The following is a 41,245-nucleotide window of genomic DNA, read 5'->3' as shown; positions in this document are numbered from 1 at the left end:
GGCCAGAAGAACTCCCACACCGACACGTCGAAGGTGGCCGGGGTCTTCTGCAACACCACGTCGGTGTCGTCCAGGCCGTACTCGTCCTGCATCCACACCAGGCGGTTGACGATCGCGGCGTGCGAGACCGCCACACCCTTCGGGCGGCCGGTCGAACCGGAGGTGAAGATCACGTACGCGGTGTTCGACGGACGCAACGGCGCGCGGCGATCCGCGTCGATCAGCGGCTCGTCGGAGTACCCCGCCAGCGAGACCACATCGATCTCGACAGCCGGGGTCGTGCCCGCGTCGAAACCGTCGCGCGAGGTGGTGAGCACGCACACCGGCTGCGCGGTGTCGAGCACGTAGCGGGTGCGGTCGGCCGGGTGGTCCGGGTCCAGCGGCACGTACGCGCCACCGGCGACGCTCACCGCGTACATGCCGACCACGAGGTCGATCGAGCGGCGCATGCCGAGCGCGACCATCGAATCCGGGCCGACGCCCAGCTCGATCAAGTGGCGGGCAAGGCGGTTCACCCGGCCGGCGAACTCGGCGTAGGACAGAGTCGTCCCCTCGAACGACACCGCGGGCGCGTCCGGGGTCCGCGCCAGCTGCGCGGCGAACATCGACACCAGCGTGGCCGCCGGGTCCACCGGATGCGCCGTGTCGTTCCACCGCTCCAGCACCTCGGTGCGCTCGACGCTGTCGAGCAGCTCGACGTCGCCGATGGTCACCGACGCGTCCGCGGCGATCGCGGTCAGCATCCGCACCAGCCGCGACGCGACACCGGCGATGGTGTCGGCGTCGAACATGTCGGTCGCGTACGCGAATTCGGCGGTCATGCCGTCGGCGGCGCCCCCGGCGTCGAACCGGTCGGCCAGGTTGAGGTGCAGGTCGAACTTCGCGGTCACCACGTCCAGCGGAACACCGGCCACTTCCAGGCCGGGCAGCTCGAAGGTGGCCTCCCCGGTGTTCTGGAACGACAGCATCACCTGGAACAGCGGGTGGCGCGCCTGCGAACGCGCCGGGTTCAGGATCTCCACCAGCCGCTCGAACGGCAGGTCCGCGTGCGCGAACGCCGCGAGGTCGGTGTCCTTGGTGCGCGCCAGCAGTTCGGTGAACGGTTTCGCGGGATCGACCGCGCTGCGCAGCACCAGAGTGTTGACGAACATGCCGATCGCGTCGTCGAGCACCGCTTCACCGCGGCCCGCGACCGCGGTGCCGATGGCGATGTCGTCGCTGCCGGACAACCGGGCCAGCAGGGCGGCGAACGCCGCGTGCACCACCATGAACAGACTGGCGCCGTTCGCGCGGGCCAGCGCGTTCAGCTCGCGCAACAGCCGCGCGTCGAGCGAGAACTCGTACACCCCACCGCGGTTGGACGCCACCGCGGGACGCGAGCGGTCCGACGGCAGGTCCAGCTGATCGGGCAGTCCGGCCAGGGTGTCGGACCAGAACGCGACCTGCTGGGCGATCAGCGACGCGGGATCGGCTTCGGCGCCCAGCGTCTCGCGCTGCCACAGCGCGTAGTCGGCGTACTGCACCGGCAGCGGAGCCCAGGCGGGCGCCTCGCCGCGCGAACGCGCGGAGTAGGCCACCATCACGTCGCGCGCCAGCGGACGCACCGACCAGCCGTCACCGGAGATGTGGTGCACCACGAACACCAGCACGTGGGTGTCGGGCTGCGAGCCGTCCATCGAGCCCGCGATGCGGAACAGCGCGGCACGCACCGGGACCTCGGCGGTGACGTCGAAGCCGGTCAGCACCAGTTCGCTGATCCGGTCGGAGATCTCGGCCTCGGACACCTCGATCGGGGCGAGATCGATGGCGTTGTGCCCGGCGGGCAGCACCACCTGCACGCCCTGGCCGTCGGCGGTCTCCGGGTAGACGGTGCGCAGCACCTCGTGCCGGTCGACCACGTCGGCGACGGCCTGACGCAGCGCCTCGGTGTCCAGCGTTCCGGTGAGCCGGACCGCGAGCGGGATGTTGTTCACCGCGGTCTGGTTGTCGAAGCGGTTCAGGAACCACATGCGCTGCTGCGCCAGCGACAGCGGGATCTTGGACGGGCGCGGGCCCGCGACGAGCTCACGACGGCGGCCGGTGCCCTGGTGGGTCTCCACCCGGGCCGCAAGCGCGGCCACGGTCGGCGCCTCGAACAGGGTGCGGACCGGGATCCGGGTGTCCAGCGCGGCGCCGAGCCTGGCCACCACCTGGGTGGCGATCAGCGAGTTGCCGCCCAGGTCGAAGAAGTCGTCGTCCAGGCCGACCGCGCGTTCGGCGCCGGCCTGCGTCAGGCCCAGCACCTCGGCGAAGACATCGGCGACGATCTCCTCCACCGGAGTCGACGGTGCGCGGAATTCCCGTGCCTCGAAGACGGGTTCGGGCAGCGCGCGCCGATCCAGCTTGCCGTTCGGGTTCAGCGGCATCGCGTCGAGCACGACGATCGCGGCGGGCACCATGTACGACGGCAGGTGCGCGGACAGGTGCGCCCGCAACGCCTCGACATCCACCGTGGCGCCGTTCGCGGGCACCACGTAGCCCACCAGCTGATCGCCGGTGTGCGCGTCGGAGCGCACCAGCGCGACCGACTGCGCGACCGATTCGTGGGCGGTCAGCGCGGTCTCGATCTCGCCGAGCTCGATGCGCAGACCGCGCAGCTTCACCTGGAAGTCGGTGCGGCCCAAGTACTCGATGGCGCCGGTGACGTCCCGGGTGACCAGGTCGCCGGTGCGGTACATCCGCGCGCCGTGCTCCCCATACGGGTTGGCCACGAACCGGTCGGCGGTCAGATCCGCGCGACCGAAGTAGCCGCGCGCCAGCTGATCGCCCGCGAGGTACAGCTCGCCGGCGACGTTCGGCGGCACCGGGTGCAGGCGCGCGTCCAGCACGTACGCCTGCGCGTTCCACACCGGAAGGCCGATCGGCACAGCGCCGTCCACCTCGTCGGCGACGGGTCCGTGGGTGGCGTGCACCGTGAACTCGGTGGGGCCGTACAGGTTGTACAGCGCCGCGTCGCTCACCCGCCGGATGGCGACGACCGCGTCGGCTGTGAACGCCTCACCGGCGACGAACAGCGTCCGCAGCGAGGCGAGCGCGCCGACGTCGGCCGGGTCGATACCGGCCGCGAAGACGCTCAGCATGGACGGCACGAACGAGGTCATGGTGACCCGCTCGGCCGCGATCACCTCGGCGAGGTACTGCGGGTCGCGGTGCCCGTCCGGGCTCGCCACCACGATGCGCCCGCCGGTGCTCAGCGGGCCGAACAGCTCCCACACCGACACGTCGAAGGTGGCGGGGGTCTTGAACAGCACCACGTCGTCCGAGCCGATGCCGTATTCGCCGGTGATCCAGCGGATCTGGTTGACGACCGCCGAATGCGGCACGGCGACGCCCTTCGGACGTCCGGTCGAACCCGAGGTGAAGATCACGTACGCCGGGTGCTGCGGGCGCAGCGGCGCGATGCGCTCGGCGTCGGTGACGGGTGCGTCCGGGTAGCCGGACAGGTCCAGCTCGTCGATGTTCAGCGTCGCGCGGCCCGCGCCGTCGAACGCGTCGCGCGCGGTGGTCAGCACGCAGACCGGGTCGGCCGAATCGAGCACGTAGTGCACGCGGTCGGCGGGCTGGTCCAGGTCCAGCGGCACGTAGCCGCCGCCCGCGGCGTGCACCGCGTAGGCGGCAACGACCAGGTCCACCGAGCGGCGCATGCCCAGGGCGACCAGTGTCTCCGGGCCGACGCCCGCCTCGATGAGGCGGCGCGCGAGCCGCCGCACCCGGGCGGCGAATTCGGCGTAGCTCAGAACCGTTCCGCCGACCGGGTCGACCACGGCGACCGCGTCCGGCGTGGCCGCGGCCTGCGCGGCGAACTCCTCGACCAGCGTGGTCGCCGGGCCGAGGTCGCGGGCGGTGTCGTTCCAGCCGCGCAGCGCCTGCGCGGTCTCCTGCTCGTCCAGCAGCGCGATGTCGCCGATCGGCCGGTCCGGTTCGGCGGCGACGGCCTTCAGCAACCGGCCGAAGCGGCGGCCGAACTCGGCCATGGTGGCCGGGTCGAACAGGTCGGTGGCGTAGATCAGCTCGGCGGCGATGCCCGCGCCGGTGCCGCTCGCGGTTTCGGCATCGCGTTCCGACAGCACCAATTGCAGGTCGAACTTGGCGACGTCGATCGGCAGGTCGACACCGCTCACCGTCAGACCGGGCAGCTCGAGACTGTTCTGGCCGGTGTTCTGGAACGACAGCATCACCTGGAACAGCGGGTGGCGCGCCTGCGAACGCGCCGGGTTCAGGATCTCCACCAGCCGCTCGAACGGCAGGTCGGCGTGCCCGAACGCGGCGATGTCGGTGGCGCGCACCGAACGCAGCAGCTCGGTGAACGTCGCACCGGACTCGATCGGGGTCCGCAGCACCAGGGTGTTGACGAACATGCCGATCAGGTCGTCGAGCGCGCGCTCGCCACGACCCGCGACCGGCGTGCCGATCGCGATGTCGTCCTCGCCCGACAGCCGCGACAGCAGCACGGCCAGCGCGGTGTGCGCGACCATGAACAGCGTCGCGCCCCTGGTACGGGCGAGTTCGGTGAGCTGGGCGTGGGTCTGGGCGTCGATCTCGAAGACGTGCGTGGCGCCGCGGCCGGAGGCGATCGCGGGGCGCGGCCGGTCGGCGGGCAGGTCCAGCTGCTCGGGCAGGCCGCGCAGGGTGTCCGACCAGAACGAGATCTGCTCGGAGATCACCGAACTCGGGTCGTCCTCGGCGCCGAGCACCTGGCGCTGCCACAGCGCGAAGTCGGCGTACTGCACCTCCAGCGGACGCCAGGCGGGCTCGCCGCCGTCGACGCGGGCGCCGTAGGCGGTCATCACGTCCCTGGTCAGCGGGCCCATGGAGAAACCGTCGGCCGAGATGTGGTGCACCACCAGGGCGAGCACGTGCTCGGTGGGGCTGATCTCGAACAGCCGGGCGCGGAACGGCACCTCGGCGGTGACGTCGAAGGCCGTGCCGATCAGCCGCGCGAGCTGCTCGGGCAGTTCGGCTTCGGTGACGTCGACCGGCGTGAGATCGGGGATGACCTTCGCGGTGGCCACGGTCTGCTGACGCGCCGCGCCGTCCACCTCGGGGTAGAACGTGCGCAGCGACTCGTGGCGGGCCAGCACGTCGGCGACGGCGATCTGCAACGCCTGCCGGTCGAGCAGCCCGGACAGCCGTACCGCGGCCGGGATGTTGTCCACCGCCGAGTCGGGGTCGAAGCGGTTGAGGAACCACATGCGCTGCTGGGCCAGCGACAGCGGAACCAGCTCCGGTCGCTGCTGCGGCGCCAGCGGCGCACGGCCGCCGACGCCCGCCTTGGTCTCCGCGCGCGCCGCCAGCGCGACCACGGTGGACGCCTCGAACAGTTCGCGCACGCCGAGGTCGGTGTCCAGCGCGGCCGACAGCCTCGCGGCGACCTGGGTGGCCGACAGCGAGTTGCCGCCGAGGGCGAAGAAGTCGTCGTCCAAGCCGACCCGCTCCAGGCCGAGCACGTCGGCGAAGGTCGCGGCGACGATCTCCTCGACCGGCGTGGTCGGGGCGCGGAACACCGCGGCCTCGAACACCGGCGCGGGCAACGCCTTGCGGTCCAGCTTGCCGGAGGCGTTGAGCGGGAATTCCTCCAGCACGATCACGACCGACGGCACCATGTACGCGGGCAACTGCCGCGCCAGGTCCTCGCGGACCAGGTCGGTGTCCAGCGCGGTGTCCGGAGCGGGGATGACGTACGCGACGAGCTGGTCGCCCGCGTGCGCGTCCGAGCGCACCACGACGACCGCTTGGGCGACTTCTTCCAGGCCGGTCAGCGCCTGCTCGATCTCACCCAACTCGATACGCAGACCACGCAACTTCACCTGGAAATCAGTACGGCCCAGATACTCCAGTTCACCGTGCTCGCTCCACGCCACCAAGTCACCGGTGCGGTACATCCGCGAACCAGGCTCCCCGTACGGATTCGCCACGAACCGGTCGGAGGTCAGGTCGGGACGCGCGACGTAACCCCGTGCGAGCTGGACGCCCGCCAGATACAACTCACCCGCGACACCCACCGGCACCGGACGCAGGCGCGCATCCAACACGAACACTTGGGTGTTGAACACCGGAGCACCGATCGGCACCGTCTCGGCGTCGGCATCGACCACCTCGTGGAAGGTGACGTCGACCGCGGCCTCGGTCGGACCGTAGAGGTTGTGCAACGCGGCGCCGGTCAGCTCACGCAAACGATGCGCGGGCTTCGGCGGCAACGCCTCACCCGAGGCGAACACCAACCGCAGCGAACCACACCGCGCCGCAGCGGCATCCGCCACGAACACCGCGAGCATCGACGGCACGAAGTGGGTGACGCTCACCTTCTCGGCGCTGATGATCTCCGCGAGGTAAGCCGGGTCGCGATGCCCATCGGGCTTCGCCACCACCAGGCGAGCACCGACCTGCAACGGCCAGAAGAACTCCCACACCGACACATCGAACGTCGCAGGCGTCTTCTGCAACACCACATCATCGGCGGTCAACTCGTAGGCCGTCTGCATCCACACCAGACGGTTGACAATCGCCGCGTGCGAGACGGCAACACCCTTCGGACGACCCGTCGAACCCGACGTGAAAATCACATACGCGGTATTCGAAGGACGCAGCGGCGCACGACGATCCGCGTCGGTGACCGGAGCCTCCGACAGCCCCTTCAGGTCGAGCAGATCGATGCGCACCTGCGCGGTGTCGATGTCCAGATCGCTGCCGGAGGTCAGCACGCACACCGGGTCGGCCGTGCCGAGGATGTATTCGGTGCGCTCGGCCGGGTGATCAGGGTCCAGCGGCACGTACGAGCCACCGGCCACGGCGACGGCGTACATGCCGACCACCAGATCGATCGAGCGTCGCATGCCAAGCGCCACATACGATTCCGCGCCGACGCCGCGCGCGATCAGCCAGCGCGCCAGCTGGTTCACCCGCCAGGAGAACTCGGCATAGGAGAGACTTGTCCCCTCGAACGTGATCGCGGTCGCGTCGGGAGTGCGTTCCACCTGGTCGTAGAACATCGAGACCAGGGTCGCGCCGTCGGCGGAGGCCGCGGCCACATCGAACTCGGTGTCGTTCCAGCCGCGCAGCACGAGTTCGCGCTCGGCGGTGTCGAGCAGCTCGATGTCGCCGACCACCGCGTCGGGCGCGGCGGTGATCGCGGTGAGCACCCGGATCAGGCGGTCGGCGATGCGGCGCACCGTCTGCTCGTCGAACAGGTCGCGCAGGTAGCCCGCGCGCACCCGCAGCCGCGAATCCAGCTGCGCGATCAGGGTCAGCGGGTAGTGTGTGGCGTCGGCCGCGTCGAGGCCGACCACGGCCATGCCGTCGATGTCCGCGGCCTGCGCCTGTAGGCCCGCGGCGTCCACCGGGTAGGACTCGAACACCACGAGCGTGTCGAACAGTCCGCCGATGCCCGCGACCGCCTGGATGTCGGCCAGGCCCACATAGTGGTGGTCGAGCAGGTCGGCCTGCTCGCCCTGGGTGCGGACCAGCAGATCGCGCACGGACTCCGACGAGTCGAAGCGCACCCGCACCGGCACGGTGTTGATGAACAGACCGACCATCGCCTCCACGCCGGACAGCTGGGCGGGACGCCCGGAGACGGTGGTGCCGAACAGCACGTCGTCGCGGCTGGTCATCCGGCCGACGAGCATGCCCCACGCCGTCTGCAACACGGTGTTCGGGGTGACGCCGAGCGAGCCGGCCAGCGTGGTCAGCCGCGCGGTGGTCGCCTCGTCCAGCTCGAAGAAGTACTCGCCGGACAGCGAGGTGATCTCGCGACCGGCGTCCGGCCGCGCCAGCAGGGTCGGTTCGCCGACACCGCGCAGCGCGTGCGCCCACGCGGCCAGCGACGCCTCATGGTCCTGCTGCCGGGTCCAGTCCAGGAAGTGCCGGTAGGAGCGCACGGCGGGCAGCGCGGAAGTATCCGCGTGCACGGCGTAGAGCATCAGCAGATCCCGCATGAGCAGCGGCATCGACCAGCCGTCGAGCAGGATGTGGTGGTTGGACACCACGAACTGCCAGCGGTCGGGCGCGACCTGGATCAGCGTGAAGCGGATCAGCGGCGGTGCGGCCAGGTCGAACCGCCGCATGCGGTCGGCCTCGATCAGGTCGTCGGCCGAACCGGATTCGATCCGGTCGTGCTCGGCCCACGCGACGCGCACGCTGTCCAGCACGATCTGCACCGGGTTGCCGTCGTGGTCGCTGACGAACGCGGTGCGCAGGTTCTCGTAGCGGTCCACCAATGCCTGTGCGGCAGCGCGCAACCGGGCGGCGTCCACCCGGCCGGTGAGCGTCAGCACCGCCTGGGCGGTGTACACGTCCACCGAGCTCGCCGCGAGGCGGGCGTGGAACAGCAGACCGGCCTGTAGCGCCGACAGCGGCCAGACGTCGGCCAGCGCAGGGAAGCGCCGCTCCCAGGTGTCGATGTCGCGCTGTGTTATCCCCCGCCCCGAACCGCCCCGTGCACTGCGCACCAGCGCGAAGTCCGACGGGGTGTGCCCGCCCGCGCCCGCCGAATTGGCATGGCGCGCCACCGCTTCCAGCGCGGCGGTCCACAGCTCGCCGAACTCGCGCACGTCGGCGGCCGACAGCAGGGTCGCCGGGTAGCCGATGTTGGCGGTCAGCTTGTCGCCGACCACGATCGCGTTGACGTCCAGCGGCGCCATCGCGGGCATGTCCGCGTCGTAGGCTCCGCCCAGCGCGCCGAGTTCCGGCGCGGGGATCCAGCCGAAGCCGCGCAGCGACTCCGGCACGTCACCCTCGGAGATCCGGCCGAGGTAGTTGAAGCTCACCTGACCGGGCAGTTCGCGCGGCAGCTCGGCGGCGGTCTCGGCGTTCAGGTAGCGCAGCAGGCCGTAGCCGATGCCCTTGTCCGGCACCGAGAGCAACTGCTCCTTGACCGCCTTGACGGCCGCGCCCAGCGCGGGTCCGCCGGTGAACGCGGCGTCGACGTCGATGCCGGCCAGGTCGAACCGGACGGGGTAGATCGCGGTGAACCAGCCGACGGTGCGCGACAGATCGGCACCCGCCACCACGTCTTCCTCGCGGCCGTGGCCCTCCAGGCGGATCAGCAGCGAATTCTCGCCCCGTGCGGCCACTCGCCGCGCCCGCCACTTCGCGGTGGCCAGCGCCAGCGCGGTGAGCAGGCCGTCGTTCACGCCGCCGTGGAACAGCGCCGGAACCGTGGTGAGCAGGGCCTTGGTGACCTCGGCGGACACCTCGACCCGCAGTTTCTCGATGACGCCGGAAGTGTCCAGGGCCGGGTCCATCGGACGTTCGGTCAGCAGCGGATCGGCCGCGGCGACCACCGAACGCCAGTAGTCCAGCTCGGCCACCCGCTCGGGGCTGGCGGCCTCGCGTTCCAGCGCATGCGCCCAGGCGCGCATCGAGGTGGCCGGAGCGACCAGCTCGGGTGTCTGCCCCGCGGTGCGCTGACCCCAGGCCGTCACGAAGTCCGGCACCAGGATGCGCCAGGAGACGCCGTCCACCACCAGGTGGTGGGCGACGACGATCAGGCGTCCGGCGCGTTCGGCGGAATCGGGTTCCAGCCAGACGAACCGGATCACCACGCCCGCGGCGGGATCGAGCCGGTCCAGCGACTCGTCCAGTGCGGCCGAGGCGATCGCGAACAAGTCGGCATCGGTGGCGTTCGCGGCGAACTCGGTGCGGTCGATCAGCGCGTCCACCTCGACGGTGCCCGGCGCGGCGGTCTCGACGACCCAGTCGTGGCCGTCGCGGCGCAGGCTCGCGCGCAGCATGTCGTGCCGATCGATGACCGCGCCGACCGTCGCGGCGATGCCCGCCCGGTCGATGCCGACCGGCAGTTCCAGCGCCAGCGTCTGGTTGAACCGCCCGAACGAGCCGCTCCGCTCCGCCATGAACCGGACCACCGGCGTCAACGGCATCGCGCCGATGCCGCCGCCGGGCGGCTCGGCCAGGGTGGTGGCCGACGCCTCGGCCGCCTCGGTGGTCTCGGCGACGGACGCCAGCCCGGCCACGGTGCGCTGCTCGAAGACGTGCCGCGGGGTGAACACCACGCCGCGCGCCTTGGCCCGCGAGACCAGCTGAATGGAGACGATGCTGTCGCCGCCGAGCGCGAAGAAGGAGTCGTCCACGCCGACCCGCTCCACGCCGAGCACCTCGGCGAACACCTCGGCGATGGTCTGTTCGACCGGGGTGCGGGCCGCGCGGAACACGACCTCGGTGGCGAACACCGGTTCCGGCAGCGCCTTGCGGTCCAGTTTGCCCACCGGGGTGAGCGGCACGTGGTCGATCACCATGATCGACGAGGGCACCATGTAGGCGGGCAGGCGATCCTCGACGTGCGCGGTCAGCGCGGCCACGTCGATCGAGTGTCCCTGCGCGGCGACGACGTACGACACCAGCGACACCGCGCCCGCGGCGCTCCTGTGGCCGACGGTGACCGCGAAGTCGACGGTCTCGTGCGAGGCCAGCGCGGCGTCGATCTCGCCGAGCTCGATGCGGAAACCGCGCACCTTCACCTGGAAGTCGGAGCGGCCTACGTATTCGACAACAAGCGATTCGACTCCTCCTGCGGGCGCGGAGCCTGCGGAGTGCCCGACCCGGGTCCAGCGGACCACGTCACCGGTGCGGTACATCCGTGTGCCGGGCACCGACGGGTTGGCGACGAACCGCTCCGCCGACAGGCCCGGCCGCGCATGATAGCCACGCGCCAGCTGGACGCCCGACAGATACAGCTCACCCGCGACACCCACCGGAACGGGCCGCAGCTGGGCGTCCAGGATCAGCGACTGCATGCCGCGGGTCGGGCCACCGATGGTGACCCGGTCGCCCGGCGCGAGCGCGTCGCTGATGTTGGTCATGATCGTGGTCTCGGTCGGGCCGTAGCCGTTGTGGAAGCGGCGGCCCGAACCGTCGGGCGCGCCACCCCACTTGGCGACCAGATCGGCGGGCACGGCTTCACCACCGGCCACGATCACCCGCATGCCGGCCAGCGCGGCCGAATCCAGCGAGGCGAGCACCGACGGGGTGATGAACGCGTGGGTGACCCGCTCGGCGCGGATCAGCTCGGACAGCTCCTCGCCGCCGTAGACGCCGGGCGGGCAGACCACCAGGGCGCCGCCGCGGCCGATCGCGAGCAGGAATTCCAGGATCGAGGCGTCGAAGCTGGGCGAGGCGAAATGCAGTGCGCGCGTGTCGGAATCGACGTCGTAGCGGGCGTTCTGCTCGTCGCGGAAGTTGGCCAGACCGGCGTGGGTGACCACGACGCCCTTGGGCACACCGGTGGAACCGGAGGTGTAGATGACGTACGCGGGGTGCTCCGGCCGCAGCGGGCGCACCCGGTCGGCGTCGGTGACCGCGGCGTCGTCGAACCCGTCGAGATCCAGTTCGTCGAGCACCAGCCATTCGACCGACTCGGGCAGCTCGGCGCGCACCGAGGCCACGGTGAGACCGATCGGGGAGCCCGAATCGGTGACCATGTGCGCGATGCGGTCGGCCGGGTAGGTGGGGTCGATCGGCACGAACGCGCCGCCGGACTTGGACACCGCCCATTCGGCGAAGTACGACTCGTCCGAGCGCGGCACGGCGACCGCCACCAGGTCCTCGGTGCCGATGCCACGTTCGATCAGCAAGCGGGCCAGGCGGTTGGACCGCGCGTCCAGCTCGCCGTAGGAGACACTTCTCCCCTGGAACACCACGGCGGGCGCCTCGGGATCGATGGCGGCGGCCTCGGCGATCAGGTCCGGCAGCGTCCGCGCGGGCGTGGCAGGCGCGCCGGTGCGCGCGAGCAGGTCGGCCCGCTCGGCGGCGTCGAGCACGTCGATCGCGCCGACGGGGACCGACGCGTCGGCCGCCACCGCCGCGAGCACACGTTCCCAGCGGTCCACGATGGCCGCCGCGGTGGACTCGTCGAACAGCTCGGTGGCGTAGGTGAGCGCCAAGGCCATGGCGCCGGAACCGGTGTCACCGCGCTCGGCGAGGGTGAATTGCAGGTCGAAGCGCGCGACGTTCTCTTCCAGGTCCAGCGCGGACACCGAAAGACCTGGCAACTCCAGGGTGGTGCGCTCCAGGTTCTGGAACGCCAGCATCACCTGGAACAGCGGGTTGCGGGCCTGCGAGCGCTCCGGCGCGAGCAGTTCCACCAGCCGCTCGAACGGCACGTCGGCGTTGCCGTAGGCGTCCAGGTCGGTGCGGCGCACACGGCCGAGCAGGTCGGCGAACGACTCGCCGGGCTCGATGCCGGTGCGCAGCACCAGGGTGTTGACGAACATGCCGACCAGGTCGTCGAGCGCGGCCTCGCCGCGGCCCGCGATCGGGGTGCCGACCGCGACGTCGTCGCTGCCGGACAGGCGCGACAGCAGCACCGCCAGCGCACCGTGCATCACCATGAACAGCGACGCGCCGCGCTGCCGCGCGACCTCCTCCAGCGCCGCGACCAGGTCGCCGGACAGCTCGCGGTGCAGCGTCGCGCCGCGGTGCGAGGCGACGGCCGGACGCGGGCGGTCGGTCGGCAGGGCCAGCTCGTCGGGGACGTCGTCTAGCGCGCGCCGCCAGTACGCGACCTGCTTCGCCAGCAGTGAGTCCGGATCCTCCTCGGAACCCAGGATCTCGCGCTGCCACACCGAGAAGTCGGCGTACTGCACCGCCAGCGGAGCCCAGCCGGGTGCGCTGCCGGTGCTGCGCGCGGTGTAGGCGGCCATCACGTCGCGGGTCAGCGGGCCCATCGAGAAGCCGTCGGCGGCGATGTGGTGCACCACCACGACGAGCACGTGCTCGTCCGGCCCGGCCGCGTACAGCCGGGTGCGCAGCGGAACCTCTTCGGCCACGTCGAATCCGGTGGTGACGAATTCGGTCACCGTCTCGATCAGCCGCTCCTGCCGCACCGGCACGGGGTGCAGATCCAGGACGATGTCCTCGGCGGGCACGATCACCTGGACCGGGGTGCCGCCGTGCTCGGGGTAGCGGGTGCGCAGCGATTCGTGCCTGCGCACCACGTCGGCGACCGCCAGGCGCAGCGCCTCGACGTCCAGCGCGCCGGTGAGCCGGATGGCGATCGGCAGGTTGTAGGCCGCCGAGGCGGTGTCGTACTTGTTCAGGAACCACATGCGCTGCTGCGCGAACGACAGCGGCACCAGTTCGCCCGCCGCGCGCTCCCGCGCGACCAGCCGCTCCCTGGCTGCGCCGTCGGCGTGCGATTCCACCCGCGCGGCAAGCGCTTCCACGGTGGAGGCCTCGAACAGCGTGCGCACGGCGACGGTCGCGCCGAGCGCGGCGCCGATGCGCGCGACCACCCTGGTCGCGATCAGCGAGTTGCCGCCCAGATCGAAGAAGTCGTCGTCCACGCCGACCCGCTCCAGGCCGAGCACGTCGGCGAACACCGCGGCCACGGTTTCCTGCACCGGGGTGACCGGCGCGCGGAAGGCGCGCGAGGTCGCCGTCGGGGCGGGCAGCGCACGGCGGTCCAGCTTGCCGTTGACGGTCAGCGGGATCCACTCCAGCCGCACCACGGCCGAGGGCACCATGTAGGCGGGCAGCTGCTCGGCCGCGCCGTCGCGCACCGCGTCGAGCACCGGCTCCGCGCCGGGCTCGGACACCACGTAGGCGACGATCCGCTGATCGCCAGGCTGGTCCTCGCGCACGATGACCGCGGCCTGCGCGATACCGGGCTGGGCCAGGATCGCCGATTCGATCTCGCCGAGCTCGATGCGGAAGCCGCGCACCTTCACCTGGTCGTCGGCACGGCCCAGGTACTCCAGCTCGCCGAACCGGTTCCAGCGCGCCAGGTCGCCGGAGCGGTACAGTCGCCCGCCCGGCGCGTCGCCCATCGGGTCGGCGACGAAGCGGGTGGCCGACAGGTCCGGACGGCCGAGGTAGCCGCGGGCCAACTGCGGGCCCGCCACGTACATCTCGCCCGAGACGCCGACCGGCACCGGACGCAGCCGGTTGTCGAGCACGTACACCCGGAGACCGGCGATGGCGCGGCCGACCACGCTGCCGGAGGCGGCGGCGATGGTCGCGGCGTCCAGCGCGCGGTAGGACACGTGCACCGTGGTCTCGGTGATGCCGTACATGTTGACCAGCAGCGGCCCGGCAGCGGACGCACCGGTGCCGTCGCCGTGGCGCGCCACCCAGTCCGACAGCCTGCGCAGTTCCAGCGCCTCGCCGCCGAACACCACATACCGCAGCGCCAGCGGCGCGGCGTCGGGCGCGGCGTTCCGGTCGGCCTCGGCCAGCTGGTAGAACGCGGACGGGGTCTGGTTGAGCACCGTGACGCGTTCGGCGCGCAGCAGTTCCAGGAACTGCTCCGGCGAGCGCGAGGTGTAGTAGTCGACCACCACGAGGGTGCCGCCGAACAGCAGCGGACCCCACAGCTCCCACACCGAGAAGTCGAACGCGTAGCTGTGGAACAGCGTCCAGGTGTCCTCGGGCCCGAAACCGAAGTCACGGTCGGTGTTCGCGAACAAACGCACCACATTGCGGTGCGCGACCGCGACGCCCTTGGGGCGGCCGGTCGAGCCGGAGGTGTAGATCACGTACGCGACGTTGTCCGGGGTGAGCGCCGCGTTGCGGTCGGCGTCGGTGATCGGCGCGTCGTCGGCGTCCTCGACGTTGCCGGTCTCCACCGCGAACCCGTCCAGTACGACGGCGGGCAGCCCGGCGGGCACCTCGACCTGCACCGTGGAGTCGAGCACCACGCTGGTGGGCCGGGAATCGGCGAGCACGTAGGCGATGCGCTCGGCCGGGTAGGTCGGGTCGACCGGAACGTAACCCGCGCCGGTCTTCACCACGGCCAGCAGCGCGACCACGAGGTCCAGCGACCGCGGCAGGATCACCGCGACCAAGGTCTCCGGTCCCGCGCCGTCGCTGATCAGCCTGCGCGCCAGCACATTCGCGCGCCGGTCCAGCTCGGCGTAGGTCAGCGTCTCCACACCGAAGCGCGCCGCGATCCGGTTCGGGTGCGCGGCGACGGCCGCGTCGAACAACCCGACCAGCGTGATGTCGGGATCGGCGAACGCGCCCGCGACGCTCTCGGCGCCGGAGGACACCCAGCGCTGCGACACGTCCAGCCGCTCGCCCTCGCCGAGCAGATCGATATCGCCGATGGCGACCCGCGGATCCTCGGCGACACCGCGCAGGATGCGCACGAAACGGTCGGCGAACGCGGCCACCGTCTCCGGGTCGAACAGTTCGGTGGCGTAGTTCCACGACAGCGTCAGCCCGCCCTCGGCGGACTCGCCGACGGTGAGCTGCACGTCGAATTTCGATGTGCCCGGGTCGAACTCGACGGCGGCGACGTCGAGGCCGCCGGGCAGCGCGACGGTGCCGAGATCGGCCGCCGAGGCGGCCTCGAAGGTCAGCGCGACCTGGAACAGCGGATGGTGCGCCTGCGAGCGCACCGGGCTGAGCACATCGACCAGCCGCTCGAACGGCACGTCGGCGTTGGCGAAGGCGGCCAGATCGGTGCGGCGCACCTGGTCGAGCAGCTCGTCGAAGCGAGCGCTCGGATCGACTTCGCTGCGCAGCACGAGCGTGTTGACGAACATGCCGACGACGTCGTCGAGCGCGCGTTCACCGCGGCCCGCGATCGGGGTGCCGATCGCGACATCGGTGCTGCCCGACAGCCGGCCCGCCCACACCGCGAGCGCGGCGTGCACCACCATGAACAGCGTCACGCCACGGGCGCGCGCGAGCTCCGACAGCGCTTCGTGCACTTGCGCGTCGACCGAGAAATCGTGCGTGCCACCGGCATTGGAGGCGCTCTCCGGCCGCGGCCGGTCGGCGGGCAGTTCGATCTGGTCGGGCAGGTCGCGCAGCTGTTCGGTCCAGTAGGCGATCTGCCGGGCCGCGACGGAATCCGCGTCGTCCTCGGCGCCGAGCACCTCACGCTGCCACAGCGCGTAGTCGGCGTACTGCACCTCGAGCGGGGCCCAGGACGGCACCTCGCCGCGGGCGCGCTCGGTGTAGGCGAGCACGACATCGCGCAGCAGCGGCCGCAGCGAGAAGCCGTCCGCGCTGATGTGGTGCATGACCAGCACCGCGACGTGGTCGGTGGCCGACAGCGCGAGCAGGCTCGCCCGGAACCCGATCTCGGCGGTCACGTCGAAACCGGCGCTCGCCAGCTCGACGATCCGCGCGGGCAGCTCGTCCGCCCCGACGGGTTCGGCGACCAGGTCGAAGGCGACCTCGCTCACCGGCAGCACACGCTGGTAGCCGGTGCCCTCCACCTCGGGGTAGATCGTGCGCAGCGCCCCGTGCCGCGCGAGCACGTCGCCGATGGCGGCGCCGAGCGCGGCGATGTCCAGCTCACCGGTCAGCCGCAGCGCGACCGGGATGTTGTTCACCGCGGTGCGGTTGTCGAACCGGTTGAGGAACCACATCCGCTGCTGGGCGAGCGAGAGCGGCACCAGCTCGGGGCGCTCCCGCGCGACCAGCGGCGTCCGGCCGCCCTCTCCCGCGGCCGATTCCACCTTCGTCGCCAGCGCGACCACGGTGGACGCCTCGAACAGCGCGCGCACCGGAACCTGGGTGTTCAGCGCCTCGCCGAGCCGCGCCGCCACCTGCGTGGCGACCAGCGAGTTGCCGCCCAGCTCGAAGAAGTCGTCGTCCAGGCCGACCCGCTCCACGCCGAGCACCTCGGCGAAGGTCTCGGCCACGATCTCCTGCACCGGCGTGGCGGGCGCGCGGAACACCTTTGCCTCGAACACCGGGTCCGGCAGCGCCTTGCGATCCAGCTTGCCGGAGGCGTTCAGCGGGAACTCATCGAGCACCACGTAGGCCGCGGGCACCATGTACCCGGGCAGCCGCGCGCCGAGTTCGGCCTTGACCGACTCGACGTCCACCACCCGGTCCGGGTCGGTCACCAGGTACGCGACCAGCTGGTCACCGGTCCGCTCATCGGTGCGCACCACGACCACCGCCTGCGCCACCGACTCCAGCGCCGTCAGCGCCGACTCGATCTCGCCCAGCTCGATGCGCAGACCGCGCACCTTCACCTGGAAGTCGGTGCGGCCCAAGTACTCCAGCTCACCGTCTTCGGTCCAGGCCACCAGGTCGCCGGTGCGGTACATCCGCGCGGCGTCGCCGAACGGGTTGGCCACGAAACGCTCGGTGGTCAGGTCGGGGCGGCCGACATAGCCGTGCGCCAGCTGCGCGCCCGCGAGGTACAGCTCGCCGGGCACGCCGACCGGGACCGCCCGCAGGCGCGAATCCAGCACGTACACCTGCGTGTTGAACACCGGGGCGCCGATCGGCACCGACACCGTGTCGTCCTCGGTCACCTCGTGGAAGGTGACGTCGACCGCGGCCTCGGTCGGACCGTACAGGTTGTGCAGCCGCGCGCCGGTCAGCTCGCGCAATTTCTGCGCGGTCACCGCGGGCAGCGCCTCACCGGAGGCGAACACGTTACGCAGGCTGACACATTCGGCCGCGCGTTCCTCGGCCACGAACACCGACAGCATCGACGGCACGAAGTGCACCGTGGTGACCTGCTCGTCGACGATCAGCCGCGCCAGGTACGCGGGATCGCGATGGCCGTCCGGCTTCGCCACCACCAATCGGGCGCCGACCTGCAACGGCCAGAAGAACTCCCACACCGACACGTCGAAGGTCGCGGGCGTCTTCTGCAACACCACGTCGTAGGCCGCCAACCCGTATTCGGCGTGCATCCACACCAGGCGGTTGACGATCGCGGCGTGCGAGACCGCCACACCCTTCGGGCGGCCGGTCGAACCGGAGGTGAAGATCACGTACGCGGTGTTGGCCGGACGCAGCGGCTTGTGCCGGTCGGCGTCGGTCAGCGGGCCGTCGGCGAATTCCGACAGGTCGAGCTGATCGATGCGCACCTGCCTGGAGACGGTGGTCTCCAGGTCGGTGCCGGAGGTCAGCACGCACACCGGGCGCGCGGTCTCGAGGATGTAGTCGATGCGCTCGGCCGGATGGTCCGGATCCAGCGGCACGTACGCGCCGCCCGCGGCGTTCACCGCGTACATGCCGACCACCAGGTCGATCGAGCGGCGCATGCCGAGGGCCACATACGATTCCGGCCCGACGCCGTTGACCTTGAGCCAGCGCGCCAACCGGTGCACCCGGCGGGCGAACTCGGCGTAGGAGAGACTGGCCCCCTCGAACGTGACCGCGGGACTGTCCGGGGTGCGCGCGACCTGCGCCTCGAACAGCGAGACCAGGGTCGCGGCGGCGTCGCCGACCGGCGAGGTGAGCGCGGCGTCGACCGGGAACTCGGTGGCGTTCCACCGCTCGATCACCAACGACCGCTCGGCGTCGTCCAGCAGATCGATGTCGCCGACGGTGACCGACGGCTCGTCCGCGACCCCGCGCAGCACCCGCACGAAACGCTCGGCGAAGGTACCGGCGAACACGCCGTCGAACAGATCGGTGGCGTAGACGAGTTCGGCGTCCATCGCCGCCTCGCCGCCGGGGACCTCGCTGAGCGTGAGCTGGAGGTCGAACTTCGCCGTCGGCTGGTCGATGCCCAGCTCGGAGACGGTGAGCCCGGGCAGCTCCAGCGCGGTGCGGCCGAGGTTCTGGAACGACAGCATCACCTGGAACAGCGGGTGGCGCGCCTGCGAGCGGGCCGGGTTGAGTACCTCGACCAGCCGCTCGAACGGCACGTCGGCGTGCGCGAACGCCTGCAGGTCGCGCTCGCGGACCCGGGCGAGCAGGTCGGCGAACGACTCGGCGGTGTCCACCTGAGCGCGCAGCACCAGGGTGTTGACGAACATGCCGACCAGATCGTCGAGCGCCTGCTCACCGCGACCGGCGACCGGGATGCCGACGGCGATGTCGTCGGAGCCGCTCAACCGTGCGAGCAGTGCGGCGAAGGCGCTGTGCACCACCATGAACAGCGTGCCGCCGTGCGTCTGCGCGACCCGGTTCAGGTCCTCGATGAGATCGCCCGGCACGCGGAACCGGTAGGTGCCCGCGCCGTAGGAGGCCACGGCGGGCCGCGGACGACCGGCCAGGCGCAGTTCGTCGGGCAGACCGGCCAGCGCATCGCGCCAGTAGTCGAGCTGCTCGGAGATCAGCGACGTCGGGTCGTCCTCGGAGCCCAGCGTGTCGCGCTGCCACAGCGCGAAGTCCACGTACTGGACCGCCAGCGGCGGCCAGCCCGGCTGGGCCGCGGAGGTACGCGCCACGTAGGCGGTCATCAGATCGCGCACCAGCGGCCGCATGGAGAAGCCGTCGGCCGCGATGTGGTGCACCACGACGACCAGGACGTAGTCGTCCGGACCGAGCCGGTAGGCGCGCAGGCGCACCGGCGCCTGGCTGGTCACGTCGAAGCCGCGCTCGACGAATTCGTAGAGCACGCCGAGCAACTGCCCCTCGGCCACCTCGACCACGTCCAGCTCGGGGATGGCCCTTGCGGCGTTCAGCACCCGCTGGTAGGCCACGCCGTCACGCGACGGGTAGATCGTGCGCAGCGATTCGTGCCGCGCGACCACGTCGGCAATCGCACCGCGCAGCGCGTCCAGATCCAGCGCGCCTTCCAGCCGCACCGCGGCCGGGATGTTGTTCGCGGCGGAGTCGGCATCGAAGCGGTTGAGGAACCACATCCGCTGCTGGGCGAGCGACAGCGGCGGGTGCTCGGGACGCACCTGTGCCGTGAGCGCCTGGCGCGCACCGCTTCCGGCGTGCGACTCGACCCGGGCGGCCAGCGTGGCCACGGTCGGAGCCTCGAACAGCACGCGCACACCGACCTCGGTGTTCAGCGCCGCGCTGAGGCGGGCGACCACCTGGGTGGCCACCAGCGAGTTGCCGCCGAGTTCGAAGAAGTCGTCGTCCACGCCGACGCGCGGCACGCCGAGCAGGTCGGCGAAGATCTCCGCGACGATCTCCTCGATCGGCGTCGACGGCGCGCGGAAGATCCTGGCCTCGAACACCGGGGCGGGCAGCGCCCTGCGGTCCAGCTTGCCGGAGGCGTTGACCGGGAAGGCGTCCAGCACGACCAGCGCGGCCGGGATCATGTAGCCCGGCAATGCCGTGGCGAGCGCGGCCTTCACCTCGTCGATGTCGACGGCCACATACGGTTCGCATACCAGGTAGCCCACCAGCTGATCGCCGGCGTGCGCGTCGGAGCGCAGCACGACCACCGACTGCGCGATCCCGGGCTGCGCCAGCAGCGCGGCCTCGATCTCCCCCAGCTCGATGCGCAGGCCGCGCAGCTTCACCTGGAAGTCGGTGCGGCCCAAGTAGTCCAGCTCGCCACCGGGGGTCCAGGCCACCAGGTCGCCGGTGCGGTACATCCGCTCGCCCGGGGCGCCGTAGGGGTTGGCCACGAACCGGTCGGCGGTCAGGTCGGAGCGCCCCAGGTAGCCGAGCGCCAGCTGCTCACCCGCGAGATACAGCTCACCCGCGACACCCGGCGCGACCGGGTGCAGGCGGCTGTCGAGCACGAAGACGCGGGTGTTCCACACCGGGCGTCCGATCGGCACCGACACCGCGTCGGCTTCGGTCGCCTCGTGGTACGTCACGTCGACGGCGGCCTCGGTCGGGCCGTACAGGTTGTGCAGCCGCGCGCCGGTCAGCTCGCGCAAACGCTGCGCGGTCTGCGCGGGCAGCGCCTCACCGGAGGCGAAGACCTGCCGCAGCCGCGGCACGGGCAGCCCGTCGCCGTTCTCGTTGCCCAGCGTGGAGACGAAGACCGAGAGCATCGACGGCACGAAATGCGCCGTGGTGATCTGCTCATCGGCGATGATCCGGGACAGGTACACCGGGTCGCGATGCCCGTCCGGCTTCGCGACGACCAGCCTGGCCCCGGTCTGCAACGGCCAGAAGAACTCCCACACCGACACGTCGAAGGTGGCGGGCGTCTTCTGCAGCACCGCGTCCTCGCGGCCGATCGGGTACTCGTGCTGCATCCACAGCAGCCGGTTGACGATCGCGGAATGGCTGACCGCCACACCCTTCGGGCGACCGGTGGAACCGGAGGTGAAGATCACGTACGCGGTGTTCTCCGGCCGCAGCGGGCGGGTGCGTTCGGCGTCGGTGATCGGCGCGCCGCTGGTCGCGGCGAAACCGGGCACCCCCTCGATGCCCTCCACCGACAGCGCGGTGACCTCCGGCTGCGGGTCCAGGCCGAAGCCATCCGCCGAGCGGTAGAGGATCATCCGCGGACGCGCGGTCTCGATGATGTAGTTGACCCGGTCGGCGGGCTGATCCGGATCCAACGGCAGATAGGCCGCACCGGTCTGCACCACCGCGTACATCGCGACGACCAGTTCGGTGGAACGCCGCAGCGCCAGCGCCACCAGCGATTCCGGGCCGACGCCCGCGCCGATCAGCTGCCGGGCGATGCGGTTGGCCCGTTCCTGGAACTGGCGGTAGGTCAGCCGCTCGCCTTCGAAGTCCAGCGCGATCGCGTCGGGCGTGGCCGCCGCCTGCGCGTCGAACAGCGAGACCAGCGTCACGTGCTGGTCCACCGGGTGCCCGGTGTCGTTCCAATCGACCAGCACCCGCGCGCGTTCCTCGGACGCGAGCAGATCGATGTCGCCGATCGGCACGTCCGGGTCGGCGGTCACGGCGGCGAGGATGCGGTCCAGGCGGCGGGCGAACGCCGCGACGGTCGGCTCGTCGAAAAGGTCCAGCGCGTAGGAGAACTCGGCCGACATACCCGCCGAGTCGCCCTGTTCGTCCTGGGTCTCCGAGAGGGTCAGTTGCAGGTCGAACTTGGCCAGCCGGGCGTCGTAGTCGATGCCGTTGACCGAGAGGCCCGGCAGTTCCAGATTGGCCTGACGGGTGTTCTGGAAGGTCAGCATCACCTGGAACAGCGGGTGACGCGCCTGCGAACGGGCCGGGTTGAGCACCTCGACCAGCCGCTCGAACGGCACGTCGGCGTGCGCGAACGCGTGCAGGTCGGTCTCGCGGGCGTGCGCGAGCAGATCGGCGAAGCTCGTCGCGCCGTCCACCTCGGTGCGCAGCACGAGGGTGTTGACGAACATGCCGATCAGGTCGTCCAGCGCGGCCTCGCCGCGACCGGCGACCGGGGTGCCGATCGCGATGTCGCCGGTGCCGCTGGACCGGGCCAGCAACACCGCCAGCGCGCTGTGCAGCACCATGAACAACGACGCGTTGTGCCTGCGGCCCAGCTCGATCAGGGCGCGCTGGGTCTCGCCGGAGATCACGAACGGGTAGGTGCCGCCGCGGTAGGAGGCGACGGCCGGGCGCGGCCGGTCCGAGGGCAGCACCAATTCGTCGGGCAGATCGGCCAGTTCGCGCGTCCAGTAGCGGATCTGGTTGGAGATCAGCGAACTCGGGTCGTCCTCGGAACCGAGCACCTCGCGCTGCCACAGCGCGTAGTCGGCGTACTGCACCGGCAGCGCCGACCAGGCCGGCGCCTCCCACGACGTGCGGGCGGCGTAGGCCACCATGACGTCGCGGGCCAGCGGGCCCATCGACCAGCCGTCGGCCGAGATGTGGTGCACCACCATGCCGAGCACGTACTCGGTCTCGCTGATCTCGAACAGCCGGGCGTGCAACGGCACTTCGTTGGTCACGTCGAACGCCATCGAGGCCAGCTCGACCAGGTGATCGATCAGATTGTGCTCGGTCACCGGCACCGGGGTCAGGTCCGGCACGATCTGCGCGGCGTCCAGCACCACCTGCACCGGGCCGGACTTGGTCTCCGGGAACACCGTTCGCAGCGACTCGTGCCGGTCGATCACGTCGATGACCGCCACCTGCAACGCGGCGATGTCCAGATCACCGGACAGCCGGATGGCGACCGGGATGTTGTTGACCGCCGAGGAGGTGTCGAACCGGTTCAGGAACCACATGCGCTGCTGTGCCAGCGACAACGGCACCTGCTCCGGACGGTTCCTGGCGACCAGCGCCTTGCGCGCGCCGTCACCGGCGTGCGACTCCACCCGCGCGGCCAGCGCCGCGACGGTGGACGCCTCGAACAGCATGCGCACGGGCACCCTGGTGTCCAGCGCGATGCCGAGGCGGGAGGCGACCTGGGTGGCGATCAGCGAGTTGCCGCCGAGCTCGAAGAAGTCGTCGTCCACGCCGACGCGGGAGATGCCGAGCACCTCACCGAAGATCTGCGCGACGATCTCCTCGATCGGCGTGGTCGGAGCGCGGAATTCGCGCACCTCGAACACCGGGGCGGGCAGCGCCTTGCGGTCCAGCTTGCCGGAGGCGTTCAGCGGGAACGCCTCGAGCACCACGATCGCCGAGGGCACCATGTACGCGGGCAGCGTGCGGTGCAGGGCGTTCTTGATGTTGTCGATGTCGACCGGGCCACCGGTGCTGACCACATAGGCGACCAGCTGGTCACCCGCGACGGTCTCCATCACCAGCACGACGGCCTGGTTGACGGCCGGATGGTCCAGCAGCGCTGTCTCGATCTCGCCGAGCTCGATGCGCTGGCCGCGGAATTTCACCTGGAAGTCGGTGCGGCCGATGTACTCCAGCACGCCCGCGCTGCCCACCTCGGGATCGCGCGGCTGCACCCAGCGCACCAGGTCGCCGGTGCGGTACAGGCGGGAGCCGGGCGCGCCGAACGGGTCGGCGACGAAGCGTTCGGCGGACAGGTCGGGGCGGCCGTGGTAGCCGCGGGCGGTCTGCACGCCGCCGAGATACAGCTCGCCGGGCACACCGACCGGAACGGGCGCGAGGCCCTCGTCCAGCACATAGGTCTGCGCGTTCCACACCGGGCGGCCGATCGGCACCGACGTGGGCGCGACCTCGTTGAGGTGCCAGGCGGTGGCGTGCACGGTGAACTCGGTGGGGCCGTACAGGTTGTGCACCGCGGCGGTGGAGAACTGCCGGAACGCGGTGACGGTCGCGGGCGGCAGCGCCTCACCGGCGACGAGAACCGCACGCAGCGAAGCGCATTCGGCCGTGGACGCGGCCCCGGCGAACACCGAGAGCATGGACGGCACGAACGAGGTCATGGTGACCCGGTGCCGTCCGATGATCTCCGAGAGGTAGATCGGATCGCGGTGGCCGTCGGGCGCGGCGATCAGCATGCGGGCGCCGACAGCCAGCGTGCCGAACAGCTCCCACACCGACACGTCGAAGGTGACCGGCGTCTTCTGCAGGATCACGTCGGCGGGGCCGATGCGGTACTCGCCGGTGATCCAGGCGATCTGGTTGACCACCGACGCGTGACTGACCGCGACGCCCTTGGGGCGGCCGGTGGAGCCGGAGGTGTACAGCACGTACGCGGTGTTGGTGGCCCGCAGCGGCGCGCGGCGCTCGGCGTCGGTGACGGGTCCGTCGCCGAATTCGCTCAGGTCCAGCGTGTCCAGCGTCAGCACCGGGATGCCCGCGGCGGTGACGTTGTCGGCGGTGGTGGTGAGCACGCACACCGGCGAAGAGCTGTCGAGCACGTATTCGGTGCGCTCGGCCGGGTGGTCGGGATCGATCGGCACGTAGCCGCCGCCCGCGGTCAGCGTGGCGTAGATCGCCACCAGCATGTCCACCGACCGGCGGATACCTACGGCGACCAGCGTTTCCGGGCCCACGCCCGCGTCGATCAGCTTGCGCGCCAGGCGGTTGACCCGGGTGGCGAACTCGGCGTAGGTCAGCTCGATCGGCAGGCCGAATTCGTCCGCGCCGCGCGAGCCGCCGTCGAACACGACGGCGGGGTCGTCGGGCCTGCTCCGCACCTGCTCGGAGAACAGCTCGAGCACGGTGGTGGCGGGCACGTCGTGACCGGTGTGGTTCCACTCGGTCAGCACCCGGGCGCGCTCGGCGTCGTCGAGGATCTCGATGTCGCGCACGGCGGTTCCCGGCGCGGCGACGGCCGCTTCCAGCACGCGCTGGTAGCGGCGGCCGAACTCGGCGACGGTCGGCGCGTCGAACAGGTCGGTGGCGAAGGAGATGACCGCGCCCATACCCGCGGGCTCGCCGTCGGCGCCCCGCTCCTCGGTGACCGTCCACTGGAGGTCGAACTTGGCGATGTCGACCTCGAGCTCGTCGGCGGTGACCGAGAGGCCGGGCAGTTCCAGGGTCGCGTGCGACATCTCCTGGAACGACAGCATCACCTGGAACAGCGGGTGGCGCGCCTGCGAGCGGGTCGGGTTGAGCACCTCGACCAGGCGCTCGAAGGGCACGTCCGCGAACGCGAACGCGGCGAGGTCGGTTTCCCTGGTGCGGCCGAGGAATTCGGCGAACGGCTCGCTGCCGTCCACCTCCGAACGCAGCACGAGGGTGTTGACGAACATGCCGATCAGGTCGTCGAGCGCCTGCTCGCCACGTCCGGCGACCGGCGTACCGATCGCGATGTCGCTGGTGCCGGACAACCGGGCCAGCAGCACGGCCAGCGAGGCGTGCATGACCATGAACAGGCTGACGCCCTGCGCGCGGGCCAGCGCGACCAGACGCCGGTGCAACTCGACGTCGATGTCGAAGCTCACCCGGCTGCCGTGGAAGCTCTGCACCGGCGGGCGCGGGCGGTCCGCGGGCAGGTCGAGCTGATCCGGCAGGCCCGCGAGAGCCCTTCGCCAGTAGGCGATCTCGCGCGCCGCCATGGACGCGGGGTCGGACTCCGCGCCGAGCAACTCGCGCTGCCACACACTGAAGTCCTGGTACTGCACCGGCAGCGGCGCCCAGCTCGGCGCCTCGCCCGCGGTGCGGGACAGGTAGGCGGCGGCCACGTCGCGGGCCAGCGGGCCGAAGGAGAAGCCGTCGGCGGCGATGTGGTGCACGACGAACGCCACCGCGTAGTCGGCGACGCCGTTGCCGCGCCCGCCGGTGACCGCGAACACCCGCACCCGGATCGGCAGTTCCCGCGAGACGTCGAAGCCGCGCGCGGCGAATTCGGCCAGCGCGCCGTGCAATTCGGCCTCGTCGATCGGCTGCACCTCGATGCCGAGATCGACCTGGTCGACCGGAAGCACCTGCTGGTAGCCGCCGTCGCCGGACTCCGGGAAGATCGTGCGCAGCGACTGCTGCCGCTCGACCACGTCCAGCAGCGCCGACTGCAACGCCGCCAGGTCCACCTGGCCGCGCAACCGCACCACGAACGGCAGGTTGTAGGTCGGCACGGTGGGGTCGAACTGGTTGATGAACCACATGCGCTGCTGCGCCAGCGACAGCGGCACCCGCTCGGGGAGCTGCTGGGCCACCAGCGGCGGACGCGATTCGCCTACCGGAGCGGCGTTCTCCGCACGCGCCGCGATACCGGCGACGGTCGGGGTCTCGAACAGCGCGCGCACCCCGATCTGGGTGCCGAACGCGGCGCCGATGCGCGCCACCACCTGGGTGGCGACCAGCGAGTTGCCGCCCAGCTCGAAGAAGTTGTCGTCGATGCCGATGCGCTCCTGGCTGAGCACGTCGGCGAAGATGCCCGCCACGATCTGCTCGGCCTGGGTGCGCGGGGCACGGAAATCACCGGCGTCGGCGCTGAACACCGGCTCCGGCAGGGCCTTGCGGTCCAGCTTGCCGCTGGTGTTGAGCGGGAAGGCGTCCAGCACCATGATCGAGGCGGGCACCATGTAGCCGGGCAGCTTCTCGGCGGCGAACCTGGTCAGCTCCACCGGTTCCACGGTGTGGCCGGGCGCGGGAACGACGTAGGCCACCAGCTGCTGACCGGTGGCGGTGTCCACCACCAGCACCACGGCCTGGCTGACCGCGGGATGGGCGAGCAGATCGGTCTCGATCTCGCCCAGCTCGATGCGCTGGCCGCGGAACTTCACCTGGAAGTCGGTGCGGCCGATGTATTCCAGTGTGCCCGCGTCGTTCCAGCGCACCAGGTCGCCGGTGCGGTACATCCGCGCTCCGGCTTCGACCCCGGACCCGCACCCCGCCAGCGGGTTGGCGACGAAGCGGTCCGACGTCAGGTCGGGACGGCCGCGGTAGCCGCGCGCGAGCTGGCGCCCGCCGAGGTACAGCTCACCCGGCGCGCCGATCGCGGCCGGGCGCAGCCGCGAATCCAGCACGTACACCTGGACGTTCCACTCCGGGATACCGATCGGCACGGTCACCGTGTCGGCGGCCGTCGCCTCCCAGTAGGTCACCGAGACCGCGGCCTCGGTGGGGCCGTAGAGGTTGTGCAAGCCCGCCGGAGCGGAGCCTGCGGAGCGACCATCGGGCGCAGTGGTGATCTCTCTGAATTTCGCCGCGGTCTCCGGCGGCAGCGCTTCACCGATCACGAAAACCGCGCGCAGCGTGGCGCATTGGGCCGGGGTGGCGTGCGCGACGAACACGGTGAGCATGGACGGGACGAAGTCGGTCACGGTGACCCCGTGCCGGGAGATCATCTCCGCCACGTACAGCGGGTCGCGATGCCCGTCCGGCGACGCGATGACCAGCTTCGCGCCCACCAGCAGCGGCAGGAAGTAGCCCCACAGCGACACGTCGAACGTGGTCGCGGTCTTCTGCAGGTACACATCCGCCGCGGTCAGCCGGTACTCGTCGAGCATCCACAGCTGCTGGTTGACGATCGCGTGGTGGGTGACCGCCACGCCCTTGGGGCGACCGGTCGAACCCGAGGTGTAGATGACGTAGGCGGTGTTGTCCGGCCGCAGCGGCGCGAGCCGGTCGGCGTCGGTGACCGGGTCCGGCGCGTACGCCGAGGTGTCCAGGGTGTCGATCTCCACCCGGCGCACCGACTCCGGCAGTTCCAGCTCGTCGGCCGAGTGCGTCAGCACGCACACCGGCGCGGCGCTGTCGAGGATGTAGGCGGTGCGCTCGGCCGGGTGATCCGGATCGATCGGCACGTACGCGCCACCGGCCTTCAGCACCGCGTGCATGCCGATCACCAGCTCCAGCGAGCGGCGCATGCCCAGCGCGACCAGCGACTCCGGGCCGACGCCGTCGGCGATCAGGAAGCGGGCCAGCCGGTTCACCCGGGCGTCGAACTCCGCGTACGTCAGCGTCGCGCCCTCGAAGTCGAGCGCGATGTTGTCCGGGGTCAGCGGGATCTGCGCGTCCAGTAGCGCCGCGAGCGTGGTCTCCGGGACGTCCTGCTCGGAGTCGTTCCACTCCAGCAGCGTCCGTTCGCGTTCGCCCGCGGTGGCGACCGGCAGGCTCCACACCCGCTCGTCCACGGCCGCCGTGAGGAAGCGGTCGAAGAACTCGAGGAAGCGGCCGTGGTGACGGCGCGCCTCGTCCTCGGTGTAGAGGTTGGGATTGGTCTCGAAGTCGATGTGCGAGCGAGTGCCCGCGACCGACTGGTAGAAGTTGACGCCCAGATCCTCGATGCTGCCGGTGGACAGCACGTGCATCTGACCGACGACCGGCCCGAGCGCGATCTCGTCGTGGAACAGCATGATGTTGACCCACGGCCCGAAGAACTCGGTGGTCACCACGCCGTCACCGGCCGCGTCGCGACGGATGTCCTCGTGCCGGTAGCGCTGGTGGCGCAGCGCGCCGGAGACCTCGATCTGGACCTGCTTGAGCAGCTCGGACACCGTGGTGTCGTGGCCGACGTGCAGCCGCAGCGGCACGATGTTCGACGACACACCGCCGGAGCGGCGCATCGCGGCGGTGGTGCGCGCGGTCACCGGCAGGCTGAGGATGACGTCCTCGACGCCGTTCCACTGCGCCAGGTACGCGGCGAAACCGGCCAGCAGCAGGCCGGCGGGCGACGAATCGTGTCGCGCGACCGCCGCTTCCAGCTGGACGTTCTGCTCGTCCGACAGCGCGGCGCTGGCGATCCCGTTGATCGCGGCAGGCGGCGCGGAACGGCCGGTCAGGCTGGTGCCTTCCTCCAGCCCGGCCACGCGCTGGGCCCAGTACTCCTTGTCGGAGGCGAAGCGGGTGCTGTCCCGGTAGGCGATCTCCTGCTCGTAGAGCGTGGGCAGATCGGTCGCCTTGGACGGCGCGGGTTCGGCGCCGGTGGCGTAGGCGGTGTACAGCTCGGCGATCCGGTTGACGTTCGTCATGGCGCCGAAGCCGTCGAGCGCGATGTGGTGCGAGCGGGAGTACCAGTACCAGTGATCGTCGGCCAGGCGCAGCGCGGCGGCCTTGATCAGGCGATCGGTGGTCAGGTCCAGCGGGCGGCTGTACTCGGCGCGCATCCAGGCCAGCGCGGCGGCTTCCGGGTCGTCCTCGTCGCGCAGGTCGACGTACTCGACCCGGTCGTAGTCGCCGATCGAGTGGTCGACGAACTGCAACGGCTCGCCGTCGCGCTCGACGATGCGCAGGAAGCCGGAGCCGAGCTCATGCGAGGCATCGATACTGGCCCGGCTGAGCAGCTCGACATCCAGCTCGCCGCGCAGGTCGACGTACTGCGCGATGTTGACCGGCACCTGCGGGTCCACGTGCTGCGCGTACCAGATGCCCAGCTGAGCAGGTGACAACGGGAAGGCGCCGGACAGGCCGGGTTCTACCCCGGAACCAGCGTGTGCCCGTTCGCCACCAGTTTCGCCGTTGCCGCCGAAATCCAGCCGGTCCAACCGTAACCTCGCTTCCGGAACACCACGCAAGCGCTCCCCGACCACACCCGGAGGGGACGCGCACCTATCCGAGCGTGGCGCCTGCGTCTCCAGGTTGAGTTCTCACATCAAATCAGGCAAAAAATGTTCATTTGAACTATCTGTCCAACGGGCCGGGCTTGTTACATGGGCTCGACCGTGCCCAGAACCCACCGACCGGCTCCGCCGGGACCTTCTTTGCGAATCACCGGATCAATCTACCGTCGCCTCCGGCACCCGACCAACCATCGCTGATAGCCGTTGGACATCACCGCAGGCAAACGCGCCGCACGGGTTTGCCAGAAGGATGTTGCGGTTCTCACAGAGGGTCACCGATGCGCCAGTCCGGCACTTTCGCGCCGCGCAGCGGAGCACCCGCAGCCACCGAAAGGAGCGCCGGAGACCCAGATCACCGCGGCGATCACGACTGCGGACGGCGTCCTGCGAATCGGACCCGGTGCTCAGACGGCGGTGACTGCACTGGACCCGGCTGGTCCCATCCACGCACGCAGATCCACGACGGCATCGCAATAGTCATCGGAGTCGTCGAGGACCGGTTGGCGCGCGAGGTCGCCATTACGGGCCAACGGCGCCAGCTCCTGGGCGAGGTACGTGTAGCCGGTCGGACGCCCGTCGGTGCCGCTGACGGCCAAATCTATGCCGTAGGTGTGGTCCGTGCGGGTGACACGTACGTAGATCCGACAGGTGTCTGCCTCGACAAACATGAATCCGGCAAAGCTGTAGTCATCCGCGAACCACGGCAGACCGCCACCGACCAGCAGGCTGAACAGACTGAACAGGCGCTGGTCACCGGAATCTACCGAGCCCGTGTAGTCGAACCCGGAATCGACCGCGGTAAGGACGGTATTGCCGTGACTGTCACGCGGCCGGTCCGAGTGGACTGCCAGCAACCGTGTGACAGCGGGCCCGACGGTGAACCGCGCGTGGTCGACCGCGCCGGTCACATCGAGCAGCCCACCCACGTCCGAGGTCAGTTCGTAATCGACCGCGACACCGGAACTCATCGCAGCGTCGGATGACAGCACGATCCGCGCGTGCCCTGAGCCAGCGCGTACCACTCCCCGCACCCGGGGACCGGCAGCGTTACCTGCCGGGGCGAGAACCAGCGGAATCGCTCGGCACAGCAGCAGATCGAACCGGCCGTCGGCGTCTGCGTCGGGCACCGAATCACCTCCCTTGATCAGCGAATTCCGTCCCGTCGGCGCTGATACCGCCCGGTTCCTGATTGCTCTCGCTCCGGTCGGCTATCCGCAGCGGACCGACGGACCCGCGCCGGGTCGTAGAGGTGGGATTCGGCGCACGAGACCGTTGGCGTGAGCGCGCGGCCCACCAGGATCACCGCTGCCTGCCGCAGTCCGGCGGCCTCGACCTGGTCGGCGATGTCGGCCAGGGTGCCGCGCAACACCAGTTGCTCGGGTTGGCTGGCGCGGTAGACGACGGCGGCCGGGCAGTCCGATCCGTAGTCGGCGGCCAGTTCGGCGGCCAGGGGGCGAATGCGGGTGATGGCCAAGTGCAGCGCGAGCGTGGCGCCGGTCGCGGCGAAGTTCGCCAGCGCTTCGGACTCGGGCATCGCGGTGGAGCGGGCCTGGGTGCGGGTCAGCACCACGGACTGCACCAGTTCCGGCACCGTCAGCTCCGCGCCGAGCACCGCCGCCGCGGCGGCATAGGCGGGCACGCCCGGCGTGACATCCCACGGCACCCCGTGCGCGTCGAGCCTGCGGGTCTGCTCGGTCAGCGCCGAGTACAGCGACGGGTCACCCGAGCACAGACGAGCCACGTCCTGACCCGCACGGTCCGCGCGTACGAGACGCTCGATGATCTGATCGAGATCCAGGTGCTGGGTGTCGACCAGCTCGGCGTCCGGCGCGCAGTACGCCAGCACGCCGGGATCGAGATAGGTCCCCGCGTACAGGCACACCGGCGACGCGCGCAGCAACTCGACCGCGCGCACCGTCAGCAGATCGGCCGCGCCCGGCCCGGCCCCGATGAAGTGCACGGTCATGCGCGCGAGTGTATTGACCGCCGCACACCGCCCACCCAGCACCCAGGATGCAGGGCCCGGCCGTTCAGGCGGTTGCGTCGAAGTGGGCGATCACCTTGTCGGGCCGCAGGCGGACGACGAGTTCACCGGGAACGCCGTTGCGCTTACCGAACTCCTCGGCGCGGTCCGCGCCCATGTAGCGGCCGGCGATCTCGGTGGCGGTGCGCAGCAGTTCGCCCGTGTCTTCCGAGAGCGTGACCGTGCCCCGCAACTGGACCGACGCGTAGGGCGGCTCCTCCAGGTCCACGCACACCGAGACGCGCCCGTCCCTGGCGAACGCCTTGCCCTTCGCGCTGGACTTGCCGGTGTTGAAGACCAGCTCGTCCCCGTCGATGACGAACCACACCGGCGTCACCATCGGACTGCCGTCGGCGGCCACGAACGCCACCTTGCCGGTACGGGTGCCATGGGACAGGAAGTCGCGCACTGCGGGATCGGAGAGAGAGGCCACCCGCTCACCCTAGGTCGCGGCCGAGTACCGAGCACGCGACGAATCGCCGGGACGGACACATTCCCGAGCGCGATCCGGCACAGCGCCGCCGGCCTCGGGTTCGCGGCCGTTCGACATGCCGAATCCACTCCGACCGGCACGCGGCACTCGCGCACCGACCGGGCTACCCGCACCTGACATTCCCGCCGCGGATCCCCATCGGAGCGGCCCATTGGCAATTTCATACGCAAACGCATATCATCTGCAAATGCTTACTAACTCTTCCGATCATCAGACCGCCGACCGCTCCAGCGGGACCGGCGAACAGCCGTTTTCCGCGGGGACCATGCTGATGCCCTGGCAAGCCGGGCCGCGACACGACACTCCGGGCCCGGTGTTCGTCAGCGTGACCGACTTCCTCGCCTCCTCCGAGGAGGACGTTCAAGAGATCTACAAGACAGGGATGCGGCTGGGCCGGACCTGGCCCGTGATGCACGGCGCGGTCGGCCTGTGGCTGTGGGGTAGGCCGTCGGAGGCGCGCGGCGGCTCGATCTCGGTGTGGGAAACCGAGCAGGACATGCGGCGATTCGTACGCTGGCCGGTGCACACCGACATCATGCGGAAATGGCGCGGCCGGGTCCGCGTCGCCACCGACTCGTGGCAAGCCCCCGGTTTCGAAGTGCAGGAGGTGTGGGCACGGGCAAGCAACACGATCGACCTGCGCCCGCACCCACAGGCCGGATGATCCGTGCGGCGTCCGCGCGCCGGATGGGCGAGGAGGCCCAGCGCTCAGGAGAAATACTGCGCCGCTGGTGCACGGATTAGGGCGGCAGCACCCTGGCATCGGCAGGGATCATCCCGAGTTCTCGTATCTTCTCCAGCCGTGCCACCGCGCCATTGATGGCATTGTCGTGGAGACCGGCGTCGCCGAGCGCCGCCCGGAAGCGGTCCATATCGACGCCCTGCACCCCGCGCAGCACATCACCCTCGAGTCGCACGCCCTTCTGCGCCATGGCGAAGTCGGAATCGATATTGATTTCCAGCGGTCGAGTCGACAGGGGAAACGATCGACCGTGATCGATGGCGACCACTTCGAGCTGCCCGTCGCGTTCGACGGTGCGATAGTTGCCGGGATGGCGATCGAGCGCACCGATCACGTAATCGAGTACCGCGACCTGCTGTTGCTGGACTTTCGGGTAGTCGCCGACCGCCCGCGCGGGCTTGGACTCGACGAACTGCTGGATCATGCCCGGCCCGGAGGCCCTGCCGTCGGGTCCGATCACACCGTCCGTCCGAGCGGTCGGTGGCACCCTGCCGAAACCGAGTAGTTCATCGACTCGATATGCCGCGATCTCGCGACTCGTCAACGCACCGGGAGCATGCACGAAAGGCAACCCCGCGTCGTAGTGCTCACCATGGATCGGTTTGTAAATGTTCAATTCGCCGTCGTCCGAGCGCATCCTCCGTACCGTGGTGGAGCTTTTCGCTACGACTTCACTCATCTCGTCGTCGAACCCGACATCCGTGGTCAGCCGGCGCGCACGCATGGCGGATTCGGCCGGACTGGGCTGGTAATCCCACGTTCGCTGCCGAGCCGCCTGCGCCGGATGCACCTGTATCCGGGTGCGCGCCTCTTCCAGCAGATGCGACGATCGCTCGTCGGCATCCCGGAACTCGCGAGCACCGAGGTCCAGCGTGCTACTGGTGCGCCGATAGGTGCCCGCGGCCCTCCTCGACCCCAGATCGAGGGTTCGGGTCAGGCGTTGGGTGATGTTGCGAAGTAGAGGGGTGACACTGTTTCTCACCGCGAGGACGGCGCCGACGCGCCATCCGAACCCGATGCCGGGTTCGCGGACCACGGGGTACGACGGCCCGGCCGCGGCGCTTCTTCCGGGCTTTCGTCGACGACGCGGTAGTAACTCGTCGGCGGCGCCTCGAGCAACGCACGCAGGAAAGGCGGACCTTCGGTCGGCATTATCCGCGCGGGAGGGTCGAACACTGCGACACCGCGCTCATACAACCTTTCGGCGAACAAGCATCCGTCACGGTCGGTCACGGTGAGCGTCACACCGCCATCGGTGTCCAACCGGAATTCGGCTACGCGGCGTGGTCGCGCATAACCGACGTCATAGATCGCCACCGAACTCGGCGTGTACTCGGCCATGAACCCTCATCTTCACCTGCGACGAGACGCCCGACAGCGGCACGACCTCCGACCCGAGCGGCATCTCGGGAGCGGACTTGACGTCTCATGGAAGCAACCTACTACCGGAGCGGGAGGAAGTCACTGCGAGTGGATCGCTCCGGTTCCAGATGCACCCCGGTTCCACCCGGGCGTGACGAGCGACTCCGGCGAGGGTGCCATGCGTCGAGTGCGACATGAGCGAGCCACAGCACGGCGATATCAAAGCTACTGACCCGCTATCGCCCAGCAGTCATTCGATCTTCGGTGCGTCAACGCTGCCGAGGAAGGCGGCGCGCAGCCGGGTCGCCGGGCCGGAGGAGATGTTCGTGCCTATGGCGTCGGTCCCTCCGGCCGCGCACACCGCCATGATCTCGTCCGCACGGAATTCCACATGGTTCGGCGTCGGAGTGAGCACCGCGACCGCGCCGACGCGACGCACCACGGTGAGCAGCGCCGCGAGCGACGCGGGCGCGGTCGGGCCGGCGACCAGCGTCCGCGCCAGATCGAAACCCGACGCCTTCGCCAGCGCCCGGATCTCCATTTCATGCCTGCGCGCGCGCCGCCCGGAGATGTCGCGGCGCAGATACCCGACCACTTTCGGCTTCATGTTCACCTCTCGTTCGATGGGAGCGCCCGCCGCCGGGGGCTTTCGCCACCGTTCGCGGCTCACCGCGTCCGGAGTGCCGTGCCGACACGACATCGCCCCGGCGGCGCGCGCCCCTAGAGCCTCGAAGAACGGAGAGCGCACCGCGACGCTGTCAAGCGCGCGAGGCGCGGTGTGCGATATCTGCCGTTGCCCCGCGCCACCTGGGTACTTGTGCTTAAAGTTCGCTCACCACAGCGGATTTCGGGAACAGGGGCGGAAAGTGATCGACCACGAGATGGACGGCGTGTGGACAACGCCGCGATTCCGCAAGTTGCTCGCCGAAGGGCAGCCCGGACAAGCCCTCGCCCTCGTCCGCAAAGAAATGGGACTCTCCCAAGCCGACTTCGGCGCCCTCCTGCACTGGGACCGCACCCACGCGGGCCGGGTGGAACGCGGAGAAGTGGGGACCATCTTCGACATTCGCGAATTGGTCCGCGCCGCCGACGCACTGGGGGTGCCGCGTAAGGCGTTGCTTCCAATCTTGCTGGGACCGGTTGATCCGAGGACCATCGAAGACGGGGGTAAAGGAGCCGATGACATGGACCGCAGACAATTCGGCCTGGCAGCGACGATCACTACGATGGCCGCCAGCGCCCCGGCACCTTCCGTGTCACGCCAGGTCGGGTCCGGCCATGTGAATTACTTCCAGACGCTGACTCGGCGCATGTGGAATCACGACAATCACTTCGGTGGCGGGGACATCGCCGAGTTCGCCCTCCGTCAATACGGTTTGGCTCGCCGCCTGCTCGACCACGGCGTGTATGGCCGACACACCGGCCTCCGCCTATTGACCGAGACGAGCCGCCTTGCGCGCTGCACTGGTTGGCTCTGCCTGGACGCTGGGCGAACCACTGTCGCGCGGCAGTGCTACATCGAAGCGGTGTTGATGGCCGAGCAGGCCGACAACGACGAACTGCTCGCCAACGCGCTGGCCAGCTTGACGTTTCTGACCACCGAGAGACCGGCCAGCCGAGAACCGGTGCGCCTGGCGCAGCGCGCCAGCCATCTGGCTCGTCGCATTCCGTCGGCTCGGCTGAACGCGGTCCGCTCCGCCCGTGAAGCCGTGGCGCACGCGGCAATCGGGGAACGACAAGATTTCGAGCAGGCGATGACTCGTGCCTGGCGTGAGGTCGATCGCGGACTCGACGATGTCGACGAGCCGGTCTGGCTGCATCACGTCACACCGACCGAAATCAGATCGATCGAGGCACGCGGCCGCGTCTATTTGGGACAGCACGACCGGGCAGTCGGCACCTACCGCGACACGATCGGTGACGGCGGCACCCAGCGTCCGCGTGACGAAGCGTCGTACCGCACCTATTACGCCGCCGCCCTCGCCGGCCTCGGCGACACCACCTCCGCGATCACCGAAGCCCACGCCGCCCTCACCCTGCTGGAAGGCCCGGTCAACTCACCACGCCTCCTGACCGAACTACGCCCCGTCCGCACAGCCGCCAACCACACACGCGGCGACGACGCCGAACACTTCCGCCTTCGATTCGACACCCTCACCCGCACCGCATGACCCGAACACCCCGCGCCGCGCGTTCAAGCCAGCGCCGCAGCACCGATCCTGAGCGGGTTCTCGGCTCCGACCACCCCCGGCACCTGAAATCGAGGTGACCGCGGCAAGCTTTTGACAGCCGTTCTCGACGCGGGTCGGGCTCAGGCCTGTCGTCGTCGCACGGCGTCGGAGATGACTGCTGCGACGAACTTTTCGACTGCCGATGTAGTCGGTGGGCCGGGGTCGCGGTCTGTGAACAACAGGTGGGCGCCACCGACCAGGGAGAGGGTTAGTGAGTCGATGTCCGCGTCGGCTGCGATGCGGCCCCGGTCGTGCTCGTCGGTCAGGTAAGTGGAGATCGCGGTCGTCGCCTCGGCGAGGATCGCCATGCCGCCGCCGGGCCTGGCTTGCCGCAGTCGGGCGCGCAGTTCGTCACGGAAGGTGATGAGCGGGATGATCGCCAGCGGCACGGGTCCGAACAGGATGGTCAGAGCGCTGGTCAGATTGGCGGCCACCGTGCCGGAGCCCGCGGCGGCGCGTAGCGCACCGGCCTGCGCTTCGAGCCGCGCGGCCCGATCGAGCACGAGATCGGTGAGGAAGGTGTCGAAGTCGGTGAAGTGCCGGTGCAGAACGCCTTTGGCGCAGCCCGCCTCGTCGGTGACAGCCCGGCTGGTCAGCCCGTTCGGCCCGTCGCGCAGCAGCACGCGCTCGGCAGCGTCGAACAGTTGCTGCCGCGCGTCGCGAAGGTGCATCCCAGTCGGCACTCACAAATCCTCTCGCGCGTCGATCCAGCGGCATTATTGCTCAGTGGGCATGCGCCCACTAAAGTGGGCACATGCCCACAATGCCACAGGAGCAACCCGCACCGTCCCCGGCGCAGCCGGGACAGTTCCAGCAGATGGCCGTGTCGTTCGGCGTGGACACACAGCGCTACGACCAGGCGCGGCCCGCCTACCCCGACGCATTGGTGGCGCGAATCCTCGCCGAGACTCCGGGGACGGACGTGCTCGACGTGGGCTGCGGTACCGGTATCGCCGGTCGCCAGTTCCAGGCGGCGGGGTGCACGGTGCTCGGCGTGGAACCCGATGCGCGGATGGCCGACTTCGCGCGAGCCCGCGGGCTGCGGGTCGAGGTGGCGACCTTCGAGGCGTGGCAGCCGGGCGACCGAATGTTCGACGCGGTCGTCGCCGCTCAGTCGTGGCATTGGGTGGACCCGGTCACCGGCGCCGCGAAGGCGGCGAGCGTGCTGCGTCCAGGGGGACGGCTGGCGATCTTCGGGCACGTGTACGAGCCACCCGCCGAAGTGGCGGAACCGTTCGCCGCCGCCTACCGGCGGGCCGCGCCGGACTCCCCGCTCAGCGGCCAACCGGCTCGGCGTCCCCTCGAGCTCTACCAAGCGGGATACGCGAAATTCGCCGACCAGATCCGCGAGACCGAACAATTCGGAGATCCCGAACAGTGGCGATTCGACTGGCAGCAGTCCTATACGCGCGACCAATGGCTCGAACTACTCCCCACCACAGGCGGCCTCACCCGACTGCGAGCTGATCAGCTGGCCGAGATACTGGACGCGGTCGGCGCCGCCATCGACTCTCTGGGCGGATCCTTCACGATGGACTACACCACCCTGGCCGCCACCGCCGCACGCGCAGACACACCCTGACGGCCGCGCTCGGCACCGCGCGAAGCTACTTCGCGGCTCGGGCCTGCTCCAGGATTGCGGGGCCGCCACGGTTGGCGGCCCCGTCCGCGAAGCCGCCAACCGCACACGCGGGCGACGACGCCGAGCACTTCCGATGACCAGCGAGTCTCAGCGCGGGCGGCCGAGCAGGGTGTCGCGCCGGTCGGCCACCATGGCGCGGATCGCCGTGACGACGGCGGCCACCTCCGGGCGGCGGAGTGTTTCGGTGCGGGCGACGAGCCAGTAGCCGAGCGTGACGGTCACCGAATCGGCGAGGACGCGAACGAGATCCGCGTGCCGGTCGGCCATGAAGCAGGGCAGCAGGCCCAGACCGGCGGCGGCGCGGGTGGCTTCCACGTGCACGAAAACGTTGGTGGAGGTGACCGATTCGCGCATCGCGGGTACGAAGCTGGAGGCCAGGTCGAGATCGTCGACTTGCAGCATGGAATCGATGAAGTACACCAGCGGATACCGCGCCAGATCGTCGATGGTGGCGGGCGCGCCGTGTTCGCGCAGGTATTCGCGGGAGCCGTACAGGCCCAGGCAGTAGTCGGCCAGATGCGTGGCGGTGGCGCGGTGCACCTGCGGCTCCCCCACGACTATCTCGAGGTCCAGGCCCGAACGCTGCTGCGACGCGCGGCGGGTGGTCGCCACGATCTCGACCGAGATCTTCGGATGCCGCCGCTGCACCTCCGCAGCGGCGGGCGCGGCGATGTAGGCGCTGAAGCCGTCGGTCGCCGAGACCCGGACCACGCCCTCCAGCACCCGGTCGCCGCCCGCGTCCGCGGCCAGCGATTTCACCGCCGACTCCACCGCCTCGGCCGCGGCGAGGGCCGCCCTGCCGAGATCGGTCAGTTCCCAGCCACCGGTGACCCTGGTGAGCACTCGGCCGCCGAGCGTCTGCTCCAGCGCGGCGATGCGCCGGGAGATGGTGGTGTGGTTGATGCCGAGTTCTTCGGCGGCCGTGACGAATCGGCCCGACCGCCCCACAGCCAGGAGTACGAGGAGGTCGTCGGCACTGGGACGACCAGGCGACGCCGGGCGCATATCTGCATCTTTGCAGAGAGGCACTGCACAAATGGTCATTGCGGCGCGATTCGTCTGCACTAATACTCGGTGCAGCCAAGCATTGTGGGAGCCGTCACATCGAGAACGAAGTGTGGCCCCTGGCACGAAGGAGAAGTGCGATGAGGGAGCACAGCGCCGCGGCGACCGCGGCGGCGGATTCGGGTGCGACGACCAGCGGCTTGCGCCGCGTGGTGGCCGCGTCGATGGCGGGCACGATCGTGGAGTGGTACGAGTTCTTCCTCTACGGCACCGCCGCCACGCTGGTGTTCAGCAAGGTGTTCTTCGCCAAGGACACCAGCGACCTGGACGCCATCCTGGCCGCGTTCGTGACCTACGCGGTCGGCTTCGCGGCGCGTCCGCTCGGCGGCGTGGTCTTCGGGCACTTCGGCGACAAATACGGCCGTAAGAAGCTGCTGCAATTCAGCCTGGTGCTGGTGGGCAGCGCGACCTTCCTGATGGGCTGTCTGCCCACCTTCGGACAGATCGGCTACTGGGCGCCCGCGCTGCTGGTCGCCCTGCGCTTCATCCAGGGTTTCGCGGTCGGCGGTGAGTGGGGCGGCGCGGTGCTGCTGGTCGCCGAACACAGCCCGAGCCGCAGCCGCGGATTCTGGGCGAGCTGGCCGCAGGCGGGGGTGCCCGCGGGCAACCTGCTGGCGACCGTGGTGCTGCTGGTGCTGACCTCCACGCTGTCGGACGAGGCGTTCCTCGGCTGGGGCTGGCGGGTGGCGTTCTGGCTTTCCGCGGTGGTGGTGCTGATCGGCTACTACATCCGCACGAAGATCACCGACGCGCCCATCTTCGTCGCCGCGCAGCGGGAGGCCGAGCAGATCGAGGCGACCTCGCTGAGCGTGGTCGAGGTGCTGCGCCGCTACCCGCGCGGCGTGCTCACCGCGATGGGGCTGCGTTTCGGCGAGAACGTCATGTACTACCTGGTGGTGACGTTCACGATCACCTACCTCAAAGTCGAGGTGCACGCCGACACCCAAGTGATCCTGTGGTGGCTGCTCGCCGCACACGCGGTGCACTTCGTGACGATCCCGCTGGTGGGCAACCTGTCCGACCGCTTCGGCAGGCGACCGGTCTACCTGGTCGGCGCGCTGGCCGCGGGCACCTGGGGCTTCTTCGCCTTCCCGATGATGGACAGCGGCCACAACGCGGTCATCATGTCCGCCATCATCATCGGCCTGATCTTCCACGCCTTCATGTACGCCGGGCAGCCCGCGATCATGGCCGAGATGTTCCCCACCCGGATGCGCTATTCCGGCGTGTCCCTCGGCTATCAGGTGACCTCGATCGTGGCCGGTTCGCTCGCGCCGATCATCGCCGTCCGGCTGCTGAACACCTATCACTCCGCGGTGCCGATCGCCTGGTACCTGGCGGGCGCCGCGGCCGTGAGCGCGATCGCCGTGCTCGCCGCACGAGAGACGAAGGGGCTGACCTTGGAAAGCATCGATCACGCCGACGCCGAGACCCTCGGCGCGCGGACCGAAGTGACCGTGCGATGAGCGATCTGGCGGGGCGCAGCGCCCTGGTCACCGGTGGCGCGAGCGGCATCGGCGCGGCATGCGCCCGCGTGCTCGCGGCGCGCGGCGCGACGGTGACGGTGGCCGACGTCGACGATGTCGGCGCGAAGGCGGTGGCCAGGGAACTGGGCGGCAAGTCGTGGGCGGTGGATCTGCTCGACGTCGCGTCGCTGGAAGCGCTGGAACTCGACACCGACATCCTGGTGAACAACGCCGGGGTGCAGCACGTCAGCCCGATCGAGGACTTCGCGCCGCAGCGGTTCCGCGATCTGCTCACCCTGATGGTCGAGGCCCCGTTCCTACTGGTGCGCGCCGCCCTGCCGCACATGTACCGGCAGGGCTGGGGACGGATCGTCAACATCTCCTCGGTGCACGGTCTGCGCGCCTCCGAGTACAAGGTGGCCTACGTGACGGCCAAACACGGCTTGGAGGGGCTGTCGAAGGTCACCGCCCTCGAGGGCGGCCCGCACGGCGTGACCAGCAACTGCGTCAACCCGGGCTATGTGCGGACGCCGCTGGTGGACAAGCAGATCGCCGACCAGGCCAAGGCGCACGGCGTGCCCGAGCAGGAGGTGGTGGAGAAGATCCTGCTCACCGAGAGCGCGATCAAACGCCTCGTCGAGCCGGAGGAGGTCGCGTCACTGGTGGGCTGGCTCGCCTCGGCGGAGGCGAGCATGGTCACCGGCGCGGCCTACACGATGGACGGCGGGTGGAGCGCGCGATGAGGGCGCGCTCAGCCCAGCGCGGTCAGCGCCATCCCGCGCAGCACCG

Annotated in this window: 14 protein-coding genes; 5 read left to right on the top strand and 9 right to left on the bottom strand. The window is 70.2% G+C overall.

Annotated elements, in window-relative coordinates:
- The 4 genes from NG1_RS32365 to NG1_RS32350 all read right to left on the bottom strand — a co-directional run.
- On the bottom strand, nt 1-29,357 hold a 29,357-nt coding region (locus NG1_RS32365; protein ID WP_062977290.1), incomplete at its 3' end, for a non-ribosomal peptide synthase/polyketide synthase.
- A 479-nt stretch (nt 29,358-29,836) separates the two neighbouring features.
- Nucleotides 29,837-30,559 carry a hypothetical protein gene (locus NG1_RS32360; RefSeq protein WP_062977288.1) on the bottom strand — a complete coding sequence of 241 codons (723 nt, stop codon included), beginning with the start codon at nt 30,557-30,559 and terminating at the stop codon, nt 29,837-29,839.
- A 17-nt stretch (nt 30,560-30,576) separates the two neighbouring features.
- The gene (gene cobM / locus NG1_RS32355; protein ID WP_084499361.1) at nt 30,577-31,398 is read right to left on the bottom strand and encodes a precorrin-4 C(11)-methyltransferase; all 822 of its coding nucleotides are present in this window, start codon (nt 31,396-31,398) and stop codon (nt 30,577-30,579) included.
- 64 nt (nt 31,399-31,462) lie between these two features.
- Nucleotides 31,463-31,888: a PPOX class F420-dependent oxidoreductase gene (locus tag NG1_RS32350; protein WP_062977286.1), complete on the bottom strand. Its 426-nt coding sequence runs from the start codon at nt 31,886-31,888 to the stop codon at nt 31,463-31,465.
- Nucleotides 31,889-32,135: 247 nt separating this feature from the next.
- On the opposite strand from NG1_RS32350, the gene NG1_RS32345 reads away from it, so the two are divergent.
- A complete protein-coding gene (locus tag NG1_RS32345) occupies nt 32,136-32,612 on the top strand; it encodes a hypothetical protein (protein ID WP_157114373.1) in 477 nt (158 codons plus the stop codon).
- Nucleotides 32,613-32,688: 76 nt separating this feature from the next.
- Here NG1_RS32345 and NG1_RS32340 read toward each other — a convergent pair whose 3' ends face one another.
- The 3 genes from NG1_RS32340 to NG1_RS37650 all read right to left on the bottom strand — a co-directional run bounded on the left by NG1_RS32340 (nt 32,689) and on the right by NG1_RS37650 (nt 34,659).
- A complete protein-coding gene (locus NG1_RS32340; RefSeq protein ID WP_157114372.1) occupies nt 32,689-33,672 on the bottom strand; it encodes a protein kinase family protein in 984 nt (327 codons plus the stop codon).
- Nucleotides 33,669-34,031 carry a hypothetical protein gene (locus NG1_RS32335; RefSeq protein ID WP_062977280.1) on the bottom strand — a complete coding sequence of 121 codons (363 nt, stop codon included), beginning with the start codon at nt 34,029-34,031 and terminating at the stop codon, nt 33,669-33,671. Before NG1_RS32335 ends, NG1_RS32340 begins: the two co-directional genes overlap by 4 nt.
- A gap of 271 nt (nt 34,032-34,302) precedes the next feature.
- On the bottom strand, nt 34,303-34,659 hold the full coding sequence (locus tag NG1_RS37650) for a hypothetical protein (protein ID WP_168434066.1): 357 nt from the start codon (nt 34,657-34,659) through the stop codon (nt 34,303-34,305).
- Between NG1_RS37650 and NG1_RS32325 the strand changes: the two genes are divergently transcribed.
- Nucleotides 34,658-36,223 (top strand): helix-turn-helix domain-containing protein, encoded by a 1,566-nt coding sequence (locus tag NG1_RS32325; RefSeq protein WP_168434067.1) that lies wholly within the window; start codon nt 34,658-34,660, stop codon nt 36,221-36,223. The genes NG1_RS37650 and NG1_RS32325 overlap by 2 nt on opposite strands.
- Before the next feature lie 140 nt (nt 36,224-36,363).
- Here the strand turns inward: NG1_RS32325 and NG1_RS32320 are convergent, their stop codons facing one another.
- Complete coding sequence (locus NG1_RS32320) at nt 36,364-36,966, bottom strand: TetR/AcrR family transcriptional regulator (protein WP_062977274.1); 603 nt, start codon at nt 36,964-36,966, stop codon at nt 36,364-36,366.
- Nucleotides 36,967-37,037: 71 nt separating this feature from the next.
- Between NG1_RS32320 and NG1_RS32315 the strand changes: the two genes are divergently transcribed.
- Nucleotides 37,038-37,865, top strand: coding sequence for a class I SAM-dependent methyltransferase (locus NG1_RS32315; RefSeq protein ID WP_062977272.1), 828 nt, complete (start codon nt 37,038-37,040; stop codon nt 37,863-37,865).
- Nucleotides 37,866-38,012: 147 nt separating this feature from the next.
- On the opposite strand, the gene NG1_RS32310 is transcribed toward NG1_RS32315, so the two are convergent.
- The gene (locus tag NG1_RS32310) at nt 38,013-38,969 is read right to left on the bottom strand and encodes a LysR family transcriptional regulator (protein WP_062977271.1); all 957 of its coding nucleotides are present in this window, start codon (nt 38,967-38,969) and stop codon (nt 38,013-38,015) included.
- A 101-nt stretch (nt 38,970-39,070) separates the two neighbouring features.
- On the opposite strand from NG1_RS32310, the gene NG1_RS32305 reads away from it, so the two are divergent.
- On the top strand, nt 39,071-40,456 hold the full coding sequence (locus NG1_RS32305; RefSeq protein ID WP_062977269.1) for an MFS transporter: 1,386 nt from the start codon (nt 39,071-39,073) through the stop codon (nt 40,454-40,456).
- Nucleotides 40,453-41,199 carry a 3-hydroxybutyrate dehydrogenase gene (locus NG1_RS32300; RefSeq protein WP_062977267.1) on the top strand — a complete coding sequence of 249 codons (747 nt, stop codon included), beginning with the start codon at nt 40,453-40,455 and terminating at the stop codon, nt 41,197-41,199. The genes NG1_RS32305 and NG1_RS32300 overlap by 4 nt, the downstream gene beginning before the upstream one ends.
- Nucleotides 41,200-41,245: the final 46 nt, after the last annotated feature.

The sequence above is a fragment of the Nocardia gamkensis NBRC 108242 genome, assembly GCF_001612985.1.
In the GTDB taxonomy this organism is placed as follows: Bacteria; Actinomycetota; Actinomycetes; order Mycobacteriales; family Mycobacteriaceae; genus Nocardia; species Nocardia gamkensis.
This window is presented reverse-complemented; position numbering and strand designations above follow the sequence as displayed.

Bases quoted from the DNA above. Each gene is read 5' to 3' on its own strand.
- cobM (WP_084499361.1), bottom strand. From the start codon at position 31,398: ATGACCGTGCACTTCATCGGGGCCGGGCCGGGCGCGGCCGATCTGCTG.
- NG1_RS32345 (WP_157114373.1), top strand. From the start codon at position 32,136: ATGCTTACTAACTCTTCCGATCATCAGACCGCCGACCGCTCCAGCGGG.
- NG1_RS32335 (WP_062977280.1), bottom strand. From the start codon at position 34,031: ATGGCCGAGTACACGCCGAGTTCGGTGGCGATCTATGACGTCGGTTAT.
- NG1_RS32325 (WP_168434067.1), top strand. From the start codon at position 34,658: ATGTTCACCTCTCGTTCGATGGGAGCGCCCGCCGCCGGGGGCTTTCGC.
- NG1_RS37650 (WP_168434066.1), bottom strand. From the start codon at position 34,659: ATGAAGCCGAAAGTGGTCGGGTATCTGCGCCGCGACATCTCCGGGCGG.
- NG1_RS32315 (WP_062977272.1), top strand. From the start codon at position 37,038: ATGCCCACAATGCCACAGGAGCAACCCGCACCGTCCCCGGCGCAGCCG.
- NG1_RS32310 (WP_062977271.1), bottom strand. From the start codon at position 38,969: ATGACCATTTGTGCAGTGCCTCTCTGCAAAGATGCAGATATGCGCCCG.
- NG1_RS32305 (WP_062977269.1), top strand. From the start codon at position 39,071: ATGAGGGAGCACAGCGCCGCGGCGACCGCGGCGGCGGATTCGGGTGCG.
- NG1_RS32300 (WP_062977267.1), top strand. From the start codon at position 40,453: ATGAGCGATCTGGCGGGGCGCAGCGCCCTGGTCACCGGTGGCGCGAGC.